The following is a 44,064-nucleotide window of genomic DNA, read 5'->3' on the forward strand; positions in this document are numbered from 1 at the left end:
GCGCGAGGCTGCGCGTCGGCTCGCCGAGCAGCGCGAAGCCGAGCGTCGCGCTGCGCAGGCCGCTCTGGCTGCACAGGCGCAGCGCCAGCCTGCAGAGGGTGCCGCATCGCGGCCCGCGCGCCGTGCCGAGCCTGCGGTTGGCGAGGTGCGTGCGACGCCGACGCCGACGCCGACCGGCGTGCGTTTCGCGCAACTGCGCGGACAGTTGCGCTTCCCGGTGCGGGGCGAACTCGTTGGCCGTTTTGGTGCTCAAAGAGCCGGTAGCGGCACAACCTGGAAGGGTGTATTCATCCGTACCGGCGCGGGTGCCGAAGTCAAGGCCGTTGCTGGCGGGGAGGTGGTGTTCTCCGACTGGCTGCGGGGTTACGGCAACCTCCTCATCATCGATCATGGTGGCGACTATCTCTCGATCTACGGCAACAACGATGCCTTGCTGAAAGAGGTCGGAGATCGCGTGGCCGGTGGCGATACGGTTGCCAGCGTGGGCAGCAGCGGGGGGGGCGAGGATTCGGGTTTATACTTCGAGATCCGCCACCAAGGACAGCCGCTGGACCCGATGCAATGGGTGCGGCTCAACTAGCTTACGGCCACGGGACGCGCGCCCGGGTGGGCGAAACAACGGAGTTTTCATGGGCAGCAAGCTAAAGCAGTTCGGTCTGGTGATGACCGGCGTGGTCGCCGGCGTGATGATCAGCCTAAATTTTTCCGCAAACGCCGACCGTAGCGCGCCGATGCCGCTGCCGGTCGATGAGTTGCGTGCCTACGCCGACGTATTCAATGCGATCAAGCAGGGCTATGTCGAGCCGGTCGAGGACAAGAAGCTCATCACCGACTCGATCAGCGGCATGCTGTCGGGTCTCGACCCGCATTCGGCCTATCTCGATGCCGAGGCCTTCAAGGACCTTCAGGTCGGCACCCAGGGCGAGTTCGGCGGCCTGGGTATCGAGGTTGGCATGGAGGACGGCTTCGTCAAGGTGATTTCGCCGATCGAGGATACGCCTGCGTTCCGGGCGGGTGTGCAAGCCGGCGACCTGATCGTCAAGCTCGACGAAACGCCGGTCAAGGGCATGAGCCTGAACGACGCGGTCAAGCGCATGCGCGGCAAGCCGCGTACCGACATCACGCTCACCATCATGCGCAAGGGCGAGTCGCGTCCGATCGTGCTCACCCTCACGCGTGAGGTCATCAAGGTGCAGAGCGTGCGTTCCAAGGTGATCGAGCCTGGCTTCGGCTACCTGCGCATTGCGCAGTTCCAGGAGAACACCGCGGCCTCGGTGGTCGAGCATTTCAACAAGCTCGCTGCGGACGTTCCGCTGAAGGGACTGGTGCTGGACCTGCGCAACGATCCCGGTGGTCTGTTGCATGGCGCGGTGGGCGTTTCGGCGGCGTTCCTGCCTGCCAACACGCTGGTCGTGTCCACCGATGGGCGTACCGATGATGCCCGGCGCGAATACCGCGCCACCCCTGCGGACTACCTGCGCGGCACGCGGGACGACTTCCTGCGCCGGTTGCCGCCCGCAGCGAAGGACGTGCCGATGGTGGTGCTGGTCAACGCCGGCTCCGCATCCGCGTCAGAGATCGTCGCCGGTGCGCTGCAGGACCACAAGCGCGCCACCGTCATGGGGACGCAGACCTTCGGCAAGGGCTCGGTGCAGACCATCCTGCCGCTGAACAACAACACCGCCATCAAGTTGACGACGGCGCTTTACTACACGCCCAGTGGGCGCTCCATCCAGGCCAAGGGGATCGAGCCCGATGTCGTCGTCGAGGAAAGCGCCAATGGGTCGAGCCGCCGTGTGCGGGAGGCCGACCTCGTCGGCCACCTTGGCAACGGCAAGGGCGGCGAGGGTGAGGCCGCGAAACCGGAGGCTGGTCGTGGCGCCGATGCCGGTGCCGAGGAGGCCGAGCCGGTCCGATTCGAGCTCGCCGGCGAGAACGATCATCAGCTCCAGCAGGCTATCCGCCTTCTCAAGGGTGAGCAGATCGTCCAGAATCAGGAATAATCCATGATAAAGGGAGGGGCATGATGCGCAGGGAGACCGCCTATAAGCTTGCAGGCAGGCATCATGATCGTCCCGTGCCGGGCGCGGACATCCACAAGCAGCGTGAGATCCGCTTCAAGCCTTTGCCGCCGGGGCAGATGGAGAAGGCCTGGCGGGCGCTGCGCCTGCTCAAGGATCTTCACATCGAGCGCACGGCCGACCCGCTGTGTGTCGTGGTGCGCTACTCGGTGCTCGACTATTCGCTCGAGACGCTTGAGGACGCGCTGCGCGAGGCCGGCTTTGCACTCGAGAACTCGCTTTATGTGAGGCTGGTGCGGGCAATCGTGTATTTCAGCGAGGAGACCCAGCGTCACAACCTGCTCTCGCCCGAGCGCCTGATCAAGCAGTCGAACGAGGTCTATATCCAGGCATGGAACCACCATGCCCATGGTGACCACGATGACACTCCGCCCGAGTTGCGCGAGTACAAGTGAGTTCTGCAATGGATGACGAGCAACTGCTGCGTTACAGTCGGCACATTCTCCTGCCCGAGATCGGCGTCGAGGGTCAGCAGGCTTTGCTGGACGCGCGCATGCTCATCATCGGCGCCGGGGGGCTGGGGTCGCCTGCTGCCATGTATCTTGCAGCCGCCGGCGTCGGTACCATTGCGATCGCCGACGACGATGAGGTCGATCTCACCAATCTGCAGCGACAGATCCTGCATACGGCCGATATGGTGGGGGCGCCCAAGGTCGAATCAGCGCGCCTGACACTGAACCGGCTCAATCCGCTCACGCGCGTCGAGCCGCTCAAGTTGCGGCTGGAGGGCGAGTCCCTTGCTGCCGAAGTCGCGCGTGCGGACGTGGTGCTCGACTGTTCCGACAATTTCGCCACCCGGCATGCCATCAACCGCGCCTGTCTGCAGCACCGCAAACCGCTGGTCTCGGGTGCGGCGATTCGCTTTGATGGGCAGGTGTCGGTGTTCGATCTGCGCCGAGCCGACAGCGCCTGTTACCACTGCCTGTTTCCGGAGGGCGAGGATCTTGAAGAGGTCCGCTGTGCCGTCATGGGCGTGTTCGCTCCGATTGTCGGCATTGTTGGCACCACGCAGGCGGCCGAGGCGCTCAAGCTCGTGATTGGCTGCGGTACCTCGCTGGACGGCCGCTTGCTGCTGCTTGACGGCCTGGGCATGGAGTGGCGCAGCATCAGCCTCGGCAAGGATCCAGGCTGTGCAGTGTGTGCGCGTGCGGCCGCCTGACTGCGGGGCTGGTTACGCAGCGTGCGTTCAGCGTCTGGGGCGTGCGATGACGCGCAGGTCACGACCGATCGTGCGCATGTCGGTCACATCGAGTTGGGTGGCGTCGTCCAGCCGGGTCAGGGCGGGCAGGTTGAACAGCCCCTGGGCGGTGTCGCCGGCCAGCATGGGTGCGAAGTAGAGCAGCAATTCATCGACGCAGCCCTCGCGCAGTAAGGAGCCGTTGAGCTTCAGTCCCGCTTCGGCGTGTACCTCGTTGAAACCGAGGCGGCCGAGCTCTCGCATCAGCGCAGGCAGGGCTACTTTCCCGTTTGTGTCTGGCAGCACGATGATCTGGTGTCCGCTCTCGAGCAACGGCGCCATGCGCGCGTGCTCCTCGCACGCGGTGGCGATCAGGATCGGAGCACCCTGCAGAATACGAGCCGCTGCGGGAACCTCCAGTCGCGCATCGATGAGGATGCGCTGCGGCTGACGTTCACAGACTATGTCGCGTACGGTCAGTTGTGGATCGTCTTCGCGTACGGTGCCAATCCCGGTGAGGATGGCGCAGGCACGTGCGCGCCAGCGGTGACCGTCCCGTCGCGCCTCCGCGCCCGTGATCCACTGGCTGACGCCGTTGTTAAGCGCAGTCTTACCGTCGAGGGTGGCAGCGGCCTTGAGGCGCAGCCAGGGCCGGCCGCGGGTCATGCGCGACACGAAGCCGATGTTGAGTTCGCGCGCTTCGGTGTCGAGCAGGCCGTGTTCGGTGACGATTCCTGCCGCGCGCAGGCGTGCCATGCCGCGGCCGGCCACCAGCGGGTTGGGGTCTTCCATTGCTGCGACGACGCGGCTGACGCCTGCCTCGATGAGGGCGTCGGCACATGGCGGCGTGCGACCGAAGTGCGAGCATGGCTCGAGCGTGACATAGGCGGTGGCTCCGCGTGCGTCGGCGCCAGCCTGCTGCAAGGCGTGGATCTCGGCGTGCGGTTCGCCCGCACGTTGATGCCAGCCTTCGCCCACCGTCCTGCCGTCGCGCAGCAGCACGCAGCCGACGCGAGGGTTGGGAGAGGTGCTTTCCAGTCCGCGCCGGGCGAGCGCGAGCGCGCGCGCCATCGCGGCATGGTCAGTTGCCGAAAAGGTCATCTTCGGATGTGGCAGGCGGGTTTGCTGCACCGCGTCCCCGCTTGGGGCGACTCTGTACCTCACGGATCACTTCCGAGAACTCGTCGACATCGGCGAAGTTGCGATACACGGATGCAAATCGGATGTATGCCACCTTGTCGAGCTTCTTGAGCTCCTTCATGACCAGTTCGCCAATCTTCTCGCTCGGGACTTCCGGTTCGCCCATGGAGAGCAGGCGCGCTTCGATGCGGTCGACCGCAGCATCAATGGCCTCGATGGTGACAGGTCGCTTGCGCAGCGCCAGCTTCATGCTGCCGGCGAGCTTGGCGTGGTCGAACTCGCTGCGGTTGCCGTTGCGCTTGACGATATGCGGCATCTTCAGGTCGATGCGCTCGTAGGTGGTGAAGCGCTTGTCACAGCTCACGCAGCGGCGGCGGCGGCGGACGACGTCACCGTCCTCATTCTCGCGGGTGTCGGTGACCTGGGTGTTGGGGTCGCCGCAGAAGGGGCATTTCATGGCCGGGGGGGGGGCTCGTGGGCGGAGCGGGCCTCAAGTCGGCACGCGCCCCGCCCCGCAGCTTACTTGCCGTAGACCGGGAACCTGGCGCACAGCTCGGCCACCTGGCCGCGCACGCGCTCGATGACTGCCTGGTCTTCCGGGGCGTCGAGCACGTCGGCGATGAGGTGTGCAATACGCTCGGACTCGATCTCGGTGAAGCCGCGCGTGGTCATCGCCGGCGAGCCGATACGGATGCCCGAGGTGGTGAACGGCTTCTCCGGGTCGTTGGGAATCGAGTTCTTGTTGACCGTGATATGGGCGCTACCCAGCACGGCTTCGGCAGCCTTGCCGGTGATCTTCTTGTTGCGCAGATCAACCAGGAAGACGTGCGATTCGGTGCGACCGGAGATGATGCGCAGGCCGCGCTCCTCTCCCAGTACGCGCGCCATCACGCGCGCGTTGGCGATGACCTGTTCCTGGTAGTTGCGGAACTCGGGTGTCGCCGCTTCCTTGAAGGCTACCGCCTTGGCCGCGATCACGTGCATCAGCGGGCCACCCTGCAGGCCGGGGAAGATCGCAGAGTTGATCGCCTTCTCGTGCTCGGCCTTCATCAGGATGATGCCGCCGCGCGGGCCGCGCAGCGTCTTGTGGGTGGTCGAAGTGACGACGTCGGCGTGCGGCACCGGGTTGGGGTAGAAGCCCGCAGCGATGAGGCCGGCATAGTGCGCCATGTCAACCCAGAAAATGGCGCCGATCTCCTTGGCGATCTTCGCAAAGCGCTCGAAGTCGATGCGCAACGAATAGGCGGAGGCGCCTGCGATGATGATGCGCGGCTTGTGTTCGCGCGCGAGTGCTTCCATCTTGTCGTAGTCGATCTCTTCCTTGTCGTTGAGACCGTAGGCGACAACGTTGAACCACTTGCCGGACATGTTCAGCGGCATGCCGTGGGTGAGGTGGCCGCCTTCGGCCAGGCTCATGCCCATGATGGTGTCGCCCGGCTTGGCGAAGGCCATCAGCACGGCTTGGTTGGCCTGGGAGCCGGAGTTCGGCTGCACGTTCGCGGCCTCGGCGCCGAACAGTGCCTTGAGGCGGTCGATGGCGAGCTGCTCGGCCACATCGACATGCTCGCAGCCGCCGTAGTAACGCTTGCCGGGGTAACCCTCGGCGTACTTGTTGGTGAGCTGGGAGCCTTGAGCCTCCATGACCGCGGTGGAGACGTAGTTTTCGGAGGCGATCAGCTCGATGTGATCTTCCTGACGGCGGTTTTCTGCCTGCACGGCAGCCCAGAGTTCAGGGTCGACCTTGGCGAGGGTGTCTTGCGCGGAGAACATGGGGCGAAGTCTTCAGCGGTTGATTAAAAAGGAATTCTACCATGTGGTGCGCCGCCGCAAGCGAGTGGCCCCGGTGTTCGCTGGTGTGCCCCTGTGCGTCCGCCTCAGGGGTGAGGCAGTTCGTCCATGCTGCTGCCAAGATGGGTCTGGTCTGCCCAGCACTCCAGCCGCCACCCCTGCGCGTCGTGCGCGATCCAGTTGAGCGCCGCGTTCGGAATCGCGAAGTCGCGTGCGGCCTCGAGCGGCTTTCCGGACGCCAGCCGGTGGATGATGTCGAGCACGCCGCCATGGGTGACGACCAGCACTGTCTGCCCTGTGTGGGCGCGCAGGATCGCGTCCATTGCTTGACGCACGCGGGCATCGAACTCGGCCAGGCTCTCGCCGCCGCCGGGGAATGAGTAGGCCGGGTTGCGTCCTTTGAAGTGCCGCCAGACTTCAGGATGCTGGGCCTCGGCCTCATCGTAGGTCCGCCCCTGGAGCACTCCGTAGTGGCGCTCGCGCAGCCCGCTGTGAGGTAGCGGCTGCAGCCCGCAGGCGCTGGCTGCTGCAGCTGCTGTCTGCAGTGCGCGGGCGAGATCGCTGCTGTACAGCGCGTCGAAGCGGTGCGCGGACAATACGCGGGCGGTGGCGGCCGCCTGGCGGCGACCGGTGTCATTGAGCGGCACGTCGATATGCCCCTGGAGGCGCAGTTCTGCGTTCCAGGGGGTTTCGCCATGGCGTACGAGACAGAAGCGGGTCAGCACGTTCTTACCAACCGTCCTTCTCGCCGCCTTCCTCGCCCCAGCCTCCTCCGCCGCTCGGGGCCTCGATGCGGATGGTGTCGAGGTCGACCTCCACCTTGGCATCGAGATTGCCCGTGACCAGCTGCGGGAAGGCAATCAGCAGGGCGATCATGATGATCTGGATGATCACGAATGCGACCGAGCCCGCATAGATCTCCTGGGTGCGCACGCCCGGCACGCGCTGCCCCGTGACGCGGTCGATGAAGGAGGATACGGGGGCCACGCTGCGCAGGTAGAAGAGCGCGAAGCCGAAGGGCGGCGTGAGGAAGGAGGTCTGCAGGTTCATCGCGATCAGGACCCCGAACCAGATCAGATCGATGCCAAGCTTGTCGGCGACCGGCGCGAGCAGCGGGATCAGGATGAAGGCGATCTCGAAGAAGTCGAGGAAGAAGCCGAGGAAGAAGATCATCGCATTCACGAACAGCAGAAAGCCGATCTGTCCGCCCGGAAGCTGGTCGAACAGATGCTCGACCCACTGCTTGCCATCGACTGCAGTGAACGTGAAGCTGAACACCGTGGCGCCGATGAGGATGAACATCACGAACACCGACAGCTTTGTCGTAGCTTCGAGCGCCTCTACCAGCTTGCCGAAGCTCAGACGGCGACGGGCGAAAGCCATCAGCAATGCGCCGAGTGCGCCCATCGCACCACCTTCGGTCGGCGTCGCGATGCCGAGGAAGATCGTGCCGAGTACCAGGAAGATCAGCGCCAGCGGGGGCACGAGCACGAAGGTGACGCGTTCGCTGATGCGTGACAGCAGGCCAAGGCCGAGCAGCTTGTTGATGCCGGCCAGAACGAGTGCCAGCGCGGTGCCGAAGGTGAGCGCCACCACCGCAACCTCCTCGCGCCCCGGTGGAACCGCGCTGCCGCTGAGTTGCGGGTAGATCCCGGCGAAGCCGATGGTGGCCAGCGCGATCAGGACGCCGAACACAACCAGTGAGCGAAGGCCCGAACTGCCATCGGGTTGGCGGAACTTGAGCGCCTCGGGCGGCAGGGCAGGCACCAGCTTGGGCCGGAAGATTGCCACGCCGATGATGAACAGGGCGTACATCGACACCAGGATGAAGGCGGGCAGGAAGGCGCCCTTGTACATGTCTCCGACGCTGCGACCGAGTTGGTCTGCCATCACGATCAACACCAGCGAGGGTGGAATCGCTTGTGCCAACGTGCCGGAGGCCGTGATCGCGCCGCATGCGATCGGCCGGCTGTAGCCGTAGCGCAGCATGATCGGCAGCGAAATCAGGCCCATCGAGATGACCGAGGCCGAGACGACGCCAGTGGTGGCGGCGAGCAGTGCGCCGACGAAGATCACCGCCAGCGCGAGGCCGCCGCGCACTGGGCCGAAGACCTGACCGGCGGTGTCGAGGAGGTCCTCGGCCATGCCGCTACGTTCGAGCACGAGCCCCATCAGGGTGAAGAAGGGGATGGCGAGCAGGATGTCGTTCTGCATGATGCCGAACACCCGCAGCGGCAGGGCCTGGAACAAGGTGCCTGGCAGCAGGCCAAGCTCCATGCCGATGAAGCCGAACAGCAAGCCGCAAGCCGCCAGCGCGAACGCGACCGGAAAGCCCGAAATCAGGAAGAACACGACGGCGCCGAACATGATCGGCGCGAGGTTGGCAGAAATGAACTCGATCATTGTCCGGCCTTGGCTGCAGGTACGTCGGGTGCAGCGCCGGAGTCGGCGTGCGGGTCATGGGGCAAAGCCATCGGGTCGGGGCCAGCGCCGCGCAGGAAGGCGATGCGCTTGATCAGCTCCGACAGCCCTTGCAGGGCGAGCAGGCCGAAGCCGGCGGGAACGAGGGCATACAGGGGCCAGCGGATGAGGCCGCCAGCGTTCGACGATACCTCGCCGGTCTTGATTGCGGACATCACGATCGGCCAGGCAAAGACAGACAGCAGGTAGCACATCGGCAGCAGGAAGATGACGATTCCGCCGATATCAACCCAGGCGCGTGTACGCGCTGAAAACTTGTTCGACAGCACGTCGATGCGGACATGCGTGTTCTTGAGCAGGGCGTAGCCGCCGCCCAGCATGAAGACCGCCGCATAGAGGTACCACTGGATCTCGAGCATTGCGTTCGAGCCAATGTTGAGCGTCTTACGTACGATGGCATTGCCTGCGCTGATGAGGGTGGCTGCAAGCACGAGCCAGATCAGTGTGCGGCCGACGAGGTTGCTGATCGCATCGATCAGTCTGGATATCTTGAGTAGCGGTCCCATGGCAGGGCAGGCTTTCCTAAGGTGAATGCGTGCCGCGCGGACACGATTCCGCCCTCGTGTCCACGCGGCGCACGAGGGCGGTGATCATCAGGCAACGCCCTGCCGGAGCGGGTCATTGCCTCAGGTGTCGATCAGAGCTTCTGTGCCGCCATGTACTGGTCGTAGCTGCCATCCGCCAGCGGAATCCACTGATACTGGTCGCGCATGAAGCGCTCGTAGTCAGCGAACACCTTGCGCCAGTTGGCGTTGGTGTCGTTCAGTTCCTTGTAGACCTCGTTGCGTGCCTTGAGCGCGGCGTCCATGACTTCGCGCGGGAAGCGCTGCAGCTTGGCGCCTTCGGCGATGAGTTGCTTGAGCGCGGTCGGGTTGCGCGCGTCGTACATGGCCTGCATGTTGACGTGGGCGTGCGATGCCGCAATCTGCACGATCGTCTTGTACTCGGGCGACAGGGCGTTGTAGGCCTTGTCATTGACGTACAGCGAGATCTGCGCACCGCCTTCCCACCAGCCGGGGTAGTAGTAGAACGGAGCGACCTTGTGGAAGCCGAGCTTGAGATCATCGTAGGGGCCGACCCACTCGGTGGCGTCGATGGTGCCGCGCTCGAGCGCCTGATAGATCTCGCCGCCAGGAATGTTCTGCGGTACGCCGCCGAGCTTGCTGACGACGCGGCCGGCGAAGCCGCCGATGCGCATCTTGAGGCCGTTGAGGTCGGCCGGCGTCTTGATTTCCTTGCGGTACCAGCCACCCATCTGCGCGCCGCTGTTGCCCATCGGGAAGTTCACGATGTTGTAGCCGGCGAAGAACTCACGCATGAGCTTGAGGCCGTTGCCGTCGTAGAACCACGCCGTGAGCGAGCGCGAGTTCATGCCGAAGGGGATGGCGGTGTCGATGGCAAAGGTCTCGTCCTTGCCAAAGAAGTAGTAGCCGCAGGTATGGCCGCACTCGACCGTGCCCTGCTGTACGGCATCGACGACGCCGAAGGCCGGCACCAGTTCGCCCGGTGCATGAACCGAGACCTGGAACTTGCCGCCGGAGGCGTCCGATACCAGCTTGGCGAACACGTCGGCCGCGCCGTGGATGGTGTCGAGTGCCTTGGGGAAGCTCGAGGTCAGACGCCAGCGGACTTGTTCCTGTGCGTTGACGATGGCCGGTGCGGTGCCCGAGGCGAGGATGCCGGCAATGCCGGCGCTCTTGATGAATTTGCGACGCTCCATGGTTCCTCCTGTGGAAAAGCCTGTGTTCTGATGGTTCTCGGCTGACGACGATTATATGTAGCGCCTCGGGCGTCGAAAGCACGGAAAACCCTAATCGCCCCTGCGGCCGGGCAGGGCGTCGCCTTCAGCGGCCTGCAACCTTCATGTGCTCGATCAGTACCGAGCCGCACAGTTTGGCGCCGCGCGGCAGTGCATCGTTACCGATGGCGACGATGTTGCGGAACATATCGCGCAGGTTGCCGGCGATGGTGACTTCCTCCACCGCGTGCTTGATCCGGCCCTTTTCCACCCAGAAGCCCGCCGCGCCGCGCGAGTAGTCTCCGGTCACATAGTTGACGCCGTGGCCGAGCAGCTCGGTGACCAGCAGGCCCTTGTCCATGTGCTTGATCAGGCCTGCGAGGTCCTTGTCGCCGGCCTTGACGATCAGGTTGTGCGAGCCGCCGGCGTTGGCGGTCGTCTGCATGCCGAGCTTGCGTGCCGAGTAGGCGGAAAGGAAGTAGCCGTTGAGTACGCCATCGGTGACGACTTCGCGGTCGCGGGTGGCGACGCCATCGCTGTCGAAGGGGCTGGAGCCGAAGGCGCGTTTGAGGTGGGGGCGCTCGGAGATGCTGACCAGCGGCGAGAAGACCTGCTGGCCAAGGCTGTCGAGCAGGAAGCTCGACTTGCGGTACAGCGAACCGCCGCTCACCGCCTGCACGAAGTTGCCGATCAGCGCCACCGCCAGCGGGGCCTCGAACAGCACCGGCACCTCGCAGGTGCGGATCTTCCGCGCCCCCAGGCGAGCAATGGCGCGTTCGCCGGCGCGGCGGCCGATCTCCTCCGGCGACATCAGCTCGGCCGGGTCGCGGCGCGAGTCGTACCAGTACTCGCGCTGCATCGCGTCGCCCTCGCCGGCGATCACCGAGCACGACAGGCCGTGGCGGGTGGTGGCATAGCCGCCGATGAAGCCGTGGCTGTTGGCCGATACGAAGTGCGACTGCTGGATCGAGGTGTTCGCCCCCTCAGAGTTGCTGATCTGCGGGCTTACCGCGAATGCTGCGTCCTCGCAGCGTCGAGCAAGCACGATCGCCTCATTGACGTCGATCGCCCAGGGGTGGAACAGGTCAAGCTCGGGCATGTCCTTGGCGCGCGCCATCAGTGCCGCATCGGCCAGGCCTGCGCAAGGGTCGGGCGCGGTGAAGCGCGCGATCGACAGCGCCGCGTCGACGGTGGCCTTGAGCGCCTTCCTGGAGAAGTCCGAGGTGCTGGCGTAACCGCGCTGCTGGCCGACGTACACCGTGACGCCGACGCCCTTGTCGCGGTTGTATTCGATGGTCTCGACTTCGCTCTTGCGTACTGCGATCGACTGGCCGAAGCCTTCCGAGACGTCGGTTTCGCACGCCGAGGCGCCGCGCTTTCGGGCGTACTTGAGAATGTCGGTGGCGATATCGGCGAGGTGCGCCTGGGAGAAGGAGAAGCCTTGAGCGGACATGGAGCGGGCCGGGTGCGTGCAAAGGCTATAATCTTAACCCGATCAAGCCAGCCCCCATGTCCGCAATGCGTCCAGATTCGCGCCAGTCCCCCCATCCCGAGTCCGACGACGAGGCCTATGCCGAACCGCCGAGCAAGAGTAGCCGCAAGCGCGAAATGCTGGCCTTGCAGGATCTCGGCGAGCAACTCGTCGCGCTGTCGGTAGACCAGTTGAAGAAGGTGCCCCTGCCCGAATCGCTGTTCGACGCCATCCGCGCCGCCCAGGGCTTCAAGATGGAAGCGCGCCGTCGCCAGCTGCAGTACATCGGCAAGCTGATGCGCAAGATCGACCCCGAGCCCATCCAGGCCCAGCTCGAAGTCTTCGCCGGCAATTCCGCTGCCGAGGTGGCGAAGATGCACCGCCTCGAACGCCTGCGTGCGGACCTGCTCGAGGACGACAAAGTGATCGGCGTCATCGCCGAGACCTGGCCGGGCGCCGATCTTCAATACCTGCGCACCCTGCGCCGCAACGCGCTCAAGGAGCGCGAGGCCGGCAAGCCGCCCAAGGCCTTCCGCGAGATTTTCCAGGTGCTGCGCCAGTTGCAGCTCCAGGCCGAGGCTGAAACTGAAGCAGAGGGTACCGGACAGGATGATGCCGACGCGGGCGACGGTGCCGAGAGCGGTGGTCACGCTCAATCCTGACCCCAGATAAACCCATACCGAGAACTCCAGCATGAGCGAACACATCCGTATCGGCCTGGTGTCGATCAGCGACCGCGCCTCCGAAGGCACCTATGAAGACCAGGGTATTCCGGCCCTGAAGGATTGGCTGGGCAAGGCGCTGAGTTCGCCATGGACCGCCGAGGCTCGCCTGATTCCGGATGATCGCGCCACCATCGAACGTACCCTCGTCGACTTGGCCGATGTGGCCGGCTGCAACCTGATCCTCACCACCGGGGGTACCGGGCCGGCGCCGCGCGACGTCACACCGGAGGCCACGCTGGCCATCGGCGACAAGGAGATGCCGGGCTTCGGCGAGGAGATGCGCCGCATCAGCCTCAACTTCGTGCCCACTGCGATCCTGTCGCGTCAGGTCGCGGTGATCCGCGGCAAGAGCCTCATCATCAACCTGCCCGGCCAGCCCAAGTCGATCCGCGAGACGCTCGAGGGGGTGCGCGACGCGGAAGGCGCGGTGCGCCATGTCGGCATCTTCGCCGCGGTTCCGTACTGCATCGATCTCATCGGTGGGCCCTACATCGAGACCGACGAAGCCGTGATCAAGGCCTTCCGGCCCAAGCATGCGATCCGTCCCCGGCAGGCCTGAGGCCGACGTGGAGACGGTGGCCGAGCTGTGCTGGGAGGAGCCCTCCGTCGCGCCCGGGGCGTCGGCGGGCTGCACGCCGATCGCTCGCCGCGCACGCTGGCGCTCGGAGAATGGACTGCCGCCGCCGCACCGGGTGGTCGTCGCCGACGACACGATGAAAGCGGACACCGCCTGGCGTCTGGCCTGCGAGGGTACGGCAGTGCTCTGGCGCGGCGATTACCACAACGCCCGCCAGTTGTTGCAGGCCATGGGGCGCCGCGCCGATTCGCGTCCGCGCAAGCGCACGCAGGCGCCGGCAACGACGGCGGAGGCCTTTCATCTCCACCGCATGGCCCAGGCGCAGCGCGCGCGTACGCTCGGCATGCTGCTGATTCCGGTCGAGGCGGGCGGGCGCATCCCGCTGCGGCGCGCGCCCGACGTCGCTCAGGTGCTGGCCGAGGCGGTCGTGGGCACGCGCGATGCCGATCTGCTCGATGCGCCCTTCGTGATCTCGCTGCGCGAGCTGCTCGGCCTTGTTGGCGCGCACGAATGGCGCAGCAAGGGCGTGACGGTGGCGGCGCTCGGCGCGCTCATCCACCCATGGTATGGCGTGTTCTCGCCGATTCGCGGTGAATATCTCGACCTCGTCGCGCGCGCGCCCTTGCCGGCGAGCACGCTCGCCTTCGATATCGGCACCGGCACAGGCGTGATCGCGGCCGTACTCGCCCGCCGCGGGGTGGCGCGCGTGGTGGCGACCGACCAGGATCCGCGCGCGCTCGGCTGCGCCCGCGACAACCTTGCCCGGCTCGGCGTCGGCGAGCGGGTCGAGGTGGTCGAGGCCGATCTGTTCCCGCCCGGTCGTGCGCAGCTGGTGGTGTGCAATCCGCCCTGGGTGCCGGCCAAGCCGACGGCAGCAATCGAGCGCGCGGTCTACGACCCCGACAGCCGCATGCTGCGCGGCTTCCTCGAGGGCCTCGCCGAGCACCTGACGGCGGACGGTGAGGGCTGGCTGATCCTGTCCGACCTCGCCGAGCACCTCGGCCTGCGCACGCGCGCGCAGCTGCTGGGCTGGATCGAGGGCGCAGGCCTGCGTGTGCTCGGTCGAGAGGACATCCGCCCGCGCCACGCCAAGGCGGCTGACAGTGGCGATGCGCTGCACGCGGCGCGTGCAGCGGAGATCACCTCGCTGTGGCGGCTGGCTATTTCGGCATGATCCGGATCACCGGCCGCTGCAGGTGCTTGGCCGGCGGTGGCACCGACAGCTGACGCTGACGTTCCTGCTCGCGCCACCAGGCGCGCAGGCCGAGCAGCACGGCGAGCACCAGTGCATACACGAGCGGTTCGAGCACGTCGGCCTTCACCAGCCACCAGAAGTGCAGTACGCCGAGGATGGCGATGCCGTAGGTGGCGCGGTGCAGGGCCTGCCACCTGCGCCCGCCCATGCGGCGGATGGCGAAGGTGTTGGAGGTTGCCGCGAGCGGAATCATCAGCACCAGGGCCGCGAAGCCCACGGTGACGAAGGGGCGCTCGAGGATGTCGCGTGCGATCGCGGGCCAGTCGAGATACAGGTCGAGCCAGATCCAGATTGCAAAATGGCCGAGCGCATAAGCGAAGGCGAACAAGCCCAGCATGCGGCGCAGGCGCAGCAGCCAGTGCAGGCCGCTGAGGCGGCGCAGGGGCGTGACCGCGAGCGTGAGCAGCAGCAGCCGCAGCGCCCAGTCGCCGGTTGCGTGGGTGAGGGTTTCGATCGGGTTGGCGCCGAGGGTGTCGGCCTGCCAGCCGAGGGCGAGCTGCCCTGCGGGGATCAGGCAGAGCACGAAGACGAGCGCCTTGATCGCGTTCAGCGCGAGCGGCGAGGGGGTGCGCAGCATCAGTAGTGCTTCCTCAGGTCCATGCCCTGGTAGAGGCTGGCGACCTGTTCGCCGTAGCCGTTGAACATCAGGGTCGGCCGTCGGCGCAGTTCGCCGATACGGCGCTCGGTAGCCTGGCTCCAGCGCGGATGCGAGACCTCCGGGTTGACGTTCGAGTAGAAACCGTACTCCTGCGGTGCGGCGCGGTTCCAGGCGGTGGGCGGTTGCTTCTCCGTGAGGCGGATGGTGACAATGGACTTTGCGCTCTTGAAGCCGTACTTCCAGGGCACCACCAGGCGTACCGGGGCTCCGTTCTGGTTGGGCAGGGTCTCGCCATACAGGCCGACCGCGAGCAGGGTGAGCGGATGCAGTGCCTCATCCATGCGCAGGCCCTCGCCATAGGGCCAGTCGAGCACCGGGCGGCGGGTCATGATTTCGCGGTCGTAATGGGTCAGGAACTCGACGTACTTGGCGCTGCCGAGAGGATCGACCTCCTTGAGCAGGGCTGCGAGCGGGAAGCCCACCCAGGGGATCACCATCGACCAGCCTTCGACGCAGCGCATGCGGTAGATGCGCTCCTCGAGCGGCGCGAGCTTGATCAGGTCGTCGATGTCGAAGGTGCGCGGTTTGCCAGCCAGGCCTTCGACGCTCACCGTCCATGGACGCACAGCCATGCGACCCGCGTTACGCGCCGGGTCGTCCTTGCCGGTGCCGAATTCGTAGAAGTTGTTGTAGGTCGTGACCGACTGGTAATCAGTCTTCGCCTCGTCGGTGCTGAGTGCCGACGGTAGGCCGGCGAGGGCCGTATTGGTACTGCTTCGCGCGGCCCGTGCCGGGGATGTCAGTCCGTGCCAGAGCGCGGCGCCGGCGGCAAGGCCGACACCCGAGCGGGTGATGAAGGCGCGTCGGTTTTCGAACAGCCGACGGTCGGTGATTTCGGAATCGAGAATGTCTGAGGGGCGCTTGATGAGCATGAGAGTGGAGGCTGCACGAAAAAACGTTTGTGAAGTGTACGAACAGACGCGCTGAACGACGATCGGTTCAGTGCATCGTTGGCATAGCGGTGGCCGCATGTCGGCTCGGGGTGGTTTCGGCTAGAATCGGGCGCTTCCTTCAGTCAAGACGCCGAGTAGCCGAATGTCCGCCTCCATGAAGATCCACATCGACGACGTCCGCATTCAGGAGATCAAGGAGCTTGTGCCGCCCGCGCACGTGCTGCGTGAGTTTCCGGCCACTCCGAAGTCGGCAGAGGTCGCTTACGAGGCGCGCCAGGCCATCCACCGCATTCTCTACGGCGCGGATGACCGCCTGCTGGTGGTGATCGGGCCGTGCTCCATCCACGATCCCGATGCCGCGATCGAGTACGCCACCCGGCTCAAGACCGAGGCCGAGCGCCTCAAGGACGACCTGCTGGTGGTGATGCGCGTGTATTTCGAGAAGCCGCGCACCACGGTGGGCTGGAAGGGGCTGATCAACGACCCCGGGCTGGACAACAGCTTCCGTATCAACGACGGCGTGCGCCTGGCGCGCAAGCTGCTGTGGGAGGTCAACGAGCTCGGCCTGCCCGCCGGTACCGAGTTCCTTGACATGATCACGCCGCAGTACATCGGCGACCTCATCTCCTGGGGCGCGATCGGTGCGCGCACGACCGAGAGCCAGGTGCACCGCGAGCTTGCCTCCGGCCTGTCCTGTCCGGTTGGCTTCAAGAACGGTACCGATGGCAACCTGCGCATCGCCGTTGATGCGATCAAGGCCGCGCAGGCGCCGCACCACTTCCTGTCGGTAACCAAGGCCGGTCACTCGGCCATCGTGTCGACCCGCGGCAACGAGGACTGCCACGCCATCCTGCGCGGCGGCAAGGAACCCAACTTCGATGCGGCCAGTGTCGAGGCTGCCTCGCGCGAGCTTGCTGGCGCCGGCGTGTGCTCCAAGCTGATGGTCGATTTCTCCCACGCCAACAGCCGCAAGCAGCACCGCCTGCAGATCGAGGTTGCGCGTGACGTGGCCGGGCAGATGGCGGCCGGTGACGATCGCATCATGGGCGTGATGGTCGAGTCCCATCTCAACGAAGGCCGCCAGGACTTGGTGCCGGGCAAGGCGCTCGAGTACGGCAAGAGCATCACCGATGCCTGCATCGGCTGGGAGGATAGTGTCGAGGTGCTCGATATCCTCGCCGAGGCTGTGCGCCAGCGCCGCGTCAAGCGCGCAGCCGAGTTCGAGTGAGCCTCGGTTCCTGACGGCACGACGCGTCCTGCCGTCAGCGGGTCGCGCACGTTTACAGTGAGCGGGCGGAGTCGGGGCCATGGCCTTGCTTGAGCCGCGGCTGCGCAAGATCATCCATTGCGATTGCGACTGCTTCTATGCCGCGATCGAGATGCGCGACGACCCCGCGCTCGTCGGCCGGCCGGTGGCCGTTGGCGGGCGCGCCGAGACGCGCGGTGTGATCGCCACCTGCAACTACGAGGCGCGCGCCTTCGGTGTGCATTCGGCAATGCCGACGGCGCGCGCGCTGCAACGCTGTCCCCAGCTCATCCTGCTGGCGCCGGATTTCGAGCGCTATCGCGCAGCCTCGCGCCAGATCCTCGCCATCTATCGCGACTACACCCCGCTGGTCGAGCCCCTGTCGCTGGACGAAGCCTACCTGGATGTGAGTGGCGTCGAGCGCTGCCGGGGCTCTGCCACGCTGATGGCGCAGGAGATCCGGGCGCGCATCCATGCCGAGGTCGGTATTACCGCCTCAGCGGGCATCGCGCCCAACAAGTTCATCGCCAAGGTGGCGAGTGACTGGAACAAGCCCGACGGGCAGTTCGTGGTGCGGCCCGAAGAGGTGGATGCGTTCGTTGCAGCGCTGCCGGTGAAGAAGATCTTCGGCGTTGGCAAGGTAACCGCGGAGAAGCTCAGCCGGCTTGGCGTGAATACCTGTGGCGAGCTGCGGGCCTGGAGCGCGGCCGAGCTGACCCGTGAGTTCGGCAGCTTTGGCGCCAGCCTCTACCGGCTGTGCCGGGGCATCGACGAGCGCCCGGTGCAGCCCGACCGGGTGCGCAAGTCGCTGTCGGTGGAGACCACCTATACGCCGGACCTGCGCGATCTGGCCTCGTGCCGGAGCGCGTTGCTGGCGCTGCTGGAGGACTTTCGCCGCCGCTTCGAGCGGGCACAGGACCGGCCTCCGGTCCACAAGGCCTTCGTCAAGGTGAGGTTCGCCGACTTCAGCCGCACCACGGCGGAGTGCGTCAGTAGTGCGCCCGATGAGGGCGTTTGGCTGCGGCTGCTGGACGAAGCTCACGCCCGCAGCCCGCTGGCGGTGCGCCTGCTCGGGGTCGGCGTGCGTTTTGCGGCCGAGGCCGCGGACCCTGGCCCGGCACAGATCCCGCTTTTCGACCCTGCGCCGGGCGGATGAACGTCAGGCGTTCTTGCTCTTCTGCCACAGCACGTCGCCGCGGCCGCCGGCGCGGTTGAGCACGCGGCCGAGCACGAACAGCAGATCAGACAGGCGGTTGAGGTACTGGCGCGGGGCGTCATTGACCGCTTCTTCCAGTGCCAGCGCCACCAGCGCGCGTTCGGCGCGACGGCACACGGTGCGGGCGTGGTGGGCGTAGGCCGCAGCGCGGGTGCCACCGGGCAGGATGAAGTCCTTGAGCGGCTCGAGGTCGTCGTTGAAGCGGTCGAGCTCCTCTTCGAGGTGGGTCACCTGCTTGTCGGTGATCATGCTCATGCCCGGGATGCAGACCTCGCCGCCGAGATCGAAGAGGTCGTGCTGCACGTTGGTGAGCAGGGCGCGCACCTCCTCGGGAAGCTCCTCGCACAGTAGCAGGCCGATGATGGCGTTGGTCTCGTCCACCTCGCCCAGGGCATGGATGCGCAGGCTGTTCTTGGAGACGCGCTTGCCGTCGCCCAGGCCGGTGGTGCCGGCGTCGCCGGTACGGGTGTAGATCTTGGAGAGGCGGTTACCCATGGTGTGCTCGTGTCCCGTGGTTGGTTGACGTAAGCGTCAATTATAGGCGCCGCTTGCGCCTGCATGCCATGCGCTGAAATTGACTTGTTGCCGGGCGAGGACGTAGCATGCAATACGTTGTGTATTACAAAAATGGCAAGGAGCCGACACGATGACCCTGTCGATCCGTCTCGACCCCGAACTCGAGTCCGAACTCGCGCGTGCTGCGGCGCAGACCGGGCGCAGCAAGAGCGAACTGGTGAAGGCCAGCTTGCGGGAGTATCTCGCCCGCGTCGCGCCGCGCAAGACACCGTATGAACTCGGTAAGGATCTTTTCGGAGGCCCCGACGCAGGACCGGGCGACCTCGCCGAACGCCGCAAGGACTATCTCTCGGAGTCGCTGCGTGCGAAGCATGATCGTTGACGCGGGTCCGCTGCTGGCATTGTTCAACCCGGCCGACCGACACCATCAGGCATGCGTGTCCTTCCTGCGCGGCAACGAGGTTTCGCTGGTGACGACCTGGCCCGTGCTGACCGAGGTCATGCATCTGCTGCGCTACAGTGTGGACGCGCAGTTGCGCCTGCTGAGCTGGATCGATCGCGGCGGGCTGGCGATCGTCGAACTGGAGCAAGGTTGCGTTGGCGCCATCGCCGCCCTGATGGACAAGTACCGTGACCGTCCGATGGATCTCGCAGACGCCTCTGTCGTGCAGCTTTCCACACAGAGTGGCTGTCGCGAGGTGCTGTCGATCGACAGCGACTTCGACGTTTACCGGCTGCCGGATGGCGCCTGGCTCAACAACCCGCTGCGCGACAATACGCCTTGAATTGCGCCCCGCGCGCGCAACCGAAGAACACGGCTTGAACTTCTCTCATATCTGGACCCTTCATGAAATCCGCTGAAATCCGCGACGCCTTCCTCAAATTCTTCGAATCCAAGGGCCACCAGATCGTGGCCTCGAGTTCGCTCGTACCGCACGAAGACCCGACGCTGCTGTTTACCAACGCCGGGATGAACCAGTTCAAGGATGTGTTCCTCGGCTTCGACAAGCGTGCCTACACGCGCGCCACCACCTCGCAGAAGTGCGTGCGCGCCGGCGGCAAGCACAACGACCTCGAGAACGTCGGCTACACCGCGCGCCACCACACCTTTTTCGAGATGCTGGGCAACTTCAGCTTCGGCGACTACTTCAAGCGCGATGCGATTTCGTACGCCTGGGAGCTGCTCACCGAGGTCTTCAAGCTGCCCAAGGACAAGCTCTGGGTCACCGTGTATGCCGAGGACGATGAGGCCTACGACATCTGGACCAAGGAAGTCGGCGTGCCCGCCGAGCGCGTGATCCGCATCGGCGACAACAAGGGCGCGCGCTACGCTTCGGACAACTTCTGGATGATGGGCGATACGGGGCCTTGCGGTCCGTGCACCGAGATCTTCTACGACCACGGCGAGCACATCTGGGGCGGCCCCCCGGGATCGCCCGAGGAAGACGGCGACCGCTACATCGAGATCTGGAACAACGTGTTCATGCAGTTCAACCGCGATGAGCAGGGCGTGATGCATCCGCTGCCCAAGCCCTCGGTGGACACCGGCATGGGTCTGGAGCGCATCTCGGCGGTGCTGCAGGGCGTGCACGCCAACTACGAGATCGACCTGTTCCAGGCGTTGATCAAGGCCGCTGCCCGCGAAACCTCATCTGCCAATAAACCGGCCGACATGGACTCGCCGTCGCTGAAGGTGCTGGCCGACCACATCCGTGCCTGTTCCTTCCTGATCGCCGATGGCGTGATCCCGGGCAACGAAGGTCGCGGCTACGTGCTGCGTCGCATCATCCGCCGTGCGATCCGCCACGGTTACAAGCTTGGCGCGCGCGCCGCCTTCTTCCACAAGATGGTGCCAGACCTCGTCGGCGAGATGGGCAGCGCCTATCTCGAGCTCAAGGACGGCGAGCGCCGCATCGTGGACGTGCTGCGCCAGGAAGAAGAGCGCTTCTTCGCCACCATCGAGAACGGCATGGCGATCGTCGAGGCCGAGCTCGCGGCGATGGAGGCCGCGGGCAAGAAGGTCTTCGACGGCAACACCGCTTTCAAGCTGCACGACACCTACGGCTTCCCGCTCGACCTCACCGCGGACATCTGCCGAGAGCGTGATGTGACCGTCGATGCCCTCGCCTTCGACGCCGCGATGGCACGCCAGAAGGAGCAGGCGCGTGCCGCAGGCAAGTTCAAGATGGCGGCCAACCTGGACTACGACGGCCCCGAGACCGCCTTCCACGGCTACACGCTGCTGGAGGAGAAGGGCAACATCCTCGCGCTGTACAAGGATGGCGCACCGGTCAATGAGCTGCTCGAGGGCGAGATGGGGGTGGTGGTGCTCGACCACACGCCGTTCTACGCCGAATCCGGCGGCCAGGTCGGCGACCGCGGCGAGCTGCGCGGCGGCGCAGGCATCTTCGGTGTGGAAGATACGCAGAAGATCCAGGCCGCGGTGTTCGGCCACCACGGCGTGGTGCGCACCGGCAGGCTGTCGGTGGGCCAGGGCGTGAGCGCCCGGGTGGACGTGGCCGCACGAGCCGCCACCGCGCGCAACCATTCGGTCACCCACATCATGCACAAGGCCCTGCGCGAGGTGCTCGGCGCCCACGTGCAGCAGAAGGGCTCGCTGGTGGACCCCGACAAGACCCGCTTCGACTTCGCCCACACTGCGCCGATGACGGCCGAGGAGATCCGTGAGGTCGAGGAGTTGGTGAACCGTGAGGTCCTCGCCAACACCGACACCCGCGCCGAGGTGATGGCGCTGGAAGCAGCGCAGAAGTCCGGCGCGATGATGCTGTTCGGCGAGAAGTACGCCGACGAGGTGCGCGTGCTGTCGATCGGCAGCTCCAAGGAGTTGTGTGGCGGGACCCATGTCGAGCGTACTGGCGACATCGGCCTGTTCAAGATCGTCGGCGAGGGCGGCGTCGCCGCCGGCATCCGCCGTGTGGAGGCGATCACCGGTGAGAACGCGCTGCGCTACACCCAGGAGCAGGAGCGTCGCGTGCAGGGCATGTCCGCATTGCTCAAGGTCCAGCCCGACGAGGTCGCCGAGCGCGTCGCCGGCATTCTCGACAACGTACGCGCGCTGGAGAAGGAACTCGCCCGCCTCAAGGGCAAGCTTGCCGCCAGCCAGGGTGACGAGCTGGTGAGCCAGGCGGTGGAGCTTGGCGGCCTCAAGGTGCTCGCCGCGATGCTCGAAGGCGCTGACGTGCCGACCTTGCGCGACACCATGGACAAGCTCAAGGACAAGCTCAAGTCGGCCGCGATCGTGCTGGCGAGCGTGGGCGAGGGCAAGGTCAGCCTGATCGCCGGTGTCACCGCGGACCACACCGCCAAGGTCAAGGCCGGCGAGCTGGTCAACTTTGTCGCCCAGCAGGTCGGCGGCAAGGGCGGCGGCCGTCCCGACATGGCCCAGGCTGGCGGCACCCAGCCGGAGAACCTGCCGGCGGCGCTGGCGGCGGTGAAGGACTGGGTGGCGGCGAAGCTCTGAGCGGCTTCGCACGGTAGGGCACGGGCAGCGTCATCGCCGCCCGTGCAACACGTCATGCGCCGTACTTGCGTGCCAGCGTGTCGTGCAGGGCGACGAACTCTTGCGACAGCTTGTGCTTGGGATCGAGGTGGACCATCGGTTTGGCCTGCTCGTGCGATTCCTTGATCTTCACCGAAGCCGACAGGTAGGGCTGCAACACGGGCAGACCTTCATCGATGAGTTCCTGCACCACCTTTTGCGGCAGGGTGGCGCGCGGCTGGAACTGGTTGACCACGATGCCCTCGACCTGCAGGTTGCGGTTGTGGTCGGACTTGATCTCCTGCACGTTCTCGAGCAGCGCGTACAGGGCCTTGCGCGAAAACTCGTCGCAGTCGAAGGGGATCAGGCAGGCGTCGGCCGCGATCAGCGCCGAACGGGTGAAGAAGTTGAGCGCGGGCGGCGTGTCGATGTAGACGCAGTCGAAGTCCTTTGCCAGCTCTTCGAGCGCATCGCGCAGCTTGTAGATCTTGTAGCGCGACTCGAGTTTGGACTGCAGCTCCTCGAGTTGCGGATGCGAGGGCATCACGTGCAGGCCCTCGAAAGGGGTGGCGACGATGAAGTCCTCGGTGCTGCGCGGGTTGAGCTTGAAGTTGAGTGTCTGGTCGAAGAAATCCGCCAGTGTGGCTTCGAGGTCCTCGCCATTCGCGCCGAGGAGGTATTGGGTCGAGTTGCCTTGCGGGTCGAGGTCCACGACGAGGGTGCGCTTGCCCTGTTGCGCGCTGATCGCCGCCAGGTTGCAGGTGATGGTGGATTTGCCGACTCCGCCCTTCTGATTGAACACCACTCGCCGCATGCCTTTCTCCCCCTGTTCGTATGCGCCACGCCCTGCCTGCGGCGCGTCCGGAGCCCGCATTCTGCCAAAAACGGCCGCTGGCGGGGTGTGTGGCGGTGTCCATCGCCGTCGTGATGCGCCAGATCAGTCCGGCGCGATGCCAAATGGGGGCGGCTGCGCTAAACTTCCGCGACGTCAATCGAGGTCGTTCCTGCGCCGCTCGACGCGCAGCCACAAAAACAATTCCGCTTTTCCGAGAACATCCCGAACGATGCCCACGCAGCGCGACCGTCCCGGTCCGCTGTCGCCCCGCGGGCGAAGTGCTCGCCCGCGTTTCAGACACGACATACCTCAAGACTCGCAGAGGGGAGAACATGGACCAGGATTTCATCGCCGCCGCACTCGACTATCACCGCTCGCCGACACGCGGCAAGATTTCAGTCGTGCCCACCAAGGGGCTCACCAACCAGCGCGACCTCGCGCTTGCCTATTCGCCCGGCGTGGCGGCAGCCTGCGACGCCATCGTTGCCGATCCTGCGGAGGCCTTCGAACTCACCAGCCGTGGCAATCTGGTTGCGGTGGTCACCAACGGTACAGCGGTGCTCGGCCTGGGCAACATCGGGCCGCTGGCCTCGAAGCCGGTCATGGAGGGCAAGGGCTGCCTGTTCAAGAAGTTCGCCAATATCGACGTCTTCGATATCGAACTGGCAGAGAATGATCCCGACAAGCTGATCGAGATCATCGCCGCGCTCGAGCCCACGTTGGGCGGTATCAATCTCGAGGACATCAAGGCGCCCGAGTGCTTCTATATCGAGCAGAAGCTGCGCGAGCGCATGAAGATCCCGGTCTTCCATGACGACCAGCACGGCACCGCCATCATCTCTGCCGCGGGCCTGCTCAATGGCCTCAAGGTCATCGGCAAGGACATCGACAAGGTCAAGCTGGTGTGCTCGGGTGCCGGCGCGGCGGCGATCGCCTGCCTCGACCTGATGGTCAGCCTCGGTCTGAAGCGCGAGAACATCTTCGTCTGCGACTCCAAGGGGGTGATCTTCGTGGGCCGCGAGGCCAACATGGAGCCGACCAAGGCGCGCTACGCCCAGACGACCGATGCGCGCACGCTGGGCGATGCGATTGTCGGTGCCGACGTCTTCCTTGGCCTGTCCACCGCCGGTGTGCTCAAGCCCGAGATGGTCGCGAAGATGGCCGACCAGCCGCTGATCTTCGCGCTCGCCAACCCGAACCCCGAGATCCTGCCGGCCGACGCCAAGGCCGTGCGTCCGGACTGCATCGTCGCTACCGGCCGTTCGGACTTCCCGAACCAGGTCAATAACGTGCTGTGCTTCCCCTTCATCTTCCGTGGTGCGCTGGATGTGGGCGCGACCACGATCAACGAGGAGATGAAGCTCGCCTGCGTGAAGGCGATCGCCGAACTGGCCGAAGCCGAGGCCAGCGACATCGTCGCCAGCGCCTACGGTGGCCAGGAGCTGAGCTTCGGCCCCGAGTACATCATCCCCAAGCCCTTCGATCCGCGCCTGATCGTCAAGATCGCCCCCGCGGTGGCGAGGGCGGCGATGGACTCGGGCGTGGCGACCAAGCCGATCGAGGATTTCGACGCCTACGTCACCAGCCTCAACGCCTTCGTCTATCAGTCCGGCATCGTCATGAAGCCCGTGTTCTCGGCGGCCAAGGCCGTGCCGCCCGAGCAAAAGCGCGTGATCTACTGCGAGGGTGAGGACGAGCGCGTGTTGCACGCAGTGCGCGTGGTGCTCGACGAAGGCCTGGCGCGCCCGATCCTGATCGGCCGTCCCGAGGTCATCGAGATGCGCATCAAGAAGATCGGCCTCAACCTCCGGCCCGAGCGCGACTTCGAGATCGTCAATCCGGAATCCGATCCGCGCTACCGCGAACTGTGGAACGAGTACTACCGGTTGATGAAGCGCGACGGCGTGACGCCCGACCTCGCCAAGGCCAAGATCCGCCGCGATACCACCCTGATCGGCGCCATGCTGCTGCGCCGCGGGGACGCCGACGCGATGGTGTGCGGCACCTTCGGTACCTACGATTACCATCTCAAGCAGGTGGAGGACGTCATTGGCCTCGCGCCGGGCGCCAAGCAGTTCGCAGCGATGAACCTGCTGCTGCTGTCCAAGCGCATGCTGGCGATCACCGATACCTACGTCAATGAGAATCCGAGCGCCGCAGAGGTGGCCGAGATTGCCCGCATGGCTGCTGAAGAGCTGAGCCGTTTTGGCATCGAGCCGAGCGTGGCGCTGCTGTCGCACTCCAACTTTGGCAGCTCGGGCTCGGCCTCGGCACGCAAGATGCGCGAAGCCTGCGAGATCCTGCGTGCGACCGTGCCTGGCCTGAATGTCGATGGCGAGATGCACGGCGATGCCGCGCTCTCCGAAGAGATTCGCGACAAGCTGCACCCGGACTCCGACCTGAAGGGCGAAGCCAACCTGCTGGTGATGCCCAACCTCGACGCCGCCAACATCTCCTTCAACCTGATGAAGATGGCGAATGGCGATGGCGTGTCGGTTGGGCCGATCCTGCTCGGGGCGGCGAAGTCGGTGCACATCGTGACGCCGTCGGCGACCGTGCGCCGGCTGGTGAACATGACAGCGCTCGCCGTAGTGGATGCCAAGGAGTCGCGCAACGCCAGAGCTTGATTCGGGCGGGTGCTTTTGATGTGGGCGCAGGCGTCGCCCATGACATGGGGTGGCCGCGCGAGCGGCTGCCCCACATCGTTTCAAGGGAGCATGCGGTCTTGATTGCATTGCCTGATCTTCCGTCGCGTCCGCTCTGTGTGGTCGGGGCGGCGCTGTTGCTTGCCTTCTCGGCACCCGTGCATGCTGGCGATTGGTTGCTCGCGGCGACCGACACACGAGTCGTTCCCGGCCAACGCTTCGAAGTCGTCGTCGTCGCTGCGGGTAGCTCGGCACAGTGGCCGGATCGACTGCCGGCGCGTATCGAGCTGCCCGGCGGCTCGCCCCAGGTCGCGATCGAACTGGTGGCCATGGCCGCGGCTCCAGGGGCTGCGGGCCAGCGGCGCTACTTTGCGCGCTGGCCGATGGAGGTCAATGGCGTGGTCACGCTGGCCCTGGCTGACCAGCCGCAGGCGCGTTTGCTGCTGGCCGCCGCCGCAACGACCGCCACCGATTCAGCGGAGCTTTCGCCAGCGGGCGCACTCGAGCAGATGGCGCCCGTTGCCAGGATGGCTGCCGGCACGCCGCCGGTCGAGCCGTCGGGCCTCGCCTTCCATGAGCCGATGTATTTCCTGGTCGGTGGCAGGGACCCGGTGTCGGCGCGTTTTCAGTTCAGCTTCAAGTACCGTATCTTCGCCGAGCAGGGCATCGTCGGCGAGAATATCCCGGTGGCGACAGGGCTGTACTTCGGCTTCACCCAGACCTCCTTGTGGGATCTGCAGTCCGAATCCAAGCCCTTTCGCGACTCGAGCTTCCGGCCAACGCTGTTCTACAGCGTCGCAGCGACAGACGCCGAGGATCGCCTCGCGCTGACCTTGTCCGGCGGCTACGAACATGAGTCGAACGGCAAGGAGGACACGCCGTCGCGCAGTATCGACCTCCTGTTCCTGCGCGCCGAGGGGCGTTACCTGTTTGCCGACGGACGCACCTATCTCGGTGTGGCGCCAAAGCTGTGGACTTATCTCGATCGTGACGACAACCCGGATATCGCTCGCTACCGTGGCCATGGCGAGCTCGCACTGCGTCTCGGGCGCGATGACGGCTTGCTGTTCTCCGCACTGGTCCGGCGCGGGACTGCCGGCAAGATCGGTACGCAGTACGACCTGTCCTACCCCATCCGGCGCAGCGTGTTTTCCGGTGTGGGCGCATTCGTGCACCTGCAGGCCTACAGAGGGTACGGCGAGACCCTGCTCGAGTACGACGAGAAGAAGGACCCACAGTACCGACTGGGGATTTCGCTGGTACGCTGAGCGCCATCATGAGGAGCCGCCCATCTGGGCGGGCAACGACAAAGAGGAGATCACGCATGAGCCACGCGATTCGTTTTCACCGCACCGGCGGCCCCGAAGTCCTGCAGTGGGAGGCGGTTGTGTTGCCGCCTCCGGCGGCGGGCGAGGTGCGGCTGCGCCACCACGCGGTTGGACTCAACTTCATCGATACCTATCATCGCAGCGGGCTCTATCCGCTTGCGCTGCCCTCCGGTCTGGGCATGGAGGCGGCGGGCGTGGTCGAGGCGGTGGGCGAGGGCGTTACCGAGGTGAAGGCAGGCGACCGCGTGGCCTACACCAACGGCCCGCTCGATGCTTATTCCGAGCAGCGCAACATCCCGGCGCGCTTCCTGGTGCCACTGCCCGACGACATCTCCTTCGAGCAGGGCGCGGCGATGATGCTGCAGGGAATCACCGCACACTATCTGTTGCATTCGACCTACCCAGTGAAGGCCGGCGAGACGATCCTGGTGCATGCGGCCGCGGGCGGCGTGGGCTCGATCCTCGTACAGTGGGCCAAGCTGCTCGGCGCCACCGTGATCGGCACGGTGGGCAATGACGACAAGGCGGCGCGCGCGCTGGCACTTGGTTGCGACCACGTCATCGTCTATGCGCGCGAGCGCTTTCCCGAGCGCGTGCGCGAACTGACCGCGGGTAGGGGCGTGGCCGTGGTCTATGACTCGGTCGGACGCGACACCTTCCTCGACTCGGTGTCCTGCCTGCAGCGGCGCGGTACCATGGTGAGCTATGGCAATGCCACCGGGCCGGTTGCGCCGTTCGACTGCGCGCTGTTGCACAAGTCGGGCTCGGTGTTCGTGACCCGCCCCGGTCTGCCCGACTACATCGCCACGCGCGAGGAGTTGCTCGAGCGTGCAGCAGCGCTGTTCGAGGTGGTGCGCGGCGGCAAGGTCCGGATCGAGATCATGCAGCGCTTTGCGCTCAAGGATGCCGCACAGGCGCATCGTGAGCTCGAAGGGCGTAGAACGACCGGTTCCACGGTGCTGCTGCCCTGAGTACGGGCGAGGGGGCGGGTCGGGTAGAATTGGCGCCATGAATTCCGCAGCCAGTTCCCCGGGCGAGTCGAGCCTCGCCCCCAGCGCTCCGCGCTTCGTCCACCTCCGCCTGCACTCCGAATACTCGATCACCGACGGTATCGTCCAGCTCGACCAGGCGATCGCCGTCGCCGCGGCCGATGGCATGCCGGCGCTCGGCATGTCCGATCTTGCCAACCTGTTCGGCATGGTCAAGTTCTACAAGGGTGCGCGTGGCAAGGGCATCAAGCCGATCATCGGCGTAGATGCCTGGATCCAGAACGAAACCGAGCGCGACAAGCCGCAGCGCGTGCTGCTCATCTGCAAGAGCCGTGCAGGCTACGGCCAGCTGTGCGAGCTGCTGACGCGCGCCTATCTGGAGAACAAGCACCGCGGCCGTGCCGAGATGCGCCGTGCGTGGTTCGAGGGTGGTGCGGCGAGCGAACTGTTGTGCCTGTCAGGTGCGATGAGCGGCGACATCGGCGCCGCCATCGCTGCCGGCAACCGCGACCTTGCCGAGCAACTCGCGGCCGACTGGGCCCGCCTCTTTCCGGGTGCGTTCTACATCGAGGTCCAGCGCGCCGGCCATCCCGGCACCGAAGCATACATACGCCATGCGGTGGACATCGCCGGGCGGCTCGGCCTGCCGGTGGTGGCGACCCACCCGGTGCAGTTCCTCAAGCGCGAGGACTTCCGCGCCCACGAGGCGCGCGTGTGCATTGCCCAGGGCTATGTGCTCGCCGACAAGCGCAGGCCGCGCGACTTCACCGAGGAGCAGTACCTCAAGAGCCAGGCCGAAATGTGCGAGCTCTTCGCCGACCTCCCCGAGGCGCTCGAGAACGCGGTCGAGATCGCACGCCGCTGCTCGCTCACGGTACAGTTGGGCAAGAACTTCCTGCCGCTGTTCCCGACCCCCGAGGGCATGACGCTGGACGACTTTCTCGTCCACGAGGCCAAGGCCGGCCTCGAGCGGCGCCTCGCCCAGCTCTACCCCCATCCCGAAGAACGCGAGAAGCAGCGTCCGCGCTATGAGGAGCGGCTCAAGTTCGAGACCGACACCATCATCCAGATGGGTTTTCCGGGCTACTTCCTGATCGTTGCCGACTTCATTCGCTGGGGCAAGAAGAACGGCGTGCCGGTCGGTCCGGGCCGCGGCTCGGGCGCGGGTTCGCTGGTGGCCTATTCGCTCGACATCACCGACCTCGACCCGCTCGAGTACGCGCTGCTGTTCGAGCGCTTCCTGAACCCGGAGCGGGTGTCGATGCCCGACTTCGACATCGACTTCTGCCAGGACAACCGCTACCGCGTCATCGAGTACGTGCGCGAGCGCTACGGCAAGGACGCAGTCAGCCAGATCGCCACCTTCGGCACCATGGCATCGAAGGCGGTGGTGCGTGACGTGGGCCGTGTGCTCGACCTGCCCTACGGCCTGTGCGACCGCCTGTCCAAGCTGATCCCGATCGAGGGCGCCAAGCCCGTCTCGCTGAACAAAGCCTACGAGATGGAGCCGCAGATCGGCGAGATGATGAAGGACGGCAACGACGGCGAGGCCATCCAGACCTTGTGGGGCCTGGCGCAGCCGCTCGAGGGCCTGTCCCGCAACGTCGGCATGCACGCCGGCGGCGTGCTGATCGCGCCAGGCAAGCTCACCGACTTCTGCCCGCTCTACATCGCCGACGGCGATGACGCCACGCCGGTTTCCCAGTTCGACAAGGACGACGTCGAAGCCGTCGGCCTGGTCAAGTTCGACTTCCTCGGCCTGCGCAACCTCACCATCATCGAGCTCGCGCTGGAGTACATCGAGCGCATGACGGGGAACCGCCCCGACCTCATGAGCCTGGGCTTCGAGGACCCCGCCGCCTACCAGATCCTGAAGGACGCCAACACCACGGCGATCTTCCAGGTCGAATCGGACGGCATGAAGAAGCTGCTCAAGAAGCTCGCGCCCGACCGCTTCGAGGACATCATCGCGGTGCTCGCGCTCTACCGCCCCGGTCCGCTCGGCTCGGGCATGGTGGATGACTTCATCCTGCGCAAGAAGGGCCAGCAGGAGATCGACTACTTCCACCCCGACCTGAAAGCCTGCCTGGAACCGACCTACGGCGTCATCGTGTACCAGGAACAGGTGATGCAGATCTCGCAGATCATCGGCGGCTACACCCTGGGCGGCGCCGACATGCTGCGTCGCGCGATGGGCAAGAAGAAGGCCGATGAGATGGCCAAGCATCGCGCCACCATTGCCGAGGGCGCCAAGCACAAGGGCTACGACCCGGCGCTAGCCGAGCAACTCTTCGACCTGATGACCAAGTTCGCGGAGTACGGCTTCAACAAGTCGCACACCGCCGCCTACGCGGTCGTCACCTACCACACTGCCTGGCTCAAGGCGCACCACTGCGCTGCCTTCATGGCGGCGACGATGTCGTCCGACCTGGACAATACCGACACCGTCAAGATCTTCTACGAGGATACGGTCGCCAACGGCATCGCGGTGTTGCCGCCGGACGTGAACGAATCCGACTACCGCTTCGTGCCGGTGGACCGCAAGACCATCCGCTACGGCCTGGGTGCGGTGAAGGGCGTGGGTGAGCCAGCGGTGCGGGCGATCCTCGCGGCGCGCGAGAAAGCGGGTGTTTTCCGCGACCTGTTCGATTTTTGCGAGCGCGTCGACCGCCGCATGGTGAACCGCCGCGTCATCGAGGCGCTCATCCGCGCTGGCGCAATGGACACGTTGTCAGGCCACCAGGGCCTGGACCGCGCCCAGCTGATGGCCACCGTGGCACTGGCGATGGAAGCTGCCGAGCAGGCGGCGGCCAACGCCATGCAGGGAGGCCTTTTCGACCTGATGCCGGAGGCTGCGGGTGCGGCGCCCGAGTTCGCCAGGATCCGCCTCTGGACCGAGCGCGAGCGGCTCAAGGAGGAGAAGCTTGCGATCGGCTTCTTCCTCTCCGGCCACCCATTCAATGCCTTCAAGTCCGAGGTGCGTCGCTTCGTCCGCCGTACGCTGGCCCAGCTCGAGCCCTCGCGCGACCTGACCATGCTCGCTGGCGTTGTGATGGAGCAGCGCACCAAGGTTGGCAACCGCGGCAAGATGGCCTTCATTCTGCTCGATGATGGCACCCAGCCGCGCGAGGTCACGGTGTACTCCGAGGTTCTGGAGGCCAGCCGCGGCAAGATCGTCACCGACGAGGTGCTGGTGGTCGAGGCCAAGGTGAGCAACGACGACTTCTCCGGCGGGCTGCGCATCAACGCCGACCGCCTGCTCACGCTTGGCGAGGCGCGCAGCCGCTTCGCGCGCGCGCTGGCTTTGCGCATCAACGGCGAGGCCGCAGCGAGCGGAGGCCCCCTCGCTGCGGCGGGCAAACTGCAGACCCTGCTCGAGCCCTTCCGTGACGGCGGCTGTCCGATTCGCGTGCGTTACCGCAATGCTGCGGCCGAGGCCGAACTGCCCTTGGGCGAGGCGTGGCGCGTCAGGCTCGAGGACGCCTTGCTCGAGAGTCTGCGCGAGTGGCTGCCACCCGAGGCCGTCGAGGTGGTTTACCCGGCGTGAGCATTGCCACCGCGTTGTTCAGGCATAGGCCAGCTCCGGTTCCTTGCCGCTGAGTTGCTGGGCACGGATCAGCGCTGCGGTGAGGTTGTCGGTGACGTTTCCGTCGCCAAGCTGGTCCAGGAAGCCCGAGCGGAAAACCAGCGAGCCCGGCTGCGCGTTCAGGCCGCAGAGCACCAGGTAGGCGCCGCGTTTGCCGAGGTTGCGATGCAGGGTCTGCAGGATGTCCAGGCCGGTGGTGTCGATGCTGATGACCTTGTCCATGTCCAGAATGACCACGTCGGGATGTCCATCCTGCATCAGCAGCAGGTTCTCGAGCTTGTTGGCGGCGCCGAAGAACAGGCTGCCGAACATCTTGTAGGCGAGAATGCGTGGCGTACCGTCTGTACGTTCGACTGCACCTGCACCGTAGTAGTCCTCGAGTGCCACGCGCTCGATACGGGTGAGATCCGACATCCGGTAGATGAAGAACAGGCTCGCCAGCACCATGCCGATCTCGACTGCCAGCGTGAGGTCGAACAGCACGGTGATGAAGAAGGTGCCGAGCAGGATGGTGCGGTACTGCAGCGAGTAGCGTGTCAGCTCGCCAGGTGCGAAGGCGTGCCATTCGCCCATGTTGATGGCGACCACCACTACGATGGCCGACAGCGTGGCGAGCGGGATGTGGCTGGCCAGGGGGGCGAGTGCGAGCACGATCGCCAGCAGCACGCCGGCATGGATCACGCCTGCGATCGGAGTGCGGCCGCCGCTGCGGATATTGGTGGCGGTGCGCGCGATGGCGCCGGTGGCGGCGAAGCCGCCGAACAGCGGCGCGGCGACGTTGGCGATGCCTTGTGCCATCAACTCCTGATTGGGGTCGTGGCGGTCGTCGATCTGGCTGTCGGCAACGCGGGCCGACAGCAGCGACTCGATGGCGCCGAGTAGCGCAATGGTGAGTGCCGGTGTGATCAGCTTGCCCAGCGTGCCCAGGCTGAGTTCGGGCAGGCCGAAGCTGGGGATCTCCTGCGGAATGCCGCCGAAGCGGCTGCCGATGGTGTCGACCGGCAGGGCGAACAGGGCATTGACTGCCGTCATGACGATCAGCACTGCCAGTGGGCCGGGCAGGCGGCGCATCCAGGCAGAGCGTGCAGCCTGCCGGTTCCAGCCCACCAGAATGACGAGCGAGGCGGTGGCGACGGCGACAGTGGCAGGGTCGATGCTCGGCAGCGCGCTCCACAGCGCCGCCATCTTGGCGAAGAACTCACCCGGCAGATTGTCGACCTGCAGGCCGAGGAAGTCCTTGATCTGCGAGATGAAGATGACCACCGCGATGCCGTTGGTGAAGCCGATGACGACCGACAGCGGGATGAAGCGGATCATGTTGCCCAGGCGCAGCGCACCCATGGCGAACAGCAGCACGCCCGACATCATGGTGGCGATGAGCAGGTTCTGCACGCCGTGGTCGACGACGATGGCGTAGATGATGGGGATGAAGGCGCCGGTGGGGCCGCCGATCTGAACCTTCGAGCCACCCAGCAAGGAGATGAGCAGGCCGGCGACGATTGCCGTCCAGATGCCGGCCGTGGGCGACATGCCCGAGGCAATGGCGAAGGCCATCGCCAGCGGCAGTGCGAGCACGCCGACGGTGATGCCGGCGGAGATATCCCCGGCGAGGCCGCTGCGGCCATAGCCGGGCAGGGTGTCGAGGAGTTTGGGGCGGAACTGGATCTTCATGCTGTCTCCGGTGCAGGTCTGGACGAAACTTGCAGCACCGCCCGACGGGCGGCGCTAGGGAGACAGCCGCCCTCGACCTGCGTGATGCAGGACCATCCAGCGTTTCGAGGGCGTGAGCGGCATGAAGTCGGCGCCTTACTTGACCTTCATGCCAGGCAGGGCGCCGGCGTCAGGCGACAGGATGAAGAGCCCTGGGGTGCTGCCGTCGGTGTCCGAGGCCGCCAGCACCATGCCCTCGCTCATGCCGAACTTCATCTTGCGCGGTGCCAGGTTGGCGACCATCACCGTCATGCGCCCGACCAGCGAGGCGGGATCGTAGGCCGACTTGATGCCGGCGAAGACCTGGCGCGGCTTGGGGTTGCCGGCCTCATCCGTCTCGCCGATGTCGAGCGAGAGGCGGATCAGCTTGTCCGCACCCTCGACATGCTCTGCGTTGACGATCTTTGCGATGCGCAGGTCGACCTTGGTGAAGTCATCGATCGAGATGTGGGCCGAGGGTGTCTCGGCTGACCGCGCAGCGTGTTGCTGCTTCTCGGCGTGGCGCTGCTGTGAGGACGCAGCCTTGGCTACCGCAGCGTCCTTGGCCGGCGCCGCGGCAGGTGCGAGCGACTCGCGGTTGGCCTCGAGCAGGGCATCGATCTGCTTGCGCTCGACGCGCGTCATCAGGTGGCTATAGGCCTGGATGGCGTGGCCGGCGGGCAGTGCTGCCCAGTCGCCCCGCCAGTCCATCGCCGGGATGGCGAGGAAGGCCTCGACCTGCGCGGCCAGCGCCGGCAGCACCGGCTTGAGGTAGCGGGTGAGGTCGCGGAACATGGTCAGCGCGGTGCTGCACACGGCGTGCAGGCGGGCCTCCTGGCCTTCCTGCTTGGCGAGCTCCCACGGCTTGTGGTCGTTGACGTACTGATTGGCGACATCGGCCAGGCGCATGATCTCGCGCAGCGCGCGGCTGTAGTCGCGCTCGTCATAGGCGGCGGCGATGCGACCCTCGGTCCAGGCCGCTGCGAACTCGGCACAGGCGGCGGCATCGACTTCGCCCAGCTTGCCGTCGAAGCGCTTGCCGATGAAGCCGGCGCAGCGGCTGGCGATATTCACGAACTTGCCGACGAGGTCGGCATTGACCTTGGCGATCATGTCGTCGAGGTTGAGGTCGACGTCTTCCATGGTACCGTTGGACTTGCCGGCGAAGTAGTAGCGCAGCCACTCGGGGTTGAGCTTCTGAGCGATGTAGGAGTGCGCGGTGATGAAGGTGCCGCGGCTCTTGCTCATCTTGGCGCCGTCGACGGTGAGAAAGCCGTTGACGCACAACTGGCTGGGGGTGGCATAGCCGGCGAACTTCAGCATCGCCGGCCAGAACAGGGCGTGGAAATAGAGGATGTCCTTGCCGATGAAGTGCACCATCTCGGTGCCGGCCACGGCGGCGCGGGAGGCGTCGGTGTAATCCTCGACTGCAATCGTCTCGCCCGTGGCGGCGCGCTTCTCGGCGAGGTTGCGGAAGCTGGCGAGGTAGCCGATCGGCGCGTCCAGCCAGACGTAGAAGTACTTGCCCGGCGCGCCCGGGATCTCGAAGCCGAAGTAGGGCGCGTCGCGCGAGATGTCCCAGTCGGAAAGCTTGTTTTCGCCAGCTTCGCCGAGCCACTCCTTCATCTTGTTGGCGGCCTCCGCCTGCAGGCGGCGCTCACCGGCGGTGTTGGTGCCGCGCGTCCATTCGCGCAGGAAGGCGACCGCGCGCTCGTCCGAGAGGCGGAAGAAGTAGTGCTCCGAGGTCTTCAGCACCGGCTTGGCGCCGGATACCGCGGAGTAGGGGTTCTTGAGTTCGGTGGGGGCGTAGGCCGCGCCGCAGGCTTCGCAGTTGTCGCCGTACTGGTCGGCGGCACCGCATTTGGGGCACTCGCCCTTGATGAAGCGGTCGGGCAGGAACATCTCCTTGACCGGGTCGTAGTACTGCTCGATCGAGCGCGTGTCGATGAGGCCGCCGGTCTTGAGCTTGCCGTAGATGTCCTCGGCGTAGAAGCGGTTCTCGGCGCTGTGCGTGGAGTGGTAGTTGTCGAAGGCGACGCCAAAGGCGGTGAAGTCGCGCAGGTGCTCGCCGTGCACGCGGTCGATGAGCTGCTCGGGGGTCAGGCCTTCCTTTTCGGCGCGCAGCATGACCGGCGTGCCATGGGTGTCGTCCGCACAGACGTAGTGCACCGCATGGCCGCGCATGCGCTGGTAGCGCACCCAGATGTCGGCCTGGATGTAACCCACCAGGTGGCCGAGGTGGATGTCGCCGTTGGCGTAGGGCAGGGCGTTGGTGACGAGGAGCTTGCGGGACATGTTGGGCGTGCGCAGATTAAAGACGCCGAGTTTATCAAACGCAGCCGCCGACGTATGGTTCGCGGCGCGGCGCGCAGGAGATCAGGGCAACTGGCGCAGCAGCAGTTCGACTCGGCGGTTGCGCATGCGCCCCTCTTCGGTGGCGTTGCTGGTGAGCGGGTCGGCCTCGCCGCGGCCGTCGGCCTGCAGACGCTCGAGCCCGATGCCGCGCTGGCGCAGGTGTTCGACGACGGCCTCCGCGCGCGCGATCGACAAGCGCAGATTGACCATCTCGCTGCCCTGGCTGTCGGTGTGGCCGATGACCTTCACCAGCACGTTGAGGTTCTCGGCGAGGACGGGGGCGAGGGTGTCGAGCACGTGTGCGAGCGAGGGGCGGATCTCGGTGCTGCCCGAAGTGAAGCCGTCCGCGACAGGGATCTGCAGGTTGATGCCTGCAGCGTCGATGGGGCCGATCTGAATGGCGGGCAGCGTGCTGGCCACCTTGCCCAGTTCGGTGCGCAGTGCCTGCCAGTCCGGCGCTGCAGTGGCCGGCCGTACCAAGGCATGCTTGTGCACAGGGTCGCTGCCGGCCTCGTCGCCGGGTGCGAGGCCGGGGGTTGCGCAGGCGGCCAGAAGAGCCAGGGGAAGCAGGGCGAGGCATGACGGTTTGGGGGGGCGTGCTTTCATCATGGCTAGGGTGTGTGGTCGAGTCTGAAGGGAGCGCTCGCAGCAGGGGGAAACCCTGCTGCCGTCGCGGATGAGCGAAACGTTGCGCTCCGGTATGATGCGGCGGATTTCGCCAATGTTCGGCGATCCCGGATTATCAAGGAAAACGCGATGAGTCTTGATCAGGAAACCGTAACCGAAGCCCTCCGCCAGCTGATCGACCCGAACACGGGCAAGGATTTCATTACCGGGCGCAGCATCCGCAATCTGGTGGTCGAGGGCGGCAGCGTTCGCTTCGACGTCGAACTGGGGTATCCGGCGAAGAGCCAGCATGAGCCGATCCGGGCCTTGCTCGCGGATGCGCTGGCCAAGTTGCCCGGCGTGACCAGCGTAGAAGCGCGCGTCAGCAGCAAGGTGGTGGCCCATGCAGTGCAGCAGGGGGTAAAGCTGCTGCCGGGCGTGCGCAACATCATCGCAGTGGCTTCGGGCAAGGGCGGTGTCGGCAAGAGCACGACGGCGGTCAACCTGGCATTGGCGCTGGCGGCCGAGGGCGCGCGCGTGGGTATCCTCGATGCCGACATCTATGGGCCATCGCAGCCCCAGATGCTGGGCATCGGTGACCAGCGTCCGGTGTCGGACGATGGCAAGACCATGATCCCGCTCGAGGCCTACGGCCTGCAGGCGATGTCGATCGGCTTCCTGATCGAGCAGGATACGCCGATGGTGTGGCGCGGCCCGATGGCAACGCAGGCCCTCAACCAGTTGCTCAAGGACACCGCCTGGCACGACCTCGACTATCTCGTCATCGACATGCCGCCGGGTACCGGAGACATCCAGCTCACGCTGTCGCAGAGCGTGCCCGTAACCGGGGCTGTGATCGTCACCACGCCGCAGGACATCGCCTTGCTCGACGCACGCAAGGGGGTGAAGATGTTCGAGAAGGTGGGGGTGCCCATCCTCGGCGTGGTCGAGAACATGAGCATCCACATCTGTTCGAAGTGCGGCCACGAGGAGCACATCTTCGGGCAGGGCGGGGGCGAGAAGATGTGTGCCGATTTCGACACCCCCTTCCTTGGCGCCTTGCCGCTCGACATCCAGATCCGCTCCGAGGCCGATAGCGGGGCCCCCACCGTGGTGGCCGATCCGGACGGCCGCATTGCTGCGCTCTACAAGCAGATCGCGCGCAAGGTCGCGGTGCGTATTGCAGAGAAGGCCAAGGACATGACCCACAAGTTCCCTAACATCGTGGTCAAGAACAGCTGAGTTCACGGGCCGGGCGTGCGGGATGCTGCAGGAGGGCAGCTCGCGCGCGATGCCCTTTCCTGCGGCGCGCGCTTGCCCTACACTCACGCGCTTTGAAACCGGCCCCCGGGGCCGCACTGGAAACGCGCCGATGTCCATCAAGTCCGACAAGTGGATCCGCCGCATGGCCGACGAGGCCGGCATGATCGAGCCGTTCGCGCCGGAGTTGGTGCGTAGCAACGACAGCGGCCGCATCGTCTCCTACGGCACGTCAAGCTATGGCTACGACGTGCGCGTGGCCAACGAATTCAAGATCTTCACCAACATCAACTCGACCATCGTCGATCCGAAGGATTTCGACGCGCGCAACTTCGTCGATTTCACTGGCGACGTATGCATCATCCCGCCGAATTCCTTTGCGCTGGCGCGTACGGTCGAGTACTTCCGCATTCCGCGCAGCGTGCTGACGGTGTGCCTGGGCAAGAGCACCTACGCGCGCTGCGGCATCATCGTCAACGTCACCCCGCTCGAACCGGAGTGGGAGGGCCATGTGACGCTCGAGTTCTCCAATACCACGCCGCTGCCGGCCAAGATCTACGCCAACGAAGGCGTTGCGCAGATGCTCTTCTTCGAGTCGGACGACGTGTGTGAAACGTCCTACAAGGACCGGGGTGGCAAGTACCTCGGACAGACTGGCGTGACCCTGCCCAAGATCTGAGCGCTGGCGTGTGCCACCACTGCATGAACGGGGCCGCCTGACGGCCCCTTGTGCTTTTTCGAACCACTTTCGGTAACGTGCAGGCAACGCTCGACGAGTAAATTGCCTGTTTTGTCCGTCCCGCAAGGACCCCGCTGGAGAGGACCAGGATGAAATTCCATTTCCCCATCATCATCATCGACGAGGATTTCCGCTCGGAGAATACGTCCGGACTGGGGATCCGCGCGCTTGCCAAGGCGATCGAGGACGAGGGCATGGAGGTGCTGGGCGTCACCAGCTACGGCGACCTGACTTCGTTTGCCCAGCAGCAGAGCCGCGGATCGACGTTCATTCTGTCGATCGACGACGAGGAGTTCTCGTCGCCCGAGGCCTCGGCCAAGGCGATTGCCGATCTGCGCGCATTCGTGGTCGAGATTCGCTTCCGCAATGCGGACATCCCGATCTTCCTGCACGGCGAGACGCGCACCACGCGGCACATCCCCAACGATGTACTGCGCGAGATGCACGGCTTCATCCACATGTTCGAAGATACGCCGGAGTTCATCGCTCGCTATGTGGTGCGCGAGGCGAAGAACTACCTCGATTCGCTGGCACCGCCGTTCTTCCGTGCGCTCACGCACTACGCGGCCGACAGCTCGTATTCATGGCACTGCCCGGGGCACTCGGGCGGCGTCGCCTTCCTCAAGAGCCCGGTGGGGCAGATGTTCCACCAGTTCTTCGGTGAGAACATGCTGCGCGCGGACGTGTGCAATGCGGTCGACGAACTCGGCCAACTGCTCGACCACACCGGCCCGGTGGCGGCCTCGGAGCGCAACGCGGCGCGCATCTTCAACTGCGATCACCTGTACTTCGTCACCAACGGCACATCGACCTCGAACAAGATGGTGTGGCACACCACGGTCGCGCCCGGTGACATCGTCGTGGTGGACCGCAACTGCCACAAGTCCATCCTCCACTCGATCATCATGACCGGCGCGGTACCGGTGTTCCTGACGCCGACGCGCAACCATTACGGCATCATCGGACCGATTCCGCTCGAGGAGTTCTCGGTCGAGAATATCCAGAAGAAGATCGAGGCGAACCCTTTCGCACGTGAAGCCAAGAGCAAGAAGCCGCGTATCCTCACCATCACCCAGTCGACCTATGACGGCGTGGTGTACAACGTCGAGACGATCAAGGACATGCTCGACGGCGAGATCGATACGCTGCACTTCGACGAAGCCTGGCTGCCCCATGCGGCGTTCCACGATTTCTACGGCGATTACCACGCCATCGGCGCCGATCGTCCGCGCTGCCGCGAGTCGATGGTGTTCTCGACCCAATCCACGCACAAGCTGCTGGCCGGCCTGAGCCAGGCCTCGCAGATCCTGGTGCAGGACTCGCAGACGCGCAAGCTCGATCGCGACATCTTCAACGAGGCCTACCTGATGCATACCTCGACCTCGCCACAGTACGCGATCATCGCCTCCTGCGACGTCGCTGCGGCGATGATGGAGGCGCCTGGCGGGCCGGCGCTGGTCAATGAGTCGCTGTCGGAGGCTGTCGAGTTCCGCCGCGCAATGCGCAAGGTCGACGCCGAGTTCGGCGATGACGACTGGTGGTTCAAGGTGTGGGGGCCGGAGTTCCTGGCCGAAGAGGGTATCGGTACGCGTGAAGACTGGACCCTTAAGGCGGGCGAGCGCTGGCATGGTTTCGGAGACCTGGCCGATGGCTTCAACATCCTTGACCCGATCAAGGCCACGATCATCACGCCGGGCCTCAACATGGACGGAGACTTCGCCGAGCATACGGGCATTCCGGCGGCGATCGTCACCAAGTATCTCGCCGAGCACGGCATCATTGTCGAGAAGACCGGGCTCTATTCCTTCTTCATCATGTTCACCATCGGTATCACCAAGGGCCGCTGGAACACCATGGTGACGGAGTTGCAGCAGTTCAAGGACGACTACGACCGCAACCAGCCGCTATGGCGGGTGATGCCCGAGTTCATCGCCAAGCACCCGCGCTACGAGCGCGTGGGCCTGAAGGATCTCTGCGACCAGATCCACAGCTTCTACAAGGCGCATGATGTCGCGCGCCTGACCACGGAGATGTACTTGTCGGACATGGTGCCGGCAATGAAGCCTGCCAATGCCTTTGCGAAGATGGCTCACCGTGAGATCGAGCGCGTGGCTCTGGACGAGCTCGAGGGTCGGGTCACCGCGATGCTGGTAACCCCTTATCCGCCGGGTATTCCGCTGCTCATCCCGGGCGAGCGCTTCAACGCCACGATTGTGCGCTACCTCAAGTTCGCGCGCGATTTCAATGCCCGCTTCCCTGGCTTTGAGACTGATATCCATGGTCTCGTGAAGGGCGAAGATGGGCGCTACCACGTCGACTGCGTTGCCGACTGAGCGCGCTCGTAGCCGCAACACGTGAAAAAGGGCCGCTGAGCGGCCCTTTTTCATTTTCTTCGCGGGCTCAGCAGCGCTGGTATTCGACGAAGTCGAAGTCGTACTCGTTGTCGGTATCGGCCGTGCGTGCGTCGCGACGCAGTTCGATGAACTGCGAGCGGTCCAGCATCGGGAAGTGCGCGTCGCCGTCAACGTCTGCCCACACCTCGGTCAACACCATGCGGTCGGCCTGCCTGAGCAGGGTGTTGTAGAGCTGAGCGCCACCAATCACGAACAAGGTGCTGGCGCCGGCTGCGGCTGCAATGGCGGCTTGAGGGTCATGGAAGACTTCGGCGCCGTCCGCGGTGAACGCGGGGTCGCGGGTGACCACCATGTTGCGCCGTCCGGGCAGCGGGCGTCCCAGGGACGTCCACGTGTTGCGGCCCATCAGGATGGGGTGTCCCATGGTCAGGGTGCGGAAATGCTGCAGGTCAGCCTTGAGGCGCCAGGGCAGTCCGTTGTCGCGCCCGATCACCCCGTTGCGGGCGACTGCTGCGACGATCACGATCTCGGGGGTATTGTCATTCATATGGCAACAGGGGCCTTGATGTGCGGGTGGGGGTCGTAACCATCGAGGGCGAAGTCCTCGAAGCGGAACGCCAGGATGTCTTTCACCTGCGGGTTGAGTACGAGCCGCGGCAAGGCGCGCGGCGTGCGGCTGAGCTGCTCGCGAGCCTGTTCGAGGTGATTCATGTAGAGATGGCAATCTCCACCCGTCCAGACAAAATCGGCGACTTCGAGTTCGCACGCCTGTGCAACCATGTGGGTCAGCAAGGCGTAGGAAGCAATATTGAAGGGCACGCCGAGGAAGATGTCCGCACTGCGCTGATACAACTGGCAAGACAGTTTGCCGTTCGCGACGTAGAACTGAAAAAGGGCGTGGCAGGGCGGCAGTGCCATGTTGTCGACCTCGCCTGGGTTCCACGCGGACACGATGTGGCGGCGGGAGTCGGGGTTGCGCCGGATGCCCTCTACCAGACGGGCGATCTGGTCGATGCTGCGACCGTCGGCTGTCTCCCACCGGCGCCATTGCTTGCCGTACACCGGGCCAAGCTCACCATCGGGCGCTGCCCACTCGTCCCAGATCGACACCCCATTCTCCTTCAGGTAGCGAATGTTGGTATCGCCTTGCAGGAACCACAGCAGTTCGTGAATGATCGAGCGCGTATGGAGCTTCTTGGTCGTGACCAATGGAAAGCCGGCGCGCAGATCAAATCGCATCTGCCAACCGAACACGGACAGGGTGCCTGTCCCAGTGCGGTCAGTTTTTGCATCACCGTGCTCGAGCACATGCCGCATCAGATCCAGGTACTGTTGCATCGCTTCATCTCGTGTAAAAGCGTGATTTTAGCCCGCAATGAAAACGTCGCCAGCGATCCGTGTCGGTGTGTCCCGGTGGGCCTACGGCGGAGTGATGATAGGGCCTCCCGCGCGCGGCGTGCGGATGCCCTGGCGACGGGGCGCAAGCCCAGGCGCCGAGCGGCGTGCAGGGCGAACATTGTGCTAAGCTCGACTATATGAAATATGCGCAGGTCCGACTTGCGCGAAGCCGGAGGCTGTCCGCGTACGAGCCGCCGCGATCTGGGGGGCAGGGGTGGATAATATGGCAGCGACGCTCGATTTCACGCCTGCCGGGGTGTTGGCGGGTGGAGGTAATCCTGTCGCTGGGCTGGAGGCAGCCACAGCCACCCTGCGTGCCCTCTACAAGCCTGGTAGTCCGCGAGCCGAGGCCGCCGGCTTCTCGGTGGCATCCGCCTTTGACGATGCGTTGCGTACGGCTATCGAGCGCGCAGCGCCGCTCTCGGTGGCGCGTGGTGTCGAGCGCGACCCGAGTCGCGGTGCAAATTGGTGGGGGCGGTGGCTTGCCGGTGTTCGTGACGCATCAATGGCTGTCTGCGATGCCTACTGGTGCATATCACCGGAGGCGTTGGCAGCGGCGGGGAACGGAACCGTTCGTCTGCGTCTTGCCGGCAGTCTCGTAGAGGCCATCAAGTGGTCGGCCTGCGATCGCTTCAGTCCGGACGAGGTGCTCTGGCAGCGCCTGTCAGGCTTGCTCGTTGAAACCGTCAGCGCGGACGCAGGCCTGATCGTGGGCGACGTGCCCGGGGTGGCGCGAGAGTTTCTGCGTGCTGTTGCCTATCACAGCGTTGGTCTTGATCAGCTGGAGCTGGATCGAGCGCTCGCCATGGTCCATCTCGTCGATACCTGCGTACCTTTTCTGTCTCTTGGCTCTGCCGTATCGGGGGCGCCCCAGTACGTGATAGACCTCGGTGCCGGGGGCGCACCGCAGCGGCGGTATTCGACTGGCGCTGTCAGTCAGCTGTGCTTTGCTCCCTGGGGGGCCGACGAGCTGCTGGTTGGTTTCGAGCGGCAGCTCGCTGAAGGTAACGTGCCGCTCGTTTTTGGCAAGCTTCCCCGTGAGCTGATGCTGGAGGCCGTAAGGAGGCTGCGCAATCAGTGGTCCAGGACGCCCCCGGTTCGCTTGCGCAAGCGTTATGCGCAGGATGCTACGGTGGAGATCACACGCGGACTGATGGAGTTGCGTCAGGTGCTTGCTGGTGAGGTGCGGCAGCTCGCGAGAGTCTGGCGGGTCTGCGACCTCAGTCGGAGCGGCCTGCAGATAAGGGCTGCAAGCGACCCCTCTGGTGCTTGGCCTGACGTCGGTGAGTTGCTTGGAGTCCGCTTCACCGATGGCGAGGGCTGGCAACTCGCCGTCGTCAGGCGCCTTCAGATGTGGCCCGATCATGCCCGCCTCGGACTTGAGCTGGTGTCACGTCATCCGGTGCTGGTTGTACTGGATGATGGTCGGCTCTCAATTGAGGCGCTGCTGTGCGATCAGCCTGCGCGCGGGGAGGCTGTGCGCCTGCTGCTGGGGCCGGAAGAGGCGGTGGGCACGGAGACCGTGTTCATGAAGCACGGTGGGGGGGTGCTCAAACTACGCTTGCTTGGGGAGCAGCCCTCGCCGTTTGGTGACGCTCGAGGTTACCGGCTGCAAGTGTTTCAGGTTGGCTGATAGTCATCCGCCCTTGGTGTTCGAGCAGGCATCGACTGAGCGGCGCCGGTCGCGATTGGATGCCCAGGCTCGCTACCTTGCTGAAGTTCGGCTGCATGCATCCATTTAAAACCTTGATCGTTATTTTTCTTGACGGTATGGATTGGGTGTCTATAATGCGCACCTCTTCAGCGCTGCAGCGGTTTC

The 44,064-nt window shown here is 65.3% G+C and carries 37 protein-coding genes; 20 read left to right on the forward strand and 17 right to left on the reverse strand.

Features of this window, described 5'->3' with window-relative positions; genetic code table 11:
* The 4 genes from C662_RS16675 to C662_RS16690 form a co-directional block, all read left to right on the forward strand.
* Nucleotides 1-580: murein hydrolase activator EnvC family protein (locus C662_RS16675; protein ID WP_002931674.1), on the forward strand; the 580-nt coding region annotated here is incomplete at its 5' end.
* A 49-nt stretch (nucleotides 581-629) separates the two neighbouring features.
* On the forward strand, nucleotides 630-2,003 hold the full coding sequence (locus tag C662_RS16680) for a S41 family peptidase (RefSeq protein ID WP_002931676.1): 1,374 nt from the start codon (nucleotides 630-632) through the stop codon (nucleotides 2,001-2,003).
* Between the two features lie 23 nt (nucleotides 2,004-2,026).
* Complete coding sequence (locus tag C662_RS16685; RefSeq protein WP_198291765.1) at nucleotides 2,027-2,476, forward strand: hypothetical protein; 450 nt, start codon at nucleotides 2,027-2,029, stop codon at nucleotides 2,474-2,476.
* 8 nt (nucleotides 2,477-2,484) lie between these two features.
* Nucleotides 2,485-3,240 carry a HesA/MoeB/ThiF family protein gene (locus tag C662_RS16690; protein WP_002931680.1) on the forward strand — a complete coding sequence of 252 codons (756 nt, stop codon included), beginning with the start codon at nucleotides 2,485-2,487 and terminating at the stop codon, nucleotides 3,238-3,240.
* A gap of 27 nt (nucleotides 3,241-3,267) precedes the next feature.
* On the opposite strand, the gene ribD is transcribed toward C662_RS16690, so the two are convergent.
* From ribD to pmbA, 8 genes are all read right to left on the reverse strand, one after another.
* A complete protein-coding gene (ribD, locus tag C662_RS16695; RefSeq protein WP_002931682.1) occupies nucleotides 3,268-4,359 on the reverse strand; it encodes a bifunctional diaminohydroxyphosphoribosylaminopyrimidine deaminase/5-amino-6-(5-phosphoribosylamino)uracil reductase RibD in 1,092 nt (363 codons plus the stop codon).
* Nucleotides 4,340-4,855 (reverse strand): transcriptional regulator NrdR, encoded by a 516-nt coding sequence (nrdR, locus tag C662_RS16700; RefSeq protein ID WP_002931684.1) that lies wholly within the window; start codon nucleotides 4,853-4,855, stop codon nucleotides 4,340-4,342. The genes ribD and nrdR overlap by 20 nt, the downstream gene beginning before the upstream one ends.
* A 62-nt stretch (nucleotides 4,856-4,917) precedes the next feature.
* Nucleotides 4,918-6,168, reverse strand: coding sequence for a serine hydroxymethyltransferase (glyA, locus tag C662_RS16705; protein WP_002931687.1), 1,251 nt, complete (start codon nucleotides 6,166-6,168; stop codon nucleotides 4,918-4,920).
* 104 nt (nucleotides 6,169-6,272) lie between these two features.
* Nucleotides 6,273-6,911 carry a histidine phosphatase family protein gene (locus C662_RS16710; protein ID WP_002931691.1) on the reverse strand — a complete coding sequence of 213 codons (639 nt, stop codon included), beginning with the start codon at nucleotides 6,909-6,911 and terminating at the stop codon, nucleotides 6,273-6,275.
* Nucleotides 6,912-6,915: 4 nt separating this feature from the next.
* On the reverse strand, nucleotides 6,916-8,589 hold the full coding sequence (locus C662_RS16715; protein ID WP_002931695.1) for a TRAP transporter large permease: 1,674 nt from the start codon (nucleotides 8,587-8,589) through the stop codon (nucleotides 6,916-6,918).
* On the reverse strand, nucleotides 8,586-9,173 hold the full coding sequence (locus C662_RS16720) for a TRAP transporter small permease subunit (protein WP_002931696.1): 588 nt from the start codon (nucleotides 9,171-9,173) through the stop codon (nucleotides 8,586-8,588). Before C662_RS16720 ends, C662_RS16715 begins: the two co-directional genes overlap by 4 nt.
* Before the next feature lie 131 nt (nucleotides 9,174-9,304).
* Nucleotides 9,305-10,387, reverse strand: coding sequence for a TRAP transporter substrate-binding protein (locus C662_RS16725; RefSeq protein ID WP_002931697.1), 1,083 nt, complete (start codon nucleotides 10,385-10,387; stop codon nucleotides 9,305-9,307).
* A gap of 124 nt (nucleotides 10,388-10,511) precedes the next feature.
* Nucleotides 10,512-11,858 (reverse strand): metalloprotease PmbA, encoded by a 1,347-nt coding sequence (gene pmbA, locus C662_RS16730; protein WP_002931700.1) that lies wholly within the window; start codon nucleotides 11,856-11,858, stop codon nucleotides 10,512-10,514.
* 56 nt (nucleotides 11,859-11,914) lie between these two features.
* On the opposite strand from pmbA, the gene yjgA reads away from it, so the two are divergent.
* From yjgA to C662_RS16745, 3 genes are read left to right on the forward strand one after another with little or no spacing between them, the layout of a single operon-like run.
* Nucleotides 11,915-12,538 (forward strand): ribosome biogenesis factor YjgA, encoded by a 624-nt coding sequence (yjgA, locus tag C662_RS16735; RefSeq protein WP_002931703.1) that lies wholly within the window; start codon nucleotides 11,915-11,917, stop codon nucleotides 12,536-12,538.
* Between the two features lie 31 nt (nucleotides 12,539-12,569).
* Nucleotides 12,570-13,160: a molybdopterin adenylyltransferase gene (gene mog / locus C662_RS16740; protein WP_002931709.1), complete on the forward strand. Its 591-nt coding sequence runs from the start codon at nucleotides 12,570-12,572 to the stop codon at nucleotides 13,158-13,160.
* On the forward strand, nucleotides 13,135-14,352 hold the full coding sequence (locus C662_RS16745) for a methyltransferase (RefSeq protein WP_232433300.1): 1,218 nt from the start codon (nucleotides 13,135-13,137) through the stop codon (nucleotides 14,350-14,352). Before mog ends, C662_RS16745 begins: the two co-directional genes overlap by 26 nt.
* Here the strand turns inward: C662_RS16745 and C662_RS16750 are convergent.
* Both C662_RS16750 and msrP read right to left on the reverse strand, forming a co-directional pair.
* Complete coding sequence (locus C662_RS16750; protein WP_002931712.1) at nucleotides 14,339-15,010, reverse strand: sulfite oxidase heme-binding subunit YedZ; 672 nt, start codon at nucleotides 15,008-15,010, stop codon at nucleotides 14,339-14,341. The genes C662_RS16745 and C662_RS16750 overlap by 14 nt on opposite strands.
* Nucleotides 15,010-15,963 carry a protein-methionine-sulfoxide reductase catalytic subunit MsrP gene (gene msrP / locus C662_RS16755; protein ID WP_002931713.1) on the reverse strand — a complete coding sequence of 318 codons (954 nt, stop codon included), beginning with the start codon at nucleotides 15,961-15,963 and terminating at the stop codon, nucleotides 15,010-15,012. The genes C662_RS16750 and msrP overlap by 1 nt, the downstream gene beginning before the upstream one ends.
* Nucleotides 15,964-16,126: 163 nt before the next feature.
* Here msrP and aroG point away from each other — a divergent pair, with 163 nt between their 5' ends.
* Together aroG and dinB are read left to right on the forward strand one after the other, a co-directional pair.
* Complete coding sequence (gene aroG / locus C662_RS16760; protein WP_002931714.1) at nucleotides 16,127-17,212, forward strand: 3-deoxy-7-phosphoheptulonate synthase AroG; 1,086 nt, start codon at nucleotides 16,127-16,129, stop codon at nucleotides 17,210-17,212.
* A 79-nt stretch (nucleotides 17,213-17,291) separates the two neighbouring features.
* On the forward strand, nucleotides 17,292-18,386 hold the full coding sequence (dinB, locus tag C662_RS16765) for a DNA polymerase IV (protein ID WP_002931716.1): 1,095 nt from the start codon (nucleotides 17,292-17,294) through the stop codon (nucleotides 18,384-18,386).
* 3 nt (nucleotides 18,387-18,389) lie between these two features.
* Here dinB and C662_RS16770 read toward each other — a convergent pair whose 3' ends face one another.
* On the reverse strand, nucleotides 18,390-18,941 hold the full coding sequence (locus C662_RS16770) for a cob(I)yrinic acid a,c-diamide adenosyltransferase (RefSeq protein WP_002931719.1): 552 nt from the start codon (nucleotides 18,939-18,941) through the stop codon (nucleotides 18,390-18,392).
* A gap of 151 nt (nucleotides 18,942-19,092) precedes the next feature.
* Here C662_RS16770 and C662_RS16775 point away from each other — a divergent pair, with 151 nt between their 5' ends.
* The 3 genes from C662_RS16775 (at nucleotide 19,093) to alaS (ending at nucleotide 22,443) form a co-directional block, all read left to right on the forward strand.
* Nucleotides 19,093-19,344, forward strand: coding sequence for a ribbon-helix-helix protein, CopG family (locus tag C662_RS16775; RefSeq protein ID WP_002931721.1), 252 nt, complete (start codon nucleotides 19,093-19,095; stop codon nucleotides 19,342-19,344).
* On the forward strand, nucleotides 19,334-19,747 hold the full coding sequence (locus C662_RS16780) for a type II toxin-antitoxin system VapC family toxin (protein WP_002931724.1): 414 nt from the start codon (nucleotides 19,334-19,336) through the stop codon (nucleotides 19,745-19,747). The genes C662_RS16775 and C662_RS16780 overlap by 11 nt, the downstream gene beginning before the upstream one ends.
* Nucleotides 19,748-19,809: 62 nt before the next feature.
* Nucleotides 19,810-22,443, forward strand: a complete 2,634-nt coding sequence (gene alaS, locus C662_RS16785) for an alanine--tRNA ligase (protein ID WP_002931725.1) — start codon at nucleotides 19,810-19,812, stop codon at nucleotides 22,441-22,443.
* 52 nt (nucleotides 22,444-22,495) lie between these two features.
* Here alaS and C662_RS16790 read toward each other — a convergent pair whose 3' ends face one another.
* Nucleotides 22,496-23,275: a ParA family protein gene (locus C662_RS16790; RefSeq protein WP_002931736.1), complete on the reverse strand. Its 780-nt coding sequence runs from the start codon at nucleotides 23,273-23,275 to the stop codon at nucleotides 22,496-22,498.
* A 353-nt stretch (nucleotides 23,276-23,628) separates the two neighbouring features.
* On the opposite strand from C662_RS16790, the gene C662_RS16795 reads away from it, so the two are divergent.
* The 4 genes from C662_RS16795 to dnaE all read left to right on the forward strand — a co-directional run bounded on the left by C662_RS16795 (nucleotide 23,629) and on the right by dnaE (nucleotide 31,805).
* The gene (locus C662_RS16795; RefSeq protein ID WP_002931737.1) at nucleotides 23,629-25,923 is read left to right on the forward strand and encodes an NADP-dependent malic enzyme; all 2,295 of its coding nucleotides are present in this window, start codon (nucleotides 23,629-23,631) and stop codon (nucleotides 25,921-25,923) included.
* A 98-nt stretch (nucleotides 25,924-26,021) separates the two neighbouring features.
* Nucleotides 26,022-27,209: a phospholipase A gene (locus C662_RS16800; RefSeq protein ID WP_232433301.1), complete on the forward strand. Its 1,188-nt coding sequence runs from the start codon at nucleotides 26,022-26,024 to the stop codon at nucleotides 27,207-27,209.
* A 56-nt stretch (nucleotides 27,210-27,265) separates the two neighbouring features.
* The gene (locus C662_RS16805; RefSeq protein WP_002931739.1) at nucleotides 27,266-28,240 is read left to right on the forward strand and encodes a quinone oxidoreductase family protein; all 975 of its coding nucleotides are present in this window, start codon (nucleotides 27,266-27,268) and stop codon (nucleotides 28,238-28,240) included.
* Between the two features lie 37 nt (nucleotides 28,241-28,277).
* Nucleotides 28,278-31,805, forward strand: coding sequence for a DNA polymerase III subunit alpha (gene dnaE, locus C662_RS16810; protein ID WP_002931740.1), 3,528 nt, complete (start codon nucleotides 28,278-28,280; stop codon nucleotides 31,803-31,805).
* Nucleotides 31,806-31,823: 18 nt separating this feature from the next.
* Here dnaE and C662_RS16815 read toward each other — a convergent pair whose 3' ends face one another.
* From C662_RS16815 to C662_RS16825, 3 genes are all read right to left on the reverse strand, one after another.
* Nucleotides 31,824-33,515, reverse strand: a complete 1,692-nt coding sequence (locus C662_RS16815; RefSeq protein WP_002931741.1) for a SulP family inorganic anion transporter — start codon at nucleotides 33,513-33,515, stop codon at nucleotides 31,824-31,826.
* A gap of 135 nt (nucleotides 33,516-33,650) precedes the next feature.
* Nucleotides 33,651-35,828 carry a methionine--tRNA ligase gene (gene metG, locus C662_RS16820; RefSeq protein WP_002931744.1) on the reverse strand — a complete coding sequence of 726 codons (2,178 nt, stop codon included), beginning with the start codon at nucleotides 35,826-35,828 and terminating at the stop codon, nucleotides 33,651-33,653.
* A gap of 81 nt (nucleotides 35,829-35,909) precedes the next feature.
* Nucleotides 35,910-36,497, reverse strand: coding sequence for an OmpA family protein (locus C662_RS16825; RefSeq protein WP_002931745.1), 588 nt, complete (start codon nucleotides 36,495-36,497; stop codon nucleotides 35,910-35,912).
* A gap of 147 nt (nucleotides 36,498-36,644) precedes the next feature.
* Here C662_RS16825 and apbC point away from each other — a divergent pair, with 147 nt between their 5' ends.
* The 3 genes from apbC (at nucleotide 36,645) to C662_RS16840 (ending at nucleotide 40,826) form a co-directional block, all read left to right on the forward strand.
* Nucleotides 36,645-37,736: an iron-sulfur cluster carrier protein ApbC gene (gene apbC / locus C662_RS16830; protein ID WP_002931746.1), complete on the forward strand. Its 1,092-nt coding sequence runs from the start codon at nucleotides 36,645-36,647 to the stop codon at nucleotides 37,734-37,736.
* Between the two features lie 130 nt (nucleotides 37,737-37,866).
* Nucleotides 37,867-38,433 (forward strand): dCTP deaminase, encoded by a 567-nt coding sequence (dcd, locus tag C662_RS16835; protein ID WP_002931753.1) that lies wholly within the window; start codon nucleotides 37,867-37,869, stop codon nucleotides 38,431-38,433.
* 149 nt (nucleotides 38,434-38,582) lie between these two features.
* Entirely contained in the window at nucleotides 38,583-40,826 is a 2,244-nt protein-coding gene (locus C662_RS16840; RefSeq protein WP_002931754.1) for an arginine/lysine/ornithine decarboxylase, read from the forward strand.
* A gap of 67 nt (nucleotides 40,827-40,893) precedes the next feature.
* Here the strand turns inward: C662_RS16840 and C662_RS16845 are convergent, their stop codons facing one another.
* Together C662_RS16845 and C662_RS16850 are read right to left on the reverse strand one after the other, a co-directional pair.
* Nucleotides 40,894-41,394, reverse strand: coding sequence for a dihydrofolate reductase (locus C662_RS16845; RefSeq protein WP_002931755.1), 501 nt, complete (start codon nucleotides 41,392-41,394; stop codon nucleotides 40,894-40,896).
* A complete protein-coding gene (locus C662_RS16850; RefSeq protein WP_002931756.1) occupies nucleotides 41,391-42,185 on the reverse strand; it encodes a thymidylate synthase in 795 nt (264 codons plus the stop codon). The genes C662_RS16845 and C662_RS16850 overlap by 4 nt, the downstream gene beginning before the upstream one ends.
* Nucleotides 42,186-42,468: 283 nt before the next feature.
* Between C662_RS16850 and C662_RS16855 the strand changes: the two genes are divergently transcribed.
* Nucleotides 42,469-43,878: a hypothetical protein gene (locus tag C662_RS16855; RefSeq protein ID WP_002931757.1), complete on the forward strand. Its 1,410-nt coding sequence runs from the start codon at nucleotides 42,469-42,471 to the stop codon at nucleotides 43,876-43,878.
* Nucleotides 43,879-44,064 lie beyond the last annotated feature (186 nt).

It is taken from the genome of Thauera sp. 28, from assembly GCF_000310145.2.
GTDB classification, from domain to species: Bacteria; Pseudomonadota; Gammaproteobacteria; order Burkholderiales; family Rhodocyclaceae; genus Thauera; species Thauera mechernichensis.

Excerpts from the sequence above, each read along its gene's own strand:
- C662_RS16840 (WP_002931754.1), top strand. The coding sequence starts at position 38,583 with ATGAAATTCCATTTCCCCATCATCATCATCGACGAGGATTTCCGCTCG.
- C662_RS16825 (WP_002931745.1), bottom strand. The coding sequence starts at position 36,497 with ATGATGAAAGCACGCCCCCCCAAACCGTCATGCCTCGCCCTGCTTCCC.
- C662_RS16855 (WP_002931757.1), top strand. The coding sequence starts at position 42,469 with ATGGCAGCGACGCTCGATTTCACGCCTGCCGGGGTGTTGGCGGGTGGA.
- alaS (WP_002931725.1), top strand. The coding sequence starts at position 19,810 with ATGAAATCCGCTGAAATCCGCGACGCCTTCCTCAAATTCTTCGAATCC.
- msrP (WP_002931713.1), bottom strand. The coding sequence starts at position 15,963 with ATGCTCATCAAGCGCCCCTCAGACATTCTCGATTCCGAAATCACCGAC.
- C662_RS16790 (WP_002931736.1), bottom strand. The coding sequence starts at position 23,275 with ATGCGGCGAGTGGTGTTCAATCAGAAGGGCGGAGTCGGCAAATCCACC.
- C662_RS16770 (WP_002931719.1), bottom strand. The coding sequence starts at position 18,941 with ATGGGTAACCGCCTCTCCAAGATCTACACCCGTACCGGCGACGCCGGC.
- C662_RS16795 (WP_002931737.1), top strand. The coding sequence starts at position 23,629 with ATGGACCAGGATTTCATCGCCGCCGCACTCGACTATCACCGCTCGCCG.
- dcd (WP_002931753.1), top strand. The coding sequence starts at position 37,867 with ATGTCCATCAAGTCCGACAAGTGGATCCGCCGCATGGCCGACGAGGCC.
- C662_RS16725 (WP_002931697.1), bottom strand. The coding sequence starts at position 10,387 with ATGGAGCGTCGCAAATTCATCAAGAGCGCCGGCATTGCCGGCATCCTC.
- metG (WP_002931744.1), bottom strand. The coding sequence starts at position 35,828 with ATGTCCCGCAAGCTCCTCGTCACCAACGCCCTGCCCTACGCCAACGGC.
- C662_RS16780 (WP_002931724.1), top strand. The coding sequence starts at position 19,334 with ATGATCGTTGACGCGGGTCCGCTGCTGGCATTGTTCAACCCGGCCGAC.
- C662_RS16750 (WP_002931712.1), bottom strand. The coding sequence starts at position 15,010 with ATGCTGCGCACCCCCTCGCCGCTCGCGCTGAACGCGATCAAGGCGCTC.
- C662_RS16845 (WP_002931755.1), bottom strand. The coding sequence starts at position 41,394 with ATGAATGACAATACCCCCGAGATCGTGATCGTCGCAGCAGTCGCCCGC.
- nrdR (WP_002931684.1), bottom strand. The coding sequence starts at position 4,855 with ATGAAATGCCCCTTCTGCGGCGACCCCAACACCCAGGTCACCGACACC.
- pmbA (WP_002931700.1), bottom strand. The coding sequence starts at position 11,858 with ATGTCCGCTCAAGGCTTCTCCTTCTCCCAGGCGCACCTCGCCGATATC.
- apbC (WP_002931746.1), top strand. The coding sequence starts at position 36,645 with ATGAGTCTTGATCAGGAAACCGTAACCGAAGCCCTCCGCCAGCTGATC.
- mog (WP_002931709.1), top strand. The coding sequence starts at position 12,570 with ATGAGCGAACACATCCGTATCGGCCTGGTGTCGATCAGCGACCGCGCC.
- aroG (WP_002931714.1), top strand. The coding sequence starts at position 16,127 with ATGTCCGCCTCCATGAAGATCCACATCGACGACGTCCGCATTCAGGAG.
- C662_RS16775 (WP_002931721.1), top strand. The coding sequence starts at position 19,093 with ATGACCCTGTCGATCCGTCTCGACCCCGAACTCGAGTCCGAACTCGCG.
- C662_RS16805 (WP_002931739.1), top strand. The coding sequence starts at position 27,266 with ATGAGCCACGCGATTCGTTTTCACCGCACCGGCGGCCCCGAAGTCCTG.
- C662_RS16815 (WP_002931741.1), bottom strand. The coding sequence starts at position 33,515 with ATGAAGATCCAGTTCCGCCCCAAACTCCTCGACACCCTGCCCGGCTAT.
- dnaE (WP_002931740.1), top strand. The coding sequence starts at position 28,278 with ATGAATTCCGCAGCCAGTTCCCCGGGCGAGTCGAGCCTCGCCCCCAGC.
- C662_RS16690 (WP_002931680.1), top strand. The coding sequence starts at position 2,485 with ATGGATGACGAGCAACTGCTGCGTTACAGTCGGCACATTCTCCTGCCC.
- C662_RS16745 (WP_232433300.1), top strand. The coding sequence starts at position 13,135 with ATGCGATCCGTCCCCGGCAGGCCTGAGGCCGACGTGGAGACGGTGGCC.
- ribD (WP_002931682.1), bottom strand. The coding sequence starts at position 4,359 with ATGACCTTTTCGGCAACTGACCATGCCGCGATGGCGCGCGCGCTCGCG.
- C662_RS16680 (WP_002931676.1), top strand. The coding sequence starts at position 630 with ATGGGCAGCAAGCTAAAGCAGTTCGGTCTGGTGATGACCGGCGTGGTC.
- C662_RS16850 (WP_002931756.1), bottom strand. The coding sequence starts at position 42,185 with ATGCAACAGTACCTGGATCTGATGCGGCATGTGCTCGAGCACGGTGAT.
- dinB (WP_002931716.1), top strand. The coding sequence starts at position 17,292 with ATGGCCTTGCTTGAGCCGCGGCTGCGCAAGATCATCCATTGCGATTGC.
- glyA (WP_002931687.1), bottom strand. The coding sequence starts at position 6,168 with ATGTTCTCCGCGCAAGACACCCTCGCCAAGGTCGACCCTGAACTCTGG.
- C662_RS16720 (WP_002931696.1), bottom strand. The coding sequence starts at position 9,173 with ATGGGACCGCTACTCAAGATATCCAGACTGATCGATGCGATCAGCAAC.
- yjgA (WP_002931703.1), top strand. The coding sequence starts at position 11,915 with ATGTCCGCAATGCGTCCAGATTCGCGCCAGTCCCCCCATCCCGAGTCC.
- C662_RS16685 (WP_198291765.1), top strand. The coding sequence starts at position 2,027 with ATGCGCAGGGAGACCGCCTATAAGCTTGCAGGCAGGCATCATGATCGT.
- C662_RS16715 (WP_002931695.1), bottom strand. The coding sequence starts at position 8,589 with ATGATCGAGTTCATTTCTGCCAACCTCGCGCCGATCATGTTCGGCGCC.